This window comes from Pseudoxanthomonas sp. z9 (genome assembly GCF_006542425.1).
GTDB lineage: Bacteria > Pseudomonadota > Gammaproteobacteria > Xanthomonadales > Xanthomonadaceae > Pseudoxanthomonas_A.
Genome location: NZ_VFID01000012.1, coordinates 57672 through 112986, shown reverse-complemented (window position 1 = coordinate 112986; position 55315 = coordinate 57672). Strand labels below are relative to the sequence as shown.

55 protein-coding genes and 1 pseudogene (2 of these 56 only partly in view) are annotated in these 55315 nt (G+C 67.6%); 24 read left to right on the top strand and 32 right to left on the bottom strand.

What is annotated here, in order from left to right:
• From FG323_RS14550 to FG323_RS14530, 5 genes are all read left to right on the top strand, one after another.
• Positions 1-11 carry the final stretch of a DUF6165 family protein gene (locus tag FG323_RS14550; RefSeq protein WP_141455432.1) on the top strand. Its footprint begins 382 nt before the window's first position, so the window shows 11 of its 393 coding nt (coding positions 383-393); its start codon lies off the left edge, out of view; it ends in the stop codon at positions 9-11.
• Between the two features lie 102 nt (positions 12-113).
• Positions 114-1334: a helix-turn-helix domain-containing protein gene (locus FG323_RS14545; RefSeq protein ID WP_141455431.1), complete on the top strand. Its 1221-nt coding sequence runs from the start codon at positions 114-116 to the stop codon at positions 1332-1334.
• 48 nt (positions 1335-1382) lie between these two features.
• Entirely contained in the window at positions 1383-2048 is a 666-nt protein-coding gene (locus FG323_RS14540) for a PQQ-binding-like beta-propeller repeat protein (RefSeq protein ID WP_141455430.1), read from the top strand.
• A 528-nt stretch (positions 2049-2576) separates the two neighbouring features.
• Positions 2577-3341, top strand: coding sequence for a DUF899 domain-containing protein (locus FG323_RS14535; protein WP_141455429.1), 765 nt, complete (start codon positions 2577-2579; stop codon positions 3339-3341).
• 22 nt (positions 3342-3363) lie between these two features.
• A complete protein-coding gene (locus FG323_RS14530) occupies positions 3364-3999 on the top strand; it encodes a hypothetical protein (RefSeq protein WP_141455428.1) in 636 nt (211 codons plus the stop codon).
• A 9-nt stretch (positions 4000-4008) separates the two neighbouring features.
• Here the strand turns inward: FG323_RS14530 and FG323_RS14525 are convergent, their stop codons facing one another.
• The 3 genes from FG323_RS14525 to FG323_RS14515 form a co-directional block, all read right to left on the bottom strand.
• Complete coding sequence (locus FG323_RS14525) at positions 4009-4224, bottom strand: hypothetical protein (protein ID WP_220094179.1); 216 nt, start codon at positions 4222-4224, stop codon at positions 4009-4011.
• A 108-nt stretch (positions 4225-4332) separates the two neighbouring features.
• Positions 4333-4749 (bottom strand): VOC family protein, encoded by a 417-nt coding sequence (locus tag FG323_RS14520; protein WP_141455427.1) that lies wholly within the window; start codon positions 4747-4749, stop codon positions 4333-4335.
• Complete coding sequence (locus FG323_RS14515) at positions 4746-5174, bottom strand: helix-turn-helix transcriptional regulator (RefSeq protein ID WP_220094192.1); 429 nt, start codon at positions 5172-5174, stop codon at positions 4746-4748. The genes FG323_RS14520 and FG323_RS14515 overlap by 4 nt, the downstream gene beginning before the upstream one ends.
• A 255-nt stretch (positions 5175-5429) precedes the next feature.
• Here FG323_RS14515 and FG323_RS14510 point away from each other — a divergent pair, with 255 nt between their 5' ends.
• The 9 genes from FG323_RS14510 (at position 5430) to FG323_RS14470 (ending at position 13572) form a co-directional block, all read left to right on the top strand.
• The gene (locus FG323_RS14510; protein ID WP_141455425.1) at positions 5430-5684 is read left to right on the top strand and encodes a hypothetical protein; all 255 of its coding nucleotides are present in this window, start codon (positions 5430-5432) and stop codon (positions 5682-5684) included.
• Positions 5685-5769: 85 nt separating this feature from the next.
• On the top strand, positions 5770-6003 hold the full coding sequence (locus tag FG323_RS14505; RefSeq protein WP_141455424.1) for a hypothetical protein: 234 nt from the start codon (positions 5770-5772) through the stop codon (positions 6001-6003).
• A 134-nt stretch (positions 6004-6137) separates the two neighbouring features.
• Positions 6138-6839: a PadR family transcriptional regulator gene (locus tag FG323_RS14500; RefSeq protein ID WP_141455423.1), complete on the top strand. Its 702-nt coding sequence runs from the start codon at positions 6138-6140 to the stop codon at positions 6837-6839.
• A gap of 65 nt (positions 6840-6904) precedes the next feature.
• Positions 6905-7720, top strand: coding sequence for a siderophore-interacting protein (locus FG323_RS14495; protein WP_141455422.1), 816 nt, complete (start codon positions 6905-6907; stop codon positions 7718-7720).
• A 46-nt stretch (positions 7721-7766) separates the two neighbouring features.
• Positions 7767-9041, top strand: a complete 1275-nt coding sequence (locus tag FG323_RS14490) for an MFS transporter (RefSeq protein ID WP_141455421.1) — start codon at positions 7767-7769, stop codon at positions 9039-9041.
• A gap of 34 nt (positions 9042-9075) precedes the next feature.
• Positions 9076-9759 (top strand): class I SAM-dependent methyltransferase, encoded by a 684-nt coding sequence (locus tag FG323_RS14485; RefSeq protein WP_141455420.1) that lies wholly within the window; start codon positions 9076-9078, stop codon positions 9757-9759.
• Between the two features lie 177 nt (positions 9760-9936).
• The gene (locus FG323_RS14480) at positions 9937-12033 is read left to right on the top strand and encodes a pyrroloquinoline quinone-dependent dehydrogenase (protein WP_141455419.1); all 2097 of its coding nucleotides are present in this window, start codon (positions 9937-9939) and stop codon (positions 12031-12033) included.
• A 165-nt stretch (positions 12034-12198) separates the two neighbouring features.
• Entirely contained in the window at positions 12199-12759 is a 561-nt protein-coding gene (locus tag FG323_RS14475) for a hypothetical protein (protein WP_141455418.1), read from the top strand.
• A gap of 99 nt (positions 12760-12858) precedes the next feature.
• The gene (locus tag FG323_RS14470) at positions 12859-13572 is read left to right on the top strand and encodes an ankyrin repeat domain-containing protein (protein WP_141455417.1); all 714 of its coding nucleotides are present in this window, start codon (positions 12859-12861) and stop codon (positions 13570-13572) included.
• Here the strand turns inward: FG323_RS14470 and FG323_RS14465 are convergent.
• The 4 genes from FG323_RS14465 to FG323_RS14450 all read right to left on the bottom strand — a co-directional run bounded on the left by FG323_RS14465 (position 13569) and on the right by FG323_RS14450 (position 16752).
• Positions 13569-14498 carry a DUF2268 domain-containing putative Zn-dependent protease gene (locus FG323_RS14465; protein ID WP_141455416.1) on the bottom strand — a complete coding sequence of 310 codons (930 nt, stop codon included), beginning with the start codon at positions 14496-14498 and terminating at the stop codon, positions 13569-13571. The genes FG323_RS14470 and FG323_RS14465 overlap by 4 nt on opposite strands.
• A 68-nt stretch (positions 14499-14566) precedes the next feature.
• Positions 14567-15256 (bottom strand): hypothetical protein, encoded by a 690-nt coding sequence (locus FG323_RS14460; protein ID WP_141455415.1) that lies wholly within the window; start codon positions 15254-15256, stop codon positions 14567-14569.
• 150 nt (positions 15257-15406) lie between these two features.
• A complete protein-coding gene (locus FG323_RS14455; RefSeq protein ID WP_141455414.1) occupies positions 15407-15901 on the bottom strand; it encodes a DUF2938 domain-containing protein in 495 nt (164 codons plus the stop codon).
• Positions 15901-16752, bottom strand: a complete 852-nt coding sequence (locus FG323_RS14450; protein ID WP_141455413.1) for a methyltransferase domain-containing protein — start codon at positions 16750-16752, stop codon at positions 15901-15903. Before FG323_RS14450 ends, FG323_RS14455 begins: the two co-directional genes overlap by 1 nt.
• A gap of 71 nt (positions 16753-16823) precedes the next feature.
• On the opposite strand from FG323_RS14450, the gene FG323_RS14445 reads away from it, so the two are divergent.
• Entirely contained in the window at positions 16824-17282 is a 459-nt protein-coding gene (locus tag FG323_RS14445) for a helix-turn-helix domain-containing protein (RefSeq protein ID WP_141455412.1), read from the top strand.
• Between the two features lie 78 nt (positions 17283-17360).
• Here FG323_RS14445 and FG323_RS14440 read toward each other — a convergent pair whose 3' ends face one another.
• From FG323_RS14440 to FG323_RS14405, 8 genes and pseudogenes are all read right to left on the bottom strand, one after another.
• Positions 17361-18560: a D-alanyl-D-alanine carboxypeptidase family protein gene (locus tag FG323_RS14440; protein ID WP_141455411.1), complete on the bottom strand. Its 1200-nt coding sequence runs from the start codon at positions 18558-18560 to the stop codon at positions 17361-17363.
• Between the two features lie 118 nt (positions 18561-18678).
• Positions 18679-20004, bottom strand: coding sequence for a septal ring lytic transglycosylase RlpA family protein (locus tag FG323_RS14435; protein WP_141455410.1), 1326 nt, complete (start codon positions 20002-20004; stop codon positions 18679-18681).
• Entirely contained in the window at positions 20001-21149 is a 1149-nt protein-coding gene (mltB, locus tag FG323_RS14430) for a lytic murein transglycosylase B (RefSeq protein WP_141455409.1), read from the bottom strand. Before mltB ends, FG323_RS14435 begins: the two co-directional genes overlap by 4 nt.
• A 143-nt stretch (positions 21150-21292) precedes the next feature.
• The gene (gene rodA / locus FG323_RS14425; RefSeq protein ID WP_141455408.1) at positions 21293-22411 is read right to left on the bottom strand and encodes a rod shape-determining protein RodA; all 1119 of its coding nucleotides are present in this window, start codon (positions 22409-22411) and stop codon (positions 21293-21295) included.
• Between the two features lie 137 nt (positions 22412-22548).
• Positions 22549-24396 (bottom strand): annotated as a pseudogene (gene mrdA, locus FG323_RS14420) (penicillin-binding protein 2); the annotation flags it as partial.
• A 7-nt stretch (positions 24397-24403) separates the two neighbouring features.
• Positions 24404-24883 carry a rod shape-determining protein MreD gene (mreD, locus tag FG323_RS14415; protein ID WP_141455406.1) on the bottom strand — a complete coding sequence of 160 codons (480 nt, stop codon included), beginning with the start codon at positions 24881-24883 and terminating at the stop codon, positions 24404-24406.
• Positions 24880-26001, bottom strand: coding sequence for a rod shape-determining protein MreC (gene mreC, locus FG323_RS14410; RefSeq protein ID WP_141455405.1), 1122 nt, complete (start codon positions 25999-26001; stop codon positions 24880-24882). The genes mreD and mreC overlap by 4 nt, the downstream gene beginning before the upstream one ends.
• 181 nt (positions 26002-26182) lie before the next feature.
• The gene (locus tag FG323_RS14405; protein ID WP_141455404.1) at positions 26183-27229 is read right to left on the bottom strand and encodes a rod shape-determining protein; all 1047 of its coding nucleotides are present in this window, start codon (positions 27227-27229) and stop codon (positions 26183-26185) included.
• Between the two features lie 334 nt (positions 27230-27563).
• Between FG323_RS14405 and FG323_RS14400 the strand changes: the two genes are divergently transcribed.
• Both FG323_RS14400 and FG323_RS14395 read left to right on the top strand, forming a co-directional pair.
• Complete coding sequence (locus FG323_RS14400; RefSeq protein ID WP_141455403.1) at positions 27564-28496, top strand: carbohydrate kinase family protein; 933 nt, start codon at positions 27564-27566, stop codon at positions 28494-28496.
• Positions 28497-28744: 248 nt separating this feature from the next.
• Entirely contained in the window at positions 28745-30109 is a 1365-nt protein-coding gene (locus tag FG323_RS14395; RefSeq protein WP_181444248.1) for a GGDEF domain-containing protein, read from the top strand.
• Positions 30110-30146: 37 nt separating this feature from the next.
• Here the strand turns inward: FG323_RS14395 and FG323_RS14390 are convergent, their stop codons facing one another.
• The 4 genes from FG323_RS14390 to ubiE form a co-directional block, all read right to left on the bottom strand.
• Positions 30147-30875, bottom strand: a complete 729-nt coding sequence (locus FG323_RS14390; protein WP_141455401.1) for a hypothetical protein — start codon at positions 30873-30875, stop codon at positions 30147-30149.
• Positions 30872-31852 (bottom strand): alpha/beta hydrolase, encoded by a 981-nt coding sequence (locus tag FG323_RS14385; RefSeq protein ID WP_141455400.1) that lies wholly within the window; start codon positions 31850-31852, stop codon positions 30872-30874. Before FG323_RS14385 ends, FG323_RS14390 begins: the two co-directional genes overlap by 4 nt.
• A gap of 3 nt (positions 31853-31855) precedes the next feature.
• Positions 31856-33787 (bottom strand): M1 family metallopeptidase, encoded by a 1932-nt coding sequence (locus FG323_RS14380; protein ID WP_141455399.1) that lies wholly within the window; start codon positions 33785-33787, stop codon positions 31856-31858.
• A gap of 265 nt (positions 33788-34052) precedes the next feature.
• Positions 34053-34814: a bifunctional demethylmenaquinone methyltransferase/2-methoxy-6-polyprenyl-1,4-benzoquinol methylase UbiE gene (gene ubiE / locus FG323_RS14375; RefSeq protein WP_141455398.1), complete on the bottom strand. Its 762-nt coding sequence runs from the start codon at positions 34812-34814 to the stop codon at positions 34053-34055.
• Between the two features lie 102 nt (positions 34815-34916).
• Here ubiE and FG323_RS14370 point away from each other — a divergent pair, with 102 nt between their 5' ends.
• Entirely contained in the window at positions 34917-36587 is a 1671-nt protein-coding gene (locus FG323_RS14370) for an MFS transporter (RefSeq protein WP_141455397.1), read from the top strand.
• Positions 36584-37684: an HlyD family secretion protein gene (locus FG323_RS14365; RefSeq protein WP_141455396.1), complete on the top strand. Its 1101-nt coding sequence runs from the start codon at positions 36584-36586 to the stop codon at positions 37682-37684. The genes FG323_RS14370 and FG323_RS14365 overlap by 4 nt, the downstream gene beginning before the upstream one ends.
• A 12-nt stretch (positions 37685-37696) precedes the next feature.
• Here the strand turns inward: FG323_RS14365 and FG323_RS14360 are convergent, their stop codons facing one another.
• Positions 37697-39301, bottom strand: a complete 1605-nt coding sequence (locus tag FG323_RS14360; RefSeq protein WP_141455395.1) for a hypothetical protein — start codon at positions 39299-39301, stop codon at positions 37697-37699.
• 114 nt (positions 39302-39415) lie between these two features.
• Here FG323_RS14360 and FG323_RS14355 point away from each other — a divergent pair, with 114 nt between their 5' ends.
• Positions 39416-39865 carry a nucleoside deaminase gene (locus FG323_RS14355; RefSeq protein WP_141455394.1) on the top strand — a complete coding sequence of 150 codons (450 nt, stop codon included), beginning with the start codon at positions 39416-39418 and terminating at the stop codon, positions 39863-39865.
• 175 nt (positions 39866-40040) lie between these two features.
• Positions 40041-40730, top strand: a complete 690-nt coding sequence (locus FG323_RS14350; RefSeq protein ID WP_141455393.1) for an alpha/beta hydrolase — start codon at positions 40041-40043, stop codon at positions 40728-40730.
• 107 nt (positions 40731-40837) lie between these two features.
• Here the strand turns inward: FG323_RS14350 and hslU are convergent, their stop codons facing one another.
• The 8 genes from hslU to FG323_RS14310 form a co-directional block, all read right to left on the bottom strand.
• On the bottom strand, positions 40838-42199 hold the full coding sequence (gene hslU, locus FG323_RS14345) for an ATP-dependent protease ATPase subunit HslU (RefSeq protein ID WP_141455392.1): 1362 nt from the start codon (positions 42197-42199) through the stop codon (positions 40838-40840).
• Between the two features lie 98 nt (positions 42200-42297).
• Positions 42298-42849 carry an ATP-dependent protease subunit HslV gene (hslV, locus tag FG323_RS14340; RefSeq protein WP_141455391.1) on the bottom strand — a complete coding sequence of 184 codons (552 nt, stop codon included), beginning with the start codon at positions 42847-42849 and terminating at the stop codon, positions 42298-42300.
• 156 nt (positions 42850-43005) lie between these two features.
• The gene (locus tag FG323_RS14335) at positions 43006-43356 is read right to left on the bottom strand and encodes a hypothetical protein (protein WP_141455390.1); all 351 of its coding nucleotides are present in this window, start codon (positions 43354-43356) and stop codon (positions 43006-43008) included.
• A 445-nt stretch (positions 43357-43801) separates the two neighbouring features.
• Complete coding sequence (xerC, locus tag FG323_RS14330) at positions 43802-44758, bottom strand: tyrosine recombinase XerC (RefSeq protein ID WP_141455389.1); 957 nt, start codon at positions 44756-44758, stop codon at positions 43802-43804.
• Positions 44759-44851: 93 nt separating this feature from the next.
• Entirely contained in the window at positions 44852-45532 is a 681-nt protein-coding gene (locus FG323_RS14325; RefSeq protein ID WP_181444247.1) for a DUF484 family protein, read from the bottom strand.
• The gene (gene dapF, locus FG323_RS14320; RefSeq protein ID WP_141455387.1) at positions 45520-46353 is read right to left on the bottom strand and encodes a diaminopimelate epimerase; all 834 of its coding nucleotides are present in this window, start codon (positions 46351-46353) and stop codon (positions 45520-45522) included. Before dapF ends, FG323_RS14325 begins: the two co-directional genes overlap by 13 nt.
• 23 nt (positions 46354-46376) lie before the next feature.
• Complete coding sequence (locus tag FG323_RS14315; RefSeq protein ID WP_141455386.1) at positions 46377-46625, bottom strand: lipoprotein; 249 nt, start codon at positions 46623-46625, stop codon at positions 46377-46379.
• Positions 46626-46665: 40 nt separating this feature from the next.
• Positions 46666-47079: a YbaN family protein gene (locus tag FG323_RS14310; protein ID WP_141455385.1), complete on the bottom strand. Its 414-nt coding sequence runs from the start codon at positions 47077-47079 to the stop codon at positions 46666-46668.
• A 508-nt stretch (positions 47080-47587) separates the two neighbouring features.
• Here FG323_RS14310 and FG323_RS19740 point away from each other — a divergent pair.
• Positions 47588-47761, top strand: coding sequence for a hypothetical protein (locus FG323_RS19740; RefSeq protein WP_181444246.1), 174 nt, complete (start codon positions 47588-47590; stop codon positions 47759-47761).
• A gap of 110 nt (positions 47762-47871) precedes the next feature.
• Here FG323_RS19740 and FG323_RS14305 read toward each other — a convergent pair whose 3' ends face one another.
• From FG323_RS14305 to FG323_RS14295, 3 genes are all read right to left on the bottom strand, one after another.
• The gene (locus FG323_RS14305) at positions 47872-49956 is read right to left on the bottom strand and encodes a S9 family peptidase (protein ID WP_141455636.1); all 2085 of its coding nucleotides are present in this window, start codon (positions 49954-49956) and stop codon (positions 47872-47874) included.
• A 207-nt stretch (positions 49957-50163) separates the two neighbouring features.
• Entirely contained in the window at positions 50164-52263 is a 2100-nt protein-coding gene (locus FG323_RS14300) for a prolyl oligopeptidase family serine peptidase (RefSeq protein WP_141455384.1), read from the bottom strand.
• 99 nt (positions 52264-52362) lie between these two features.
• Positions 52363-52686 (bottom strand): hypothetical protein, encoded by a 324-nt coding sequence (locus FG323_RS14295; protein ID WP_141455383.1) that lies wholly within the window; start codon positions 52684-52686, stop codon positions 52363-52365.
• A 165-nt stretch (positions 52687-52851) separates the two neighbouring features.
• Here FG323_RS14295 and FG323_RS14290 point away from each other — a divergent pair, with 165 nt between their 5' ends.
• On the top strand, positions 52852-53451 hold the full coding sequence (locus tag FG323_RS14290) for a lipocalin family protein (protein WP_249888858.1): 600 nt from the start codon (positions 52852-52854) through the stop codon (positions 53449-53451).
• A 212-nt stretch (positions 53452-53663) separates the two neighbouring features.
• On the opposite strand, the gene FG323_RS14285 is transcribed toward FG323_RS14290, so the two are convergent.
• A complete protein-coding gene (locus tag FG323_RS14285; RefSeq protein ID WP_141455382.1) occupies positions 53664-54635 on the bottom strand; it encodes a YafY family protein in 972 nt (323 codons plus the stop codon).
• A gap of 175 nt (positions 54636-54810) precedes the next feature.
• Here FG323_RS14285 and FG323_RS14280 point away from each other — a divergent pair, with 175 nt between their 5' ends.
• Positions 54811-55315, top strand: partial view of a hypothetical protein gene (locus tag FG323_RS14280; RefSeq protein ID WP_141455381.1) — the 5' portion only. The gene runs 167 nt beyond the window's last position; 505 of the gene's 672 nt are visible here — the first part of the coding sequence; its start codon is at positions 54811-54813; its stop codon lies off the right edge, out of view.

Sequence of the window (55315 nt, the reverse complement as noted above, 5' to 3'; positions counted from 1 at the left end):
CCGAGGGCTGAGCGCGCGGTTCCGCCCGCCACATCACGCGGTTGCGTGCGCGGATGGGCCGGCATTCGCCGTCCTTGTTCGCTCCCGCCATCACGACGGGTTAGCCTGTCGCGATGGACGCCCTGATCACCGCTGCCGCACGCGCCCTCGCCGCCGGCGACGCCCTGGGCGCGCTCAAGGGCGTGGCCCTGCGCGAGGATCCGCCGGCGCTGGCGCTGCGCGGCATCGCGATGGCGCAACTGGGCGAACATCCGCACGCGCGCGAACTGCTGCGCCGGGCCGCGCGCGGTTTCGGCGCGCGTGAACCGCTGCCACGCGCGCGATGCGTGGTGGCCGAAGCCGAAGTCGCGCTGGCGATGCGGGATCTGGACGCCACCCCGCGCGCGCTGGAGAACGCCGTCGCCACCCTCGAAGCGCAGGCGGATCACGTCAATGCCAGCCAGGCTCGCCTGGTGCTGGCGCGCAGGCAGTTGCTGCTCGGACGCCTGGACGCCACCGCCGCCACCCTGGCGGTGCTGGCGCGCGGCCGGCTGTCGCCGGCGCTGGCCGCGATCGCGCAGTTGGTCCGCGCCGAACTGGCCCTGCGCGGACTGCGTACCGGCGCGGCACGCACCGCGCTGGAACGCGCCGACGAAGCCGCCCTCCATGCCGGCATTCCCGCCCTGCGCGCGGAAGTGGCGGACGCGCGTTCGCTGCTGGCCCGCCCCGCGGCACGACGCCGGCACGCCGAAGGCGAACAGTCGCTGCGGCTGGACGAAGTGGAAACCCTGCTCGCTTCCGGTGCACTGGTCATCGATGCCTGCCGGCGCGGACTGCGCCGGGACGGCGCCTGGTATCCGCTCGCGCGACGGCCGGTATTGTTTGCACTTGCGCGCGTACTGGCCGAAGCCTGGCCGGGCGACGCCAGCCGCGAGCATCTGATCGAACAGGCGTTCCGCACGCGCGTTCCGGACGAGACCCACCGCGCCCGCCTGCGGGTGGAACTCGGCCGCCTGCGCGCGTTGGCTGCGCCGCTGGCGCGCATCGAGGCGACCGCGCGCGGCTTTGCGCTGATTCCGCACGACGCACGCGAAGTGGCGCTGCTGGTGCCGCCGCTAGAAAGCGGACAGGCCGAACTGCTGGCGTTGCTCGCCGACGGCGCGGCCTGGTCCACTTCGGCATTGGCGCTGGCGCTGGATACCAGCCAGCGCACCGTGCAGCGCGCGCTCGCCGAGCTCGAGGCCGATGGCCGGGTACGCGCGATCGGCCGTGCGCGCGCCCGCCGCTGGGTGGCGCCGCCGCTGACCGGATTCACGACGATCTTGTTACTCCCCGCTACCCTGCCTGCTGGCTAGAGTGTCTCCATCGCGCCGCAGCCGGCGCATCACGCAGGAACCCAGGCCATGACCCGCACGCCCTCCCAATCCGCCAACCCGGCCAAGGCCGCCGAGATCGTCCGCGAGTACCCGCTCGATCACCTCGAAGGCGTGCATGGCGTGACCTACGACGGCACCCGCATCTGGGCGGCCACCAACGAGCGCCTGGTCGCCATCGATCCGGACAGCGGCGCCGCGGTGCGCAAGCTGGAGCGTCCCTGCGACGCCGGCACCGCCTTCGACGGCAAGTACCTGTACCAGATCGTCGATTCGCGCATCGAGAAGATCGATCCGGCCAGCGGCGAGGTCGTGGCGACGATTCCCGCTCCCGCCGTGGGCGGGAATACGGGACTGACCTGGGCCGAAGGCAGCCTGTGGGTCGGGCGTTACCGCGATCGCCGGATTCATCGCATCGATCCGGCCACCGGCGCCGTCCAGCGCACCATCGAATCCAACCGCTTTGTCACCGGCGTCACCTGGGTGGACGGCGAACTCTGGCACGGCACCTGGGAAGGCGACGAGAGCGAGATCCGTCGTATCGATCCCGACAGCGGCGAAGTGCTGGAACGTCTGCAGATGCCGGCCGGCACCAACGTGAGCGGCCTGGAATCCGACGGCGCGGATCTGTTCTACGCCGGCGGCGGTGGCAGCGGCAAGGTCCGCGCGATACGCAGGCCACGACACGCCGCATGACGCGCGGCGCGGGCCACTGAACCAGGCCCCGCGCGCCCCTATCTTCAGCGCTCTTGCCTCCCCCTTTGAAAAAGGGGGATTGAGGGAGATTTCGCTCTTCGCGCGAAAAGCAAATCCCCCGGTCACCTTCGGTGCCCACCCCCTTCTTCGAAGGGGGTAGTTCCCCGGTGAAGGATGAACACCGTTCCGGGACCCGTTCCACCTCCCCCTTTGAAAAAGGGGGACCGAGGGGGATTTGCTCCTGGCGCGAAAAGCAAATCCCCCGGCCACCTCCGGTGCCCACCCCCTTCTTCGGAGGGGGTAGTTCCCCGGTGAAGGATGAACCGTTCCACCTCCCCCTTTGAAAAAGGGGGACCGAGGGGGATTTGCTCTTGGCGCGAAAAGCAAATCCCCCGATCACCTCCGGCGGCTCCGCTCTCTTCGAAGGGGGTCACCCGCGCCATCACGCGATCGATCAATCCCGCACCACCCGCACCACACCAACCGTTCTTCCCCCGATGGCTCTACCCACAACCCCAGGAGCAGATCATGAACCTCGCTACCCGCACCCTCGCCACCTCCCCCCGCATCGTCAGCCGCGAACAATGGCTGAAGGAGCGCATGCAGTTGCTTGCGCGCGAGAAGGAACTGACCCGCCTGGGCGATCGCATCGCCGAGGAACGCCGCGCCCTGCCCTGGGTAAAGGTCGAGAAGGATTACGTGTTCGACACCGTCGACGGGCCGCGCAGGCTGGACCAGTTGTTCGACGGCCGCCACCAGTTGCTGGTCCAGCACTTCATGTTCACGCCCGGCCGCGACCAGGGTTGCCGCAGTTGTTCCTACATGGCGGACCACCATGACGGCGCGCGCGCGCACCTGGCCCAGCGCGACACCACCCTGCTGGTGATCTCGCGCGCGCCGCTGGCTGACATCCAGCGCTTCCGCGCGCGCATGGGCTGGCAGTTCCCGTGGGTGTCCTCGTTCGGTTCCGATTTCAACTACGACTTCGGCGTCAGCTTCACCCCCGAGGACATGGCCACCGGCGCGGTCGACTACAACTACGCCCACCAGTATTTCCCGCACTCGGAAGCTCCCGGCATCAGCGTGTTCCATCGCGATGGCGCCGGCACCGTCTTCCATACCTATTCGCGCTTCGGTCGTGGCGTGGAAGTGATGATGGGGACATATCCGCTGCTCGATCTCACCCCGAAGGGACGCGACGAGGCCGGCCTGGAAGACACCATGTCCTGGGTACGCCATCACGATCTCTACGAGCAGGCGGGCGGCAAGAGCGCCTGCGGTTGCCACGGCTGATCGCGAAGACCGGCGCCGCGACATGGATACGATCTGGCCCTGGCTGGCGATCGCCGGACTCGGTGCCCTGCATGGGCTGCATCCGGCCAATGGCTGGATGTTCGCCGCGGCCGGCGCGGTCCATGCCGGCCGTGACGAACACGCCTGGCGTGCGTTGTGGCCGATCGGTATCGGACATGCCACCGCGATCGTGCTGATCGCCGCCGCCTTCGCGATCGGCCTGCGCGTGGAGACGGTGGTCGCCACACGCATCGCCGGAGCCGTCCTGCTCGTCCTGGCCTGCCATCACCTGTGGCGTCGCCATGCGCCACCCGCACCCGCCGCGAACAGAATGGGCGCGGTCGGGCTGGCGCTGTGGTCCGGACTGATGGCAACCGCGCACGGACTGGGCATGGCGCTGGTGCCGGCACTCGTACCGCTGTGCCTGTCCCGTGGTCCGTGGCGCGATTTCACCGCTTCCGGTTCGTCATCCGCGGCATTGCTGGCGGCGATGGCGCTGCACATGGTCGCCATGTTGCTGGTGACCGGCGCATTGGCGCGGGGCGCCTGCCACGGATGGAACAGGTACCAGCGTCATTGGCGCCCCCCGACCCTGCGCTGCCTGTGGAGCCTGATGCTGGCCGCCATGGGCATCGTGCTGCTGGCGCTCGCGCAATGACACCGCGCCTCAGCTTCCCGTCTGCGGGGCGGCGCGCGACTTCGCCAGATAGGGCAAGGCGAACAGGTAGAGTCCGGTGATCATCAACAGGATCAGCGGGAACAGCGCCATCAACCCCACCCAGGTGGATTGCTTCTGCATCGCCAGCGCGACAAGGTTGGCGAGCACGGTCAGGGTGAAGATGATCGACAGCCAGCGGTGGAACTGACGGATCCACTTGTTCATCGGGATTTCCTCTGGGCTTGGCCCGAGACGCCTCGGGCGGGCTTGCACGTTGCCAGACGTTGCTGCACCCGCGCGCGGTCATCCGGCCACGCGCGGGACCAACGGGATTCAGTGCTTGCCGCGACGGGACTCGATCATCTTCCAGCCGTTGCCGGAGGGATCGCGGAAGTTGGCGTCGACATTGCCGTAGCGTTCTTCCGGCGGCTGGGTGAACTCCACCCCGCGCCCGCGCATGCGTTCGTAGGCCGCACGACAGTCCTCGACGTCGAGGATGAGCGGCGGCATGCCGCCCTTGGCGACGATCTCGCGCGCGGTCTGCGCGGTGGCGGCGTCAAGCACCGGCTCCTGCGGCTTGAACAGTCCAAGCTGGAACGAAGGCTGATCCGGGTGCTGCACGGTCAGCCAGCGATAGTCGCCGTTGCGCACGTCGGTGTGCACGCGGAAACCCAGCTTGTCGACATAGAACTCCAGCGCCTCGTCCTGATCGCGGACGTACAGCCCCACCATTCCAACACCCTGACTCATGTGACCTCCGGTTTCTCTGGGGCCGCCTTTGTAGCATCGGCCTCCCGCCGCCGCTTCTCCGAAACTGCGATGGTGAGATCAGGACGGTGCGCGGCGCTGGCATAGCAGGCCGGCATCGCCTGCGCCAGGCGGCGGGCGGCGCTTTCACGCCCGCGCAGTTCGCCCGGACTTTCGCCGGTGATGTCGCGGAAGGTGCGACCGAAGGTGCCCAGGCTGTTCCAGCCGGTCCGCAGCGCGATGTCGAGGATGGGCAATTCGGTATCACGCAGCAGGGTCTTGGCCCGTTCGATGCGCCGGGTCAGCAGGTAGCGATGCGGCGGCACGCCGAAGGCCTCCTTGAACGAACGCGCGAAGTGCGCCTCGGATACATGGCTCACCCGCGCCAGCCGCGACACCGGCCACTCCTCGTGCGAGGCGGCATCCATCCGATCCTTGGCGCGCAGCAGGCGACGCAGGAGTTCGGGATCCGGGCTGCCGATTCGTGGTTGCCGGGGTTTCTGATCTCGCCCGCCGTTTGGGGCCGGTCCGGATACCTTCATGGGATCTCACGCCATCGCGTCCGGGGCGAACCATACTCCAGCCCATGCTTCTTGGGGAGCTTCTCATCCGTGAGCCGTTTCGTGGGTCACAAGCCCGGAAAACCAGACTTCGGATAGAGTGAACCGCATTCGGGAGGCGTCATGCACTACAGCGACGGCGAGGAAGCAAGGCTCGGGGATACGGTATCGATCGCCGGCATGCATCGGGGACGCGTCGTCGCTTGTCTGGACCGTTCGGAATACTCCTCTGCCTTTCCGGCGGACGAATGGGCGTACCTTGCGATCGGCATTCTGGTGGATACCGGTTTCGGCGGTCTCGTTCACTATTCACAGGCGGATGATGAGCAGATCCTGCTGATCGTTCGTGATGGCACACCGCAAGGGATGGCCGACTGATCACAGGATGATTCCCTCCGCGCCCCGCTGCACGACAGGCGGGTGCAAAGGTCGCTTGGCTCCATTGCTCAATCGGACGTTCCGCATGCTCATCGCATTCTGGTTTCGAACCTCCCATGGGTTGGGCTATGGCGTCACGGCACCGACGAAGGAGCTCGCAATGCGCCTGTTGGCCCGGCAGGGTTTGCCGGAGCCCGGTGTGGAGATCGTCGAGGTAATCGCCGGAATCCGGTTCGCGGATCTGGATCCTGCGCACGTGGTACCCAACGCCGGCCCCATGCAGATCCAAGGCGTGTGGTTCCCGAGGCTCAACCTCTAGATTTGGTGGATATCCGGTTCCTCGCTACCTCCGGGCAGCCTGAGGAGCCGTGCGGAGGGTTCGTCCATAGAGCTTGACGAACACTCTTACGATATATATCTTACGATGCATCTTATGACATCAAGGAGTGTCCGATGCGCCGTCATCCCCCCCGACACGCGCGCCGCGGCGAAGACTGCGGCGGTGATTTCCCCTTCTCCGAAGGCTTTTCCCTGCATGCCTTCTGGCAGGCCGTCGGCCGGCGCCACGGCGGCCGCGGCGGTCATCGCCACGGGCCGGGCCCCGGTTTTCCGGGCGGATTCGGCGGCTTTGGCGAGGATGGCCTGACCCGGGGCCGCAAATTCAGTTCCGACGATCTGCAACTGCTGCTGCTGGCCCTGCTGGAGGACCAGCCCAGCCACGGCTATGAGCTGATCAAGGCCCTGCAGGCGCGCTCCAACGGGTTCTACAGCCCCAGCCCGGGCATGGTGTACCCCGCCCTCACCTACCTGGAAGAGCTGGGTTACGTGGACGTGGAAGCCGAGGGCAACCGCAAGCGCTATGCGCTCGCGGCGCCGGGCCGCGAGCATCTGGAGGCGAACCGCGATCGGGTCGAATTGATGCTCGCCAAGCTGTCGCACATCGCGCGCAAGATGGATTCGGTACGGCGCGCGTTCGCCGGCGAACCGCAGGCCGAGGTCGATGAAGGTGGCTGGGTGCCCGAACTGATCCGCGCGCGGCACGCCCTGAAACACGCGCTGGTGCGCCGCGACGGCGTATCGGCCACCGAGCAGCGCCGCATCGCCGCCATCCTCGAGCGCGCCACCCGCGAGATCGAGGACGGCGAAGGCCAGTAACCGATGTCCCCCTCCGCCGCCTTCGGGCGGCGGAAATGTTTCACCTCTCCCCCCACGAGGTTTCCATGTCCGAAGTTGCCGACAAGGCGGTCGTGCGCGTCCGCCATCCGCTGAAACTGCGCCTGTTGCAGGTGGCGCGCGTGCACGACGTCACCCCGCACCTGCGCCGCGTCACCCTCACCGGTGATTCGTTGCGGGATTTCGTTTCCGCTTCGTTCGACGATCACGTCAAGCTGTTCTTCCCCGCGCCGGGTGAAACGCGTCCCGAACTCCCCGTGCTCGGTCCGAACGGCGTGGAGTTCCGCGACGACAGGCCACGCCCGGTGATGCGCGATTTCACCCCGCGCCATTACGACAACGACGCCTGCGAACTGGAACTGGAGTTCGCCCTGCACGAAGCCGGTCCGGCCACCGACTGGGCGGCGCGCGCGCAACCGGGCGACTGGCTGGGCGTCGGCGGACCGCGTGGTTCGCTGGTGATCGGCACCGGCTTCGACTGGCATCTGTTGATTGGCGACGACACCGCGTTGCCGGCCATCGCCCGCCGCCTGGCCGAACTGCCCGCCGGCGCGCGCGCCATCGCCGTGCTGGAGGTCGCCAACGCTTCGGCGCAGGCGGATCTGCCGACCGATGCCGAGCTGTCGGTACAGTGGTGCCATCGCGACGGCGCGGACGCCACCGAGCCAGCGCTGTTGCAGGCACTGCGCACGCTGGCACTGCCCGACGGCGACGGCTACGTGTGGGCCGCCGGCGAATCCGCCGACATCCGCGCGGTGCGTCGCTATCTGGTGGACGAACGTGGCATCGACAAATCGCGCATCCGCGCCGCCGCCTACTGGAAACGCGGCGCGCAGGGCGTGCACGAAAACCTGGAAGACTGATTCCAACCCCCATTTGCCCCGGTCGTCATGACCGCAAGGACGTTGCATGTATTCGTTGAGCGCTCCCCGCGAGCGACGCCTGCTCTGGCTGCTGATGCTGACCCAGTTCACCCTCATCATGGATTTCATGGTGATGATGCCGCTGGGTCCGCAGATCATGCAGGCCTTCCATATCACCCCGGCCGCGTTCGCCGCCGCGGTGTCGGCCTATTCCTGGTGCGCAGGCCTGTCCGGCCTGCTGGCGGCCACCTATATCGATCGTTTCGACCGGCGCAAGCTGATGCTGGTCGTGTACGCGCTGTTCGCGTTGTCCAACCTGGCCTGCGCGATGGCGGACAGCTACGCGCTCCTGCTGGCTTCGCGCGCGTTGGCCGGCATCAGCGGCGGTGTGCTCGGCTCGATCGTGATGGCGATCATCGCCGACGTGATTCCCGGTCCGCGCCGAGGCGCGGCCACCGGCACGGTGATGATGGCGTTCTCGCTGGCCTCGGTGCTGGGCGTGCCGGCCGGCGTGCTGCTGGGCGCGCATTTCAACTGGGCCGCGCCGTTCTGGCTGCTGGTCGGCCTGTCGGCGCTGATCTGGGCGGTCGGCTGGCGGGTGCTGCCGCCGCTGGATCAGCATCTCGCGCGCCAGCAGATCCCATGGAAGCAGGCACTGCCGAACCTGTTCGGGTTGTTCACCCAGGCCCGTTATCTCAATGCGTTCGTGCTGACGCTGCTGCTGATGGTGGCGTCGATGCTGGTGATTCCGTTCATGTCGCCAACCCTGGTGGCGAACCACGGCATCCATCCGGATCAGCTGTCGTGGCTGTACATGGCCGGCGGCGTGGCCACCTTCTTCACCTCGCGCGCGATCGGCCGGCTGGCGGATCGCCACGGCAAGCATCGGCTGTTCCGCATCGCCGTGCTGCTGTCGCTGGCGCCGATGCTGTTCGTCACCCACCTGCCGCACGTCGGCTTCATCGCGTTGCTGGCGTTCTTCCCGTTCTTCATGGTGCTGATGTCCGGCCGCATGATTCCGATGCAGGCGCTGCTGACCACGGTGCCGGCGCCGGCCGAGCGCGGTGCGTTCCTCAGCGCCAACAGCGCGGTGCAGGCGCTGGGCACCGGCTGCGGCGCCTGGCTGGGCGGACTGATGCTGTCCTCGCCGACGCCCGCCGGCCCGATCAGTGGCTACGGCACCGCGGGCTGGGCGGCGGTGGCGCTGTCGCTGCTCGCGGTGTGGTGGGTGGGACGGGTGAGCGCCGACGGCGATCGGCCCAAGGCGGGTGCCGTCATCACCGAGCCGGAGCCGGAAGCCCTCGCGCAGGGCGAAGGCTGAGGTTGCAGTCACCGTCGCTCGGGGAAATTTCCGCATGACCGAACCCTCCTCCGCGTTTTCCGACGCCGCCGCGGTGGCGCGCTACGCCGAAGGCCCGCCGCGGCTGGTGCCCGGATTCGCCGCCCTGCAACGCATGGTCACGATCCTGCTGGCCGAGCGCGCCCCCGCCGATGCACGGGTGCTGGTGCTCGGCGCCGGTGGCGGGCTGGAATTGAAAGCATTCGCCCAGGCGCATCCGGGCTGGACCTTCACCGGCGTGGATCCAGCGCAGGCCATGCTGGATCTGGCCGCGCGGACGCTGGGACCCTTGGCGGCGCGCACGCAATGGGTTACCGGCACCATCGACGACGCGCCCACCGATCCCTTCGACGCGGGCGCCTGCCTGCTGACCCTGCATTTCCTGCCCGCCGGGGAACGCCTGCGGACCCTGCGCGAAGTCCGGCGCAGGCTGCGGCCGGGCGCGCCGTTCGTGGTCGCCCACGCCAGTTTTCCGCAGCACGGGAATCAACGCGCGCGCTGGCTGTCGCGCTACGCCGCCTTCGCGATCGCGTCCGGCATCGAGCCGGCGCAGGCCGCGGCGGGGCGCGACGCCATCGATCGGCACCTGCATCTGCTCGCGCCGGCCGAGGACGAAGCGCTCCTGGCCGACGCCGGCTTCACCGGCATCGAACTGTTCCACGTCGGATTCACCTTTCGAGGCTGGGTGGCGTACGCCTGACCAGCGTCCCGCTCCCAGTCAGCCGGCGCTGACTGGCGTCTTGCTGAGGACATGTCGGCGCGGTTCGGCCCCGGCCTCCCGCCATTCGTCCCCGCGGCCCGCGATCCATCCCTTCCACCACCCGCCCGGCGCCGTTGCGCGCACACTCCGCCCGCAACGACACGGGAGCGAAGACCAATGACGGGCAAGGCGTGGTACGGATGGGTGGGCGGCGTAGTCCTGGCATTGGCGGGTGCGGGCACCCGGGCGGCGGATGCGGACGACTGGTCCAGTTACGGCGGCGCCCCGGGCGGTGGCCAGCATTCACCACTCACCCAGATCACCCCGGCCAACGTCGGCCGGCTGCGCATCGCCTGGTCGTTCCGCACCGGCGAACTGGGCGCGGGCCTGCCCGATCCCGAGCGGCGGCGGTTCGAGGCCAATCCGCTGGTGGTGGACGGGCGCATGTACCTCAATACCGGCACCGGCGTCGCTTTCGCGCTGGACGCGGCCAGCGGTCGCGAACTGTGGTCGTTCAATGCGAAGGTCGCCCGCAACAAGCGCTACAGCGACCCGGCCTCGCGCGGGGTGAGCTACTGGCGCGATCCGGACGCCGGCGAAGGCGCGGCCTGTCGCGAGCGCATCGTGTTCGGCACCCTGGACGCGCGCCTGATCGCGCTCGATGCCGCCAACGGCCGGCCGTGTGCCGGGTTCGGCGCCCGGGGCACGATCGATCTGCGCGCCGGCATCACCCTGCACGACGAACCCGCCAGTGAATGGCGCAACTACGCGGTGACCTCGCCACCGGTGATCGCCAACGGCGTGCTGGTGGTCGGCAGCTCGGTCGGCGACAACCGCGCGCATGCGCTGGAGGAAGGCGTGGTGCGCGGTTACGACGCGCGCAGTGGCCGCGAACTGTGGCGCTGGGATCCCGTGCCGCGCGATCCCGCCGAAGCCGCCGCACGCGGCTGGCAGCCCGAGCAGGCGCGCACCGTGGGCGCGGCCAATGCCTGGGCGCCGCTGTCGGTGGATCCGGCGCTGGGTCTGGTCTACGTGCCGACCGGTTCGGCCAGTCCGGACTACAACGGCGGCGAGCGCCTGGGCGAAAACCGCGACGCCAATTCGCTGGTGGCGCTGGATCTGCGCAGCGGCCGGCGCGTATGGGCACAGCAGCTGGTGCATCACGATCTGTGGGATTACGACCTGGCCTCGCAACCGGCCCTGGCCACCGTGCAGACCGCGCAGGGTCCACGCGAGGCGGTACTGCAGGCGACCAAGACCGGTTTCCTGTTCGCCTTCGATCGGCGCACCGGCGAACCGGTGTTCCCGATCAGTGAAGTGCCGGTGCCCGCCTCGGACGTGCCCGGCGAGCAGGCCTGGCCGACCCAGCCGATGCCGGAACCCTCGCTGCGCCTGGCGCGCCATGCGCCGCTCACGCCCGAGGATGCGTGGGGTCCGACGCCCGGCGAGCGACGCGACTGCGCGCAACAGATCGCACGCCTGCGCTCGGAAGGCATCTTCACCCCGCCCAGCGTGCGCGGCACCATCGCCCTGCCCGGCTGGGCCGGCGGGGTGAACTGGGGCGGCGTCGCGATCGATGCGCAGCGCCAGATCGCCATCCTGCCGGTGTCGGACCTGCCGATGCAGGTGGCGCTGATTCCGCGCCAGGCATTCGACTGGGACAAGGACGACGCCTATCCCGAGCAGGAGTTCAACAGCATGGATGGCACACGCTACGGCATGCGCCGCGGCGTGCTGGCCTCGGCGAAGGGAACGCCCTGCGTCAAGCCGCCGTGGGGACGCGTGGTCGCGGTGGATCTGCGCGCGCGCAAGGTGCTGTGGGAACGTCCGCTGGGCACGCTGGAAGAAGAACTGCCGTGGCTGCCCTTGAACATCGGCATGCCGGTGCTCGGCGGCGCGATCACCACGGCCAGCGGCGTGACCTTCATCGGCGCCTCCGCCGACGCGCGCTTCCGCGCACTGGACAGCAAGACCGGCGAAATCCTGTGGGACGCCAAGCTGCCGGCCGGCGGACAGGCCACGCCATCGATCTACGCAGTGAAAGGGCGGCAGTACGTGGTGATCGCGGCGGGCGGGCGGGAAGGCCTGGGCCCGATGGGCGACTACGTCATCGCCTACACGCTGGATGGCGAGGGCGAGGAAGTGGTGTTCCAGCATGGTGTAGCGGTCCGCATGACGGTACTCGCGACCGCCGCGCTCGCGTTGCTGGGGGGCGTGGTCGCCCTGTGGCGATACTGGCGGCGACGCAGGCACCAGCGTGAACACGCCGCATGACGCCGCTTCAGCGGCGCCAACCGCCGGGCCGGCGTACCTGGACCTGGCGGGGGCTTCGCTCCATCTGGAACGTATCGATGTGTTTTCATTTCCACTTCACACAGCCGCCCTGCTTTCTTCATGTCCGGCCGGCACGCTGGGCCGCCTCGGGAAGGAGACAAGCTCATGACCACAGACGCACGACGCCCCCGTGAACCGCATTTCGCCGGCTGGCGCCTGTTGATGTGGGGCGGCGCGGCCTGCCTGCTGTCGCTGCCGTTGATCGCCATGCAGTTCACCGACGAGGTGAACTGGACGCCATCGGATTTCGTCGTGTTCGGCGGCATGCTCGCGGTCTCCTGCGGCGCCTGCGACGTGGCGATGCGCAAGGGCGGCAACTGGCGGTACCGCGCGGGCGCGCTGCTCGCGGTCGGCACCGCGTTCCTGCTGGTGTGGGCGAACCTGGCGGTTGGATTCGTCGGCGGCGAGGCCAACCCCTACAACCTCTGGTACGCCGGCGTGCTGGCGATCGGGGTGGCCGGCGCGCTCATTGCGCGCTTCCGCCCGCGCGGCATGGCCGCCGCGGTCACCGCCACCGCCATCGCCCAGGCGGCGGTCGGGCTGGTCGCCCAGTTCTCCGGCATGGATCATCCGTGGCCGGCGACGGTGGTGTTCACCGGCCTGTGGTTGGTGTCGGCGGGGTTGTTCCATGCCTCGGCACGGCTCGGGGCACGCGGTTTGTCCTGAAGCCGTGCGCATCCGGCGGATGTCGGACGAACGGCGGCGGGAGCGCATCGGTTCCGATGGCAGAATCCGGCCATCGGACCGCAGCCCAGGTAGCGTCCCATGAACAGTGACCGCTTCGAACGCATCCGCGATGGGCGCACCGATCTGGTGTTCGAGCATCTCGACGACGGCCACGCCGCCACCGCCGCGGATGCCCACGGCACCCGGCTGATCCAATGGTGCGCGTATTACGGCGACGTCAGCGCCATCCGCCTCCTGCTCGCCAACGGTGAAACGCTTGCATCGCTGGGCGACAACCTCGGCCTGGGCGATGCGGTCTTCCATGGCCATTGGCCGCTGTGCCAGTTCCTGATCGAACAGGGCGCCAACCCGAACCATGTCCTGCCCGATACCGGAGAATCGCCGCTGCATCTGGCCCTGTGCAAGGCCAATCGCCCCGCTTACGACGCCATCGTTGAAATGCTGCTGGTCGCCGGTGCCAATCCCGATTGCGCCACCCTGCCCGGCGTCGAAACCGGCAGCTTCATGCGCGATGTCCGCACCCAGGGGGAAACGCCCCTGCATCGCGCCGCCGCCTTCGGCAGCGAACGCGTTATCGACTTGCTGCTGGCGGCGGGTGCGCGCACCGACGCCCGCGACCGGAATGGCGATTCACCGCTGGCCTGGGCGAGCTGGCACCTGCGCCCCGACGCCATCCTGCGCAAGCTCTGCTTCGGCGATCATTTCATCCATCCTGCGCGCAATTCCACCTACGACCATGGCACCGGCTGGGGCGTGATGGGCGTGGGCAAGCCCCACCTGGAGCGCCGCTAGCGCAATTCCACCCCCGGCTGCCAACCGCTGCGCGCCAGGAACTGCCTGGCGTCCTGCAGGCCAATGATCTCGCGCAGCGCCTGGCGCTTGTCGCTGGCGTTCTGGTAATAGGCCTTCACGATCCGGTAGCCCACCCAATAGCCCAGATCGCCCGGATTGCCCGGCTTGCTGTTGTAGATCCAGTCGGACAGATCGCGTTTGTCCATGTCCGCCTGGAATTTGGTCTCGATGGCCTTCTCCTGGCCCTTCGTATTGTGCTTCAGGTGCAGGTAGGCCACTTCGCCCGAGATCAGCTCGCCGACGAATTCGGCGGCGCCCTCCATCAGCGCGCTCTCCAGCACCGTGGCCTGCTCGGTTTCCACGAACGCCGGCACCTGCTGGACGTGGATGTACTCGTGCGCGAGCACGTGGACGAACCGATCCTCCACGTCCGGATTGAGCCATTCGGTCGCGCACAGCGCTTCCAGGCCGATCTGCACGCCGGTATCGGCGCTGGCGGTGCCGACCGGCTTGCCCCGGCCCACCGTGATCGTGACCGGGGGCAGGCGCGCCTCGGGATACAGTTCCACCAGCTTCTGCAACGATGCCTTCAAGCGTGTGCGGGTATTGGGCAGCACCGCCATGCAGCGCTTGGCGTCCACGTAGGCCTGCGGATGCTTGGCCAGGTTGGCGGCGATGGCCTCGCCGGTAATCCGGCGCACCTTGGCGAACTGGTGCAATCCGGCGGAACCGCCATCCAGGTAGTCCCGCTGCAACTGCTCGGCGGTCGGTTGTCCCCGGGTTCGCTCGTACAGTTGGTAGAAGCGATCGACATCGCTGATGTCGATGGCCGGTTCACCGGCTCTCGGCGCATCGGTCGCACCCGCTTGCGGCGCCGTGCCCGCCAGCGCCACGCACATCACCATCGCCTTGAATGCAACGCGCATGTTCCATCACTCCGGGGGGAATGACGCCACGCTACGGAGCAAGCCGGTGCCGGGGCAATGGTCGTTGGTCATGATGACCGTCGCCATGCCGCGACCGGTTTCGGTTTCCAGTCCTTCGACGAGCGCTCGATGATCATGGCTTCCCGCATGCGTGCGATCACCCCATCGTCGGGCGTGGCATCCGTGGTCGCGCGCTCGGCGTAGATGAGCATCAGTTCCTTGCGCTGCGCGGCATCCGGGAGATGTACCAGGCGGACGAAGGCCATGTGGTCCGGCAACCGCAGCTTCGCGGCCGCGACGAGTTGTTCGACCTGTTCCAGGTCCGAATCGACGGGTGCCTTGTCGCTCAACGCACGGCCCCAGGTATCCAGATGGAAATCCAGGCCGCCCACCGTCATTGCCCGGGACTTGTCATAGCCGCCGGCATGGGTCAGCTCAGGGCGGCTGGGGACATAGGCCTCCGACTGGATCCAGTACAGCCGCTCCACCATGCCCTGCGCGTCCTTCTGCACATAGACGTGCAGATCGCAGTCGGCGTATCCGTAGAGCACCCAGCGCCGATTGCCCAGATATTCGGCCGAAGCCGGTACCTCGATCCGTGCCGGCGGTTCGAATGATTGCACGATGGCGCCATCCGCATGAAGACGCGGCTCGACCGCGCCGGCGCCCGCGGCCAACGCCACGATCAGCATCAGTCCGGACGTGGCCGGCAGGAAATACCGGGCGCATCGCCGGGCAACCGAAGGATGGCGATTCACGTGCAAACCTCCACGGGTGGAAGAAGGAGCAGGTCCGCATCCTCGCGATGACGGAAGGCACCTGCATGTGCCGGAAGTCGCCGGGTCTTCCCGCCAATGATGGCCGGGCTCGCCAGCCGGATGGCGCGATGGACGAGCGTCCGTGTTCGTTCATGGGATCACGGCGAGGATCCATGCGGTCAGGTAAAGGCCGACGCCGAATACCGCATGCGTCAGCAGACTGTGCAGGCGAGCCCTGGTGGGATGGGGTGTGTTACGCGCAGCGACCCCTGCGCCCATCCCTGGCTGCATCAACAGGAAAGGCGCGGCCACGCTGCCGATGCCCACGATCAGGGCGGGTGCGAGCGTAGGTTGGCGGACCCATGGCATGCCCCACAGGGCAAGCAGGATGCCGGCGAAGGCGATGCCGGTCAGCAGGTGCACGATGATCCCGATTGCATGCTCGCCCGCCACCGGCGGCGTGGCGGCGATCGGCGCGTGGCGGAATCGACCGCGCGGCAGATGCGCCACCCAGCGTCCCACCCACGCGTAGTTCAACGCCGGCACACCCAGCCAGCGTCGGCGTAGCCAGACCCACGCGTCCATCACGGCGGTTGCGCCGAGTCCTATCGCGATCGCATGCGCGGCCAGTCCGGAACACGGCATCACGGCGACACGCTTCCCGCGCGCGCATCGACCTGCCAGCAGGCTGCGGTGAAGCGGACTTCCGCGTCGTGCACGTACGGTACGAACGCGGCGCGCATGGCGCCGATGACCCGCGCGCGCGTATCGGCATCCGCTTCCTGCAGCACCAGTCCCACCTGTCCCAGGCGGGTGACGTAGGAAACGAGGCTGGATTCGGGCAGCGAACAGGCCAGATCGCGCGGGCGGATGTCGATGTCGCGCCAGCCTGCCTGTTCCAGGACCTCCCGGATCCGCCGCGGATCGGCGAAGGCGAATTGGCCTGGCCCGTCCGCGCGTCGCTCGGGCAACGCGATCCATGGCGCCGCCGCGCGCTCGGCGGTGGTCATGAACGGATTGTCCGCAGGACCGCGCCAGGCAACGAAACGCAGCCGTGCGTCTGGCTTCGCGCACCGATGGAGGTTGCGGAAAGCCGCTACCGGATCGGCAAAGAACATCACGCCGAAGCGCGAGATGATCCGATCGAAGTGTTCCGGCGTGAACGCATGCACCTGCGCATCGGCCTGCACGAACGCCACGTCCAGTTCTTCCCGCCGCGCCCGCTCGCGGGCCAGCGCGAGCATCGGCGCGGAGATATCGACGCCCACGCACTCGCCCTGTCCCGCCAGCGCGCGCGCCATCGCCAGGGTGGTGGCGCCGGTGCCGCAGCCGACATCCAGCACCCGCGCTGCGGGCAGTTCGTCGAGCGCATCCCGCAGGACGGCGATGAAAGGTTCGAGCATCGAGTCCAGCAGGACCTGCTGGTCTACCCACGCCTGGCCACTCACGCCGTTCCAGAGCCTGGCCTGCTCGTCCGCGACTGTCTTCGTTTCCATGGTTCGTACCGCTTGCGCCGGGGAAAGGGGAAGCGCACTCTGCAACTTCAAGTCGACTTGAAGTCAAGCCCATGCAGGAACTGGATATCGGCCAGGTGGCCGAGCGTACCGGCGTACCCGCTTCGACCCTACGGTACTACGAGGAAAAGGGCCTGATCCGCGCCATCGGTCGGCACGGGTTGCGGCGCGTGTTCGACGCCCGGGTACTGGATCAGCTCGCGCTGATCGCGCTGGGTCGCGCCGCCGGCTTTTCGCTGGACGAGATGGCCGGGATGTTCGGCGCCGACGGCCAGCCACGCATCGATCGGCAGATGCTGCTGGACAAGAGCGCCGAACTGGACCGCACCCTCCGCCAGCTCGGCGCCATGCGCGACGGCCTGCGCCACGCCGCCGCTTGCCGCGCACCCAGCCATATGGAGTGCCCGACCTTCCGGCGGATTCTCAAGGCAGCGTCAATGCGTGTGCTTGCCGCGCCCCGCGGGCAAGCGAGAAAAAGCCCGTCGCGCGCGCGAGTCCCGAACTCTCGATGACGCATCGAAATCGAAGACGCGAAAACGACGAAGCCGGCTTGCGCCGGCTTCGTCTTCATTCCGTGTTGGCCGCGGAACTCAGTCCGACTCCCACCACATCCAGAACGCATCCCACAGGCGCTTGAAGAAGCCGGCTTCCTCGACCGCGTTGACCGCCACCAGCGGCGCCTGGGCGACGACCTTGCCATCCAGGGTGACCTTCACGTCGCCGATGGCCTGGCCCTTCGCGATCGGCGCGACCAGGGTCTTGGGCACGTTCATGCTCGGCTTCAGGTCGCCATAGCGACCGCGCGGCACGCTGACCAGCATCGGCTGGGCCACGCCCAGCTGGACTTCCTTGGCCTGGCCTTTCCACACGCGCTGGCTGGCGATGACCTTGCCCGGCTCGTACAGACGGTGGGTTTCATAGAAGCGGAAACCCCAGTTGAGCAGCGCCAGACTGTCGTCGGCGCGCTGCTTCTCGGAAGTCGAACCCATCACCACCGCGATCAGGCGCTGGTCGCCGCGCTTGGCCGAGCTCATCAGGCAGTAGCCGGCGCCGGAATGGTGACCGGTCTTGATGCCGTCCACGCTGCCGTCGCGCCACAACAGCAGGTTGCGGTTGGGCTGGGTGATGGTGCCGACGGTGAATTCCTTGATCTTGTTGAACGCGTAGGTTTCCGGATAGTCGCGGATCAGCGCGCGGCCCAGCAGGGCCAGATCGTAGGCGGTGGAATAGTGTTCCGGCGCGGACAGGCCGTGGGCGTTGACGAAGTGCGAGCCCTTCATGCCGATCTTGGCGGCATAGTTGTTCATCAGCGACGCGAAGGCTTCCTGGCTGCCGGCGGCGTGTTCGGCCAGCGCGATGGCGGCGTCGTTGCCCGACTGCACGGCCATGCCCTTTTCCATGTCCAGCAACGGCGCGGTCTTGTTGACCGCGAAGCCGCTGTAGCTGCCGTCGGTGCCGGCGCCGCCCTCGCGCCAGGCGCGCTCGCTCATCATCACCTGGTCTTCGGGACGGATCTTGCCGTTCTTCTGCTCGGCCGCCAGCACGTAGGAGGTCATCACCTTGGTGATGCTGGCCGGCTCGACGCGCTGGTCGTAGTTTTCGCCCGCCAGCACCTGGCCGGTGATGTAGTCCATCAGCACCCAGGCGGTGCCGACCGGCTTGGGCGGCGGCGGGATGGCGACGGATTCGGCCGGCGGGGCGACGGGCGCCGGCTGCGGTGCCGGGGTCTGCGCGATCGCCGCGCCGAAGGCGGCGGTGGCCAGAGCGGCCAGGGCGAAACGGAACTTCATCTGCTGCGAACTCCTGACTGGGCGCGAGGCCCGTTCGACGAAAACGACATTTTAGGCGGGCATTGGCGGCTGGGAATCCACCCAGGCCGAAAAACAGGCGAAAAAACCGCCGCGCGGCTCAGTCGCGGACCAGTTGCGGGCGTCCGAAGCCCAGTTTGGCGATACGGCCGGCCAGTTCATCGGCGCCAGCCGGGTCGGTCGCGCCAACCCGCAGCCGCCACAGCACCCGCCCGTTGCTCTGTACATCGCTCAGGCTGGCCCCGGCGATCCCCGCCGCGACCAGGCGGGCCAGCGCCCGGTCGGCATTCTCGCGGCTGGCAAAACTACCCACCTGCAATTGCAGCGGAGCGGCCAGTGCGCGCGGGACTACGCCGGGCGCAATCGGCGACGCGGCCGCCGATGTCACCGGCGTCGACGCGCCCGCACGGGAGGGCATGGGCGCAGCCGCCACCATCGTCGTGGAAGCGGCCGTAGCCTGTATCCCGGCGGGCGCTGCCGAAGCCGGTTTGCCGGTCGCCACGCGCACGCCATTGGCCTGCATCCAGGCATCGAAGCGATCGGCGCTGGCCGGATTCTTCGTGTCCGGAATGACGTGGTAGCGCCGGCTGCCGCGCCCATCCACCGTGGCGACGACCGCCGCGTTGGCCGCGCTAGCCGTTGCGGCGGCGGCCTGAACCGCCGGGCCCGAGGTCGGCAGCTTTTCCACCAGCGCATCCATGCCACTGCTGGCCGGGGCGGCGGGTGTGGGCGCGGCGGCATAGCCGCGATCCTCCTTGCCCGGCGTCAGCGCGCGCACTTCCACCCGGCCGGTGCCGCGCTGGGTGATGCCCAGCTTGTAGGCGGCGGCGTAACTCAGATCGATCACGCGCCCGTCGTGGAAGGGACCGCGATCGTTCACCCGCACCACCACCGACTGGCCGTTGTCCAGATTGGTGACCCGCGCGAAGCTGGGCAGCGGCAGGGTCTTGTGGGCGGCGGTGAAGGCGTACATGTCGTACACCTCCTGGTTGGAGGTACGGCGACCATGGAACTTGTTGCCGTAATACGAAGCGGTCCCCTGCTCCACGTAGCCATCGACCTTGTCCAGCACCTGGTACTTCTTGCCCAGCACGGTGTACGGCGAGCGGTTGCCGATCGGCGAGCGCGCCTCGGCGGTCACCGCCGGCTCGGCGATGCAGTCCAGGTCCGGCAGGTGATCGGGAGTGGTGTCGGAGACGCCGGGCTTGTACAGGCCACCGGCGGTGTAGTCGCCGCGCGTGGTCGGATCTTCCTGCGCCGGCGCGTAGAACGAGCAGTCCTTGCCGGTGGCGGGACCGCGCCCCTGGTGCGCGGTCGACGACCCCGGCTTGCCCTTGCCGGACAGTGACGGAGGGACCGGTTTCTTCGGCGCCGTGCTGCAGGCCGCCAGGCTGAGGGTGAGCAGCGCGGGCAGAAGCCATTTCATGCGGGCGGAATCTCCCTGCCGGCGATGGCCTGGGACAGCTGGTATACGGCCATCGCGTACATCTTGGAGTTGTTGTAGCGGGTAATCGCGTAGTAGTTCTGGAAGCCCAGCCAATACTGTTTGCCGGCGCTGCCTTCCAGCGACACCAGCGTGGCCGTGGCATCGGCGGCGACCGGCTCCAGCGGACGGTAACCGCGCTGGGCCAGATCGGCCAGGGTGTAGTCGGGTGTCCAGGTATCCGGATTGAACTCGGGGTATCCGGCCTGCAGTTCGGCGCGCGCCACCACCGGGCCGCCCGGCACCCAGCCGCCGCGCTCGCCGCCCTTCTTGCGGAAATAGTTGGCGACCGAAGCGAACACGTCGTCGACGCTGTTGAACAGATCGCGGCGGCCGTCGCCATCACCGTCCACCGCGAACTCGCGGTAGCTGGACGGCATGAACTGGCCCATGCCCATCGCGCCGGCGTAGCTGCCGATCAGGGAGGTGATGTCCAGCTTCTCCTCGCGGCCCAGCGCGAACAGCTGCGCCAGTTCGTCGCGGAAGAACAGTTCGCGACGCTGTTCGTAGGCGGCGCGTTCGGGCTTGCCGCTGCGCGGATAGCGGAACGCCAGCGTGTACAGCGCGTCCAGCACCCGATGCTTGCCGGTGTAGCCGCCGTAGCTGGTCTCGACGCCGATGATGGCGACGATGATCTCCGCCGGCACGCCATAGGCCTTTTCCTCGCGTGCCAGCGCGTCCCGGTGCCTGGCCATGAACGCCTGTCCGCCGCTGATGCGCGAGGCGGTGATGAAATTGGGCCGGTACTCGCTCCACGGCTTGACCCGCTCGGCGGGTCGCGACATCAGCGCGATCACGTCGTCGCGGACCACCGCCTGCGACAGCACCGAATCGACGTACCGCGGATCGACGCCGTAGCGCGCGGCGGTATCACGCACGAAGTTGGCGCGCGCGGTGGCGAAGTCCTCCACCACGATCGGCACGTCGGCCACGCGTTCCACCGACGTCTCGGCCGGATTGGCCGAGGCTTTTTGAGCCGGTGACTGGGCTCCGCTCGCCGCGGGCGCGGCGGTCGGCGGGTTCTTCGGCGGAGTCGCGCAGGCAACCAGGCCGAAGGTGATCAGGCAGACAAGGGCGCGTCGAATCATCGGCGCGAGGGTAGCACGCTCAACGTGAGAAATAGTGAATGTATGAGGGGCCGGGAATCGGGAATGGAGAATCGGGAATCGTTAAGAGCAAAAAGCTTCTGCCTTTACCATTCCCGATTCCCCATTCTCCATTCCCGGCCCGATCAATACCCATGCACCGGCCGGTGCGCGCGCACCGCCATCACCAGGCCGAGGCCGGCCAGCAGCGAGACCGCGGAGGTGCCGCCGTAGCTCAGCAGCGGCATCGGCACGCCGACCACCGGCAGCAGGCCGGAGATCATGCCGCCGTTGACGATCACGTAGACGAAGAAGGCCAGGCCCAGCGAGCCGGCCAGCAGGCGCGAATAGGTGTCGCGCGCCTCGATGGCGATCCACAGGCAGCGCCCGATCACGAACAGGTACAGCGCCAGCACCACCGCCACGCCGATCCAGCCGAACTCCTCGGACAGCACTGCGAAGATGAAGTCGGTGGTGTGTTCGGGCAGGTAGTTCAGGTGCGACTGCGAGCCCTGCCCCCAGCCCTTGCCCGACAGCCCGCCGCCGCCGATGGCGATCTTGGACTGGATGATGTTCCAGCCGGTGCCGAGCGGATCGTTCTCCGGATTGAGGAAGGTCAGGATCCGGTCCTTCTGGTAGGGACGCAGGAACCAGAACCACGCCACCGGCGCGGCGGCGGCCACGCTGCCCACGCCCACGCCCACCCACCACCACGGCAGGCCGGCCAGCAGCAGCGCGAACACGCCGCTGGCGGCGACCAGCATGCCGGTGCCGAAATCCGGCTGCAGCAGGATCAGGCCGGTGGGAATGGCGATCAGGATGCCGGCGACGATCACCGTCCTGATGCGCGGCGGCAGCGGCTCGCGATGCAGGTACCACGCCATCATCATCGGCAGGGTGATCTTCAGCAGCTCGGACGGCTGCAGGTAGAACACCTTCAGGTCGATCCAGTGACGGCCATGCTTGCCGGTGCCGATGAACAGCACCAGCAGCAGCGGCAGCAGCGAGGCGATGAACACGCCGGGCGTCCAGCCGCGCAGGCGCACCGGCGAGACCCGCGACAATGCCCACATCGCCACCAGCCCGACCGCGAAACGCGCGCCCTGCGCCAGCAGCAGGCGCGAACCCAGATCCTCGCCACCGGCGCTGTACAGCACCGCCAGCCCAATCGCCATCAGCGCGCCGAGCGCGCCCAGCAGCGGCCAGTCCAGGGTGCGCAACAGGTAGCGCAGCAGATCGATGGCCCAGCGCAGCATTTCGATCATGGCGCGCGTCCCGGCGGCGTGGCGGGGGTCGGCGTCGGCGCGGCGGACGGATCCGCGGGCGTGCCGGTCGTCCCCGGACTGGCGGGAGCAGCGGTCACCGGCAATTGCTCGGGATCGCTGCTGGCCGCATCCGGATCGTCAACGCCCTCCGGCATCTTGCCCAGCATGAAGGCGTCCAGGATCTTGCGCGCGATTGGCGCGGCGGTGGTACCGCCGTAGCCGCCGCCTTCCACCGCCACCGCGATCGCGATGGCCGGTGCGTCCGCCGGAGCGAAGCCCACGAACAGCGAGCGATGGCGCAGATGCATGGGCAGGCTCTTGGGGTTGACCGCGGCGGTGCCGCGCCGGCTGATCACCTGCGCGGTGCCGGTCTTGCCCGCCATCAGGTAGGGTGCGCCGCGCGCCATCGACGCGCCGGTGCCGCCCGGCTGCATGGTCGCCATCATGCCTTCGCGGACGACCTGCACGTTGCCCGGGGTCGGGCTGATCGGCATCGGTGTGGCCACCGGCAGCGGCGTCCACGCGGCGTCGAAGCCGGTGCGCTGATCGCGCACCAGGTGCGGCTGGCGCAGGTTGCCGTCGGCGATCGCGGAGATCGCCCGTACCAGTTGCAGCGGGGTGACCTTCCAGTCGCCCTGGCCGATGGCGATGTTGACGGTGTCGCCGGGATACCAGCGCTCCTTGCGACTCCTGGCCTTGTAGGCGGGCGACGGCAGGATGCCGCTGATTTCGCCGGTCAGGTCGATGCCGGTCGGATGGCCGAAGCCATAGCGGGTCATGTAATCGTCGAAGCGTTCGATGCCCAGATCCAGCGCCAGCCGGTAGTAGTAGGTGTTCACCGACTGCGCGATCGACTTGCGCAGATCGGTCCAGCCGTGGCCGCCGCGATGCGCGTCGCCCCAGCCACGGCTGGTGCCGGGCAGGTAGAACATGCCGGTGGACAACACCTTGTCCTCGGGCCGGCGCAGGCCGCTGTCCAGGCCGGCCAGCGCGATCAGCGGCTTCAGCGTCGAACCGGGCGCCACGCCGCCCAGCACCAGGCGGTTGAACTGCGGACGCGAGGGATTCTCGTTGAGCGCCTTGAAATCCTTGCTGGAAATGCCGTTGACGAACAGGTTGGGGTCGTAGCTGGGCAGGCTGACCATCGCCAGGATTTCGCCGGTGCGCGGATCCATCGCGATCGCCGAGCCTTCGTGTTCGCCGAACGCGGCGACCAGCGCCTGCTGCAGTTTCAGGTCCACGCTCAGGCGCAGATCGGTGCCCGCCACCGCCGGCACCCGGCCGACCACCCGCAGCGCGCGACCTTCGACGTTGGTCTCGACCTTCTCGTAGCCGACCTTGCCGCGCAGCGCCTCGTCGTAATAGCGCTCCAGGCCGGTCTTGCCGATGTGGGTGAGCGCGGCGTTGCCCTCGCCGAGGACCTCCAGATCCTTTTCGTCAATCCGGCCGACATAGCCGATGATGTGCGCGAACAGTTCGCCGTAGGGATAGCGGCGGGTCAGGTAGGGGACCAGCTCCACGCCGGGAAAGCGCCAGCGATCCACCGCGAAGCGCGCCATTTCCTCTTCGCTGACGCGCAGCTTGAGGGTGATCGGACGGAACCCGCGCGTGCTCTTGCGGGTGGCCTCGAAGCGTTCGATGTCTTCCGGCGCCAGCGCGATGATCCGCCCGAGTTCGGCGATCAGGCGGGCGGGATCGCCGACCTTGTCCGGGGTGACATCCAGGCGGAACGCCGGCACGTTCTCCGCCAGCAGCACGCCATTGCGGTCGTAGATGGCGCCACGTCCCGGCACCACCGGTCGCGGCTTGATCCGGTTGGCTTCCGAGCGCGTGGCGTACTCGTCGTGATCCAGCACCTGCAGCTTGAAGTACCAGCCGCCCAGGCCGATCAGCGCCAGCGCGACCACCGCGAAGCCCAGCATCGCCCGGCGCCGGAACTGCTCGGCCTCGGCGTGCGGATTCTTGGCGGCGCGGCGGCTGATCATGCCCGGATCAGTTGCGCCGGCCCTGGCGCAGCATGTCCAGCAACACGTAGATCAACGGCCACAGCAGCATGCCCAGCAACGGCGCCCACCAGTAGTTCCAGGGGAGCCGGGGTTCGCCCAGCAGCCAGTGGATGGCGGCATCGACGATGCGGTCGTTGAGGAGCAGGCCGCCGATGGCGAGCGCCTGCTGGGACACCGGGAAGAACCGCAGCTGCAGGCGGAACCGCTGCAGGATGAAAGCCATGATCACCAGCCGCAGCGCCTGTTCGCCGAGCAGGCTGCCGAACATCACGTCGGCGATCACGCCCACGCCCATCGCCAGTCCCAGGCCGGCGCGCTCGGGCGTTTCGATCACCCAGTAGGCCAGCACCAGCGCCAGCCAGTAGGGACGCAGCGGCTGCAGCATCTCCGGCAACGGCAGCAGGCCCAGCAACAGGGCGACGATGAAACTGAGCGGCAGGATCCAGCCGCTGCGGATGCGGCTCATCGCGCGGGCTCCGTGGCGGGTGCGGCCTGCTGGGCCGACGGCGGCGCCTGCTGGCCGGTCGCCGCATTCGCGCGCGGCCGGGTCGCCGATGCGCCGGCAGGCGAGGTGATGGCGGATGCCGTCGGTGCCGTGTCGCCGGCGGCGGTACCGGGCGTCGCGGCGGCCGCACCGCCCGTTGCTGGCGTCAAGCCATTCACGGCCGGCGTGACCGGCACGCTGTCCGGATCGACCGGTGCCGCATTGGCCGGACGCGTGGCCGGCAACGGCAGGCGCAGCGGCGGCGCCGAACGCAGCAGCAGGACGTCGCGGCCGCGATCCAGTTGCGCGGCCGGACGCACGTCGCCGACCAGGAAGGCATGGCTGTCGTCCGGCCTCAGGGCGGTGACGGTCCCGACCGGGAAGCCGGCGGGGAACCGCCCGCCCAGGCCGGACGTGACCACCACGTCACCGACCTTGACCCCGCTGTTGAGGGGGATATCGGCCAGTTCCAGCAGATCGCTGCGGCCGCGCCCGTAGGCGATCAGGCGCACGCCGCTGCTGGCGACCACCACCGGCACCGCGTGATCGGGATCGGTCAGCAGCAGGACGATCGCGTGCGCCGGGGTCACCTGGGTGATCTGTCCCATCAGGCCGCCGGCGTCGATGACCGGCTGGCCGATGCGCACGCCGTCGCCGCTGCCCGCATCCAGCACCAGGCGCTGGCGGGTGGGATCCAGATCGATGTCGAGGATCGGCGCCAGTTGCACGTCCAGGCCACGGCTCTCGGCCACGCCCAGCAGCGCGCGCAGTTGCATGTTGTCGGCGGCCGCCGTGCTGAGCCGGGTCAGGCGGGCATTGGCCACCAGCAGTTCGTTGCGCAGCTGGCGGTTTTCCTCCATCAGCCGGGTGCGGGTCACCGCATCGTCCTTGACCCGCGTGCCGACCCGCCCGGGCAGGCCCGCCAGCCACCACAGCGGCTGGGTCACCACGCTGACCTGCGCACGCGCCTGCGACAGCCAGCCGCCGCGGTGATCCAGCACGATCAGGGCGATCGCCAGCGCCAGATAGCCCAGCAGGCGCAGGGTGCTGGCGACTTCTCCGGGGCGGGAGGCGACGGGAGGACCGGCGTAGGCAGGCATCAGGGCCGGGAATCGAAGGGAAGGAATCGGGAAAGCCGGAATGCGCGCGGGCGGCATTCCGGATCGGGCGTCGTTGCGGATGTTTCAGATCCCCGTCGCGAAAACGACGAGAGGACGCGCGAACCGGAGCCACGGAAAGAACAGACACCCATTCCCCGCCCCCGGTTCCGCATCCCCAGCCTCATTCCGGCGCGAAGAACTCGTTGCCGTGCATGTCGACCAGCTCCAGGGCGCGGCCGCCGCCGCGCGCCACGCAGGTCAGCGGATCGTCCGCCACCTGCACGTGCAGGCCGGTTTCCTCGGAAATCAGGCGATCCAGGTCGCGCAGCAGGGCGCCGCCGCCGGTCAGCACGATGCCGCGCTCGGCGACGTCGGCGCACAGCTCCGGCGGGGTCTGCTCGAGCGCCAGCTTGACCGCGCTGACGATGCCCGACAGCGGCTCGTGCAAGGCTTCCAGCACTTCGTTGGAGTTGATCTTGATCATCTTCGGCACGCCCTCGGCGAGGTTGCGGCCGGAGATTTCCATTTCCTGCAGCTCCGGCTGCGGATAGGCGCAGCCGATTTCCAGCTTGATCCGCTCGGCGGTGGCTTCGCCGATCAGCATGCCGTGGTTGCGGCGGACGTAGTTGGTGATGAATTCGTCGAAGCGATCGCCGCCGATGCGGACCGACTGCGAGTAGACGATGCCGTTCAGCGAAATCACCGCCACCTCAGTGGTGCCGCCGCCGATGTCGATGACCATCGAGCCGCGGGCCTCGGTGACCGGCATGCCGGCGCCGATGGCGGCGGCCATGGGTTCCTCGATCAGGTAGACGTCGCGGGCGCCGGCCTCCTCGGCCGACTCCTTGATGGCGCGGCGCTCGACCTGGGTGGAGCCGGCCGGCACGCACACCAGCACCCGCGGGCTGGGGCGCAGCACGCGCGACTTGTGCACCTTCTTGATGAAGTACTTGAGCATCGCCTCGGTGTAGGTGAAGTCGGCGATCACGCCGTCCTTCATCGGCCGGATGGTGGTGATGTGGCCGGGGGTGCGGCCCAGCATCTGCTTGGCCTCGGCGCCCACCGCGGCAACCGAACGGGAGCCGCCGATCGCCCGGTCCTGGCGCACCGCCACCACCGACGGTTCGTTCAGCACGATGCCCTGTCCGCGTACATAGATGAGGGTATTGGCCGTGCCCAGGTCGATGGACAGGTCGTTGGAGAACATGCCGCGGAGCTTTTTGAACATCGGGGAGTGGGTCCTGCTGGTGGCGGATCGCGCAGCGGGGCTGGCGATTTTTTGGGCACGAAACGAAGTCGGCTAGCCTAGCAACCCGCCTGTGCGCGGGCAAGGAAAAATCTCGTGAAAATGCGGGGAAAAACGCACATGGCGATGGCTCGACCGATGCGCATGGATACCGCCGGCGGCCGCCACGTACGGTCCGCCGGGGCCGGATCAAGACTGGCCCCGCGCGCCCTCAGCCGGTAACCTTCGCACCGGCCCGCCCGAACCGGGGTGGCCGTCCCGTTTTTTTCGACCGGCCAGGCATGGCCGGCCGCCGTCCACCCGCCGAGCCTTGCCGATGTCCGCACTGATTTGTGGTTCCCTCGCCTACGACACCATCATGGTGTTCCCGGACCAGTTCAAGAACCACATCCTGCCGGACAAGGTGCACATCCTGAATGTGTCCTTCCTGGTCCCGCGCATGCGCCGCGAGTTCGGCGGCTGCGCCGGCAACATCGCCTACAACCTCAAGCTGCTGGGCGGCGACCCGATCCCGATGGCCACCGTGGGCCAGGACTTCGGCCCGTACCGGGAATGGTTCCAGGAGCAGGCCATCAACCTGAGCCAGGTCAAGGTGATCGAGGAGCTGTTCACCCCGCAGGCGTTCATCACCACCGATCACGACAACAACCAGATCACCGCGTTCCATCCGGGCGCGATGATGCGCAGCTACGAGAACCACGTGAAGGACGTGCCCGGCGTGACCTTCGGCATCGTCAGCCCGGACGGCCGCGAGGGCATGCTGCAGAACGCCGCCGAGTTCGCCGGGGCCGGCATTCCCTTCATCTTCGATCCCGGCCAGGCCATGCCGCTGTTCAACGGCGAGGAACTGCGCCAGTTCATCGAACTGGCCGACTACGTGACCGTCAACGACTACGAGTCCAACCTGCTGCAGGAACGCACCGGCTGGAGCGAGACCGACATCGTCAAGCGGGTCAAGGCCTATATCACCACCCGCGGCCCGCACGGCTCGCAGATCCACACTCCCGACAAGACCTACGACATCCCGCCGGCCCACGAGCGCCGGGTCACCGACCCGACCGGTTGCGGCGATGCCTTCCGCGCCGGCCTGATTTTCGGCATCGAGAAGGGCTACGACTGGCTGACGATCGGCCGGATGGGCAATCTGATGGGCGCGCTCAAGGTCGAGCATCCCGGCACCCAGAACCAGCGCTTCGACTTCGACGAGTTCAACGAGCAGTTCAAGCAGCAGTTCGGCTATTCGCTCTGATTCGCCCGCGACGGGCCGCCCCTCCGGTCCGTCCGAACGCGTCAGCGGGATGAAATCCGTCACCGTTCCGGCGTAAGGTGATGGCGAAGGACGGGTAATACGACCGTCCGCGCAAGGCGGCAATGACAGGTACGCACGCAGGACATCCCCGCGAGGGGAACCCCCAGGACACCGCTCCGGCCGTCCCGCCGTCCCGTTTTTCCCTCGTTTTCCGCCAGCTCGCGGCCGCCGCCGGCATTGGCCTGCTGGTGCTGGTTGCCTCCTGGCTCGGCATCCTCAGCCGCCCCGAGCACCAGCTGGCCTCATTCTGGCCCACCAATGCCCTGCTGCTGGGCGTGTTCGCGCGCCGGCCCGCGCTGGCGACTCCGCTGGGCTGGCTCGCCGCGGCGGCCGGCTATCTGGGCGCGGACCTGCTTACCGGCAGCGATCTATCCGCCACCCTGCGTCTTACCGGCGCCAACCTGGCCGGCGTGGCGGTCGGCTGCCTGCTGTTCCACCGGTTCCGGCGCGAGGATCTGGGCCTGCAGCGCGCGCAGTCGATGCTGCGGGTGCTGATGGTGTGCGCCGGCGCCGCCCTGGCCGCCGCGCTTTCGGGCTGCCTGATCGCCCGCTCGCTGATCGGCGCCGACCTGGTCCAGGCCATCGGCATCTGGTTCTCGGCCGAACTGGTCAGTTACGTGGCGCTGGTGCCGGTGATCCTGCTGCTGCCCTCCCCGCGCCAGCTGCGCCACGCCTGGCGCGAACCGTTGGCGCGCTTCCTGAACATGCCCGGCCACCGCCTGCCCGCGCTGTCCCTGCTGCTGACGGTGTTGCTGGGGGTGGCGATTGGCGGTCCCGGCGCGATTGCCTTCCCGGTGCCGGCGCTGCTGTGGTGCGCACTGAGCTACCGGCTGTTCACCACCGCCAGCGCCACCGCCCTGCTGTGCGTCTGGACGCTGGTGGGCATCGCCAACGGCTGGATCGACCTGCAGGTGCAGGACGACATGGCCGCGATCGTCTCCATGCGCATTGGCGTGGCGCTGGTCGCGGTGGCGCCGCTGACCGTGGCCGGCGCCCATGCCGCCCGCAACCGGCTGCTCAACGCGCTCAACCACGCCGCCAACCACGACGCGCTCACCCAGACCCTCAGCCGCAGCGCCTTCGAGCGCCGTGGCGAAGCGGCGCTGGAACGCGCCCGCACGCAGGGCAGCGGCCTCGCCGTGCTGATGGTGGATCTGGATCACTTCAAGGCGATCAACGATCGCCACGGTCATGCCGCCGGTGACACCGTGCTGGTCGCCTTCGCCGAACGCGCGCGCGGACTGCTGCGCGAAGGCGACCTGCTGGGCCGTTTCGGCGGCGAGGAATTCGCCATCCTGGTGCCGGGCGTCGGCGAGCGCGAAGCGCTGCGGCTGGCCGAACAACTGCTGCGCGTGTCCGCGCAACCGTTCGAGTTGGAGGACGGCCGCCGCCTGGGCATCACCATCAGCATCGGCCTGGCCATGCAGCCGCCGCTGGCCGAGGGCGCTTCGCTGGAAACCCTGCTCAAGCGCGCCGATCGCGCGCTGTACCAGGCCAAGTTCAATGGCCGCAACCGGATGGAGCGGGCACCGATGCCTCCCGCGGCGTCCTAGGCTCCCGGACGCCGGACAGGCCAAGGCATACGCGGAATCAGTTCCAGCCCGGCATCTGGCTGTCGTCCAGGCCACCGGTCTCGAACACCGCCTTGCGGGTGCCGCCGGCCTTCACCGGGAATTCGATTTCCAGCACCTTGGTCTTGCCCGCCAGCTTCCACAGCGCATTCTGGTCGGTGATGAACATGGCGATGGCCTCGTCGGTGTCCGGGCGCCAGGCATCCATCGCCCTGGCGGGCGCGCCATCGGCGCTCACCTTGACCTTGCAGCCGCCCGGGCAGCGGAAGTCGCTGGCCTGCAGGACCAGGTAGCTGCTGCGCTTCCACTTGGGATGATCGCGGAAGATCAGCTGCACCGGCTTGGCGCCACTGCCGTCCACGTCGACCGGATCCTTGCCGTGGATGGCGGCGGTGCGCTGGGTGCCGCCGTCGGTGGCAATCTGGGCGTAGTCCCACAGCGCCTGCAGGCGGCGTTCCTCGCGCGCGCCCTCGGCGTTGGCCTTCACTTCTTCCAGCAGCGGCTTGATGCGCGTGGCCGCCTGCGTGTCCGGATACTGATCCAGCAAGGCAACGCCGTGGATGCGCGCCATCTCCCAGTCGCGCGAGGCCTGCGCAGCGTCGAACTTGCCGGCCAACTGGTTGGCGGATTCCTCATTGGCGGCGGCCTGCGCCTGCGCGGCGGCACGCTGCTCGGCCTCACGATCGCCGCAGGCGGACAGGGCCAGGACACTGGCCAGCACGGCCGGGACGATCAGGGTACGTTTCATCGGGGGACTCCGTTGCGTATCAGGTAGTCGACGGCGGCGGCGACATCGTCGGGACGTTCCATGATCGACATGTGGCCGCAGTCGGACAGCCGTACTTTAACCGCCTGCGGCATGCGTTCGCCGTAAAGGTCCAGCGCGCTGGGATCGATCACGCGATCCTCCGCGCACCACAACAGCAGTGCCGGCTGGCCGATGTACGCGGCGGCCTGTCCGGGCAGGAAGGCTTCCGGCCCGCGGCCAATGCGATCCAGCACCGCCTGCTCGAACGGCGCCTGCGCGCGGCGCCAGTCGATGATCGCGCGCGATGCCGGCCACGGAATCGACGGCCTGGCTTCCTGGCGATGGAACACGGTGTCGAGGTAGCGCTTGAGCGAGGCTTCATCCCGGACCGCGAAGGGGTTGTGCCCAGCCAGCACCTGCTCGCCGAACACGTTGTCGCGGAAGCGCACGCCAGCCGCGTCGATCAGGCCGACGCGATCCACCAGATCCGGCCGATCCGCCGCGGTCAGGGCGACGATGCCGCCGCCCATCGAGTGGCCGAGCAACACCAGCGGACTGCCGGGGCGACGCGCTACCCGGGCGATGAACTCGGCCACACGCCGGTTCTGCGCGTCGAAGCCATAGTCCTGGCCGGGTTTGCGCTCGCTCGCGCCCCAGCCGGGCAGATCCGGAATCACCACCCGGTACGGGCCCGCCAGGCGGACGGCCAGCGGATACCAGTTCTCCTTGCTGCCGGTGAAGCCGTGGATCATCACGATCGTCGGTGCCGCCGGATCCTTGGCCTCATGCTCGACATAGGCCCAGCGGTGCCCGGCGACCCGGACGTGATGCAGCTCCAGTCCGGCGGCCCAGCGCTGCCGCGCCATTTCGGCGCGGACGAGCACCATCGGATCCCGCCAGATCCACAGCACCAGCAGGCAAACGAAAACGGCCGCCACGATGGCGACCGTTTTCCAGGAGATACGCCGGCGACGCATCGCTTACTTGCTTTCGCCCGCCTTGGCCTTGGCCAGCAGGGCCTCGACCGACGCGGTGGTGATCGGGTGGTAACCCGGCTTGGCGCGGGCGAAGCTCTCCTCCGCGAAGGCCAGGCCGTCCGGGGTTTTCACCAGTTCCTCGTAGATCGGCATGATCAGCTTGCGGCGGCCGACCCGCTCGATGAACTTGCCCAGCTCCGGACGCGCTTCCAGGTAGCCGCTGCGCACCGCCAGTGGATACCAGCGCATGGCGATCTCGCCGTTCTGGGTGCCGGTGAAGTGGTAAGCCTTGTCCAACTGCGCCAGCTGTTCGACGGTCAGCTTCTCGCCCATGCCGTTGATGAAGCTCACCCACTGCTGGGTCACCCAGCCCGAGGTCACCTGCGGGTTCGGCAGCTGGCCGCTGCCCAGCCACGCGATGCGCGCGGTGTCGGTATTGGAGAAACCGCGCGACTGCGCCTTGGCGGCGAACTTGGGAATGCCGGGTTCGTTGAGCCAGGCATTCAGTTCAACCTCGGTGACCGCGTTCGGGTTCTTCGGCAGCAGGTTCTTCTTCAGGTATTCGACGAACTGGTCGGTAGTCGCGCTCTGGAACGCATGGTCGTCGAACCAGCCACGCAGGAACGGATCGAAGGTCGCGCGACCGAAGCGTTCTTCCAGGAACTTCAGGAACCACGCGCCCTTGACGTAGGCGACCTGGCTCAGCGAGTCATCCGGATCGCGATCGGTCAGCGGCGGCAACGCCAGTGCCTGATCGGCCGGCGACATGTTCTTCACCTCGCCCAGCAGTTCGGTCTGGTCGATCTGGCGCTCCATCTCGGCCAGTTCCTTGCCGTACAGCGCCTCGGTGATGCGGTCCTGCACGTAGGTGGTGAAACCTTCGTTGAGCCAGATGTCCTTCCAGCTGGCGTTGGTCACCAGGTTGCCGGACCAGCTGTGCGCCAGCTCGTGCGCGATCAGCGAGACCAGCGACTTGTCGCCGACGATCACGGTCGGGGTGGCAAAGGTCAGGCGCGGGTTCTCCATGCCGCCGAACGGGAACGACGGCGGCAGCACCAGCATGTCGTAGCGTTCCCAGCGGTACGGGCCGTACAGCGATTCGGCCACGCCGATCATCTTCTCGGTGTCCTCGAACTCCTGGGTCGCCTTCTCGACCATCGACGGTTCGGCCCACACGCCGCTGCGGTTGGAGATCGGCTTGAACACCAGATCACCGGCCGCGATGGCCAGCAGGTAGGACGGAATCGGCTGCGGCATCTTGAAGCTGTAGTCGCCATCGCGCGGCGCGGCCGGATCATTGTCGGCGCTCATCAGCACCATCACGTCCGGACGCGAGGTCACATGGGCGCTATAGGTGAAGCGCACGCTCGGGGTGTCCTGCAGCGGCACCCAGCTGCGCGCGTGGATGGCCTGCGACTGGCTGAACATGAAGGGCAACTGCTTGCCTTCGGTCATCGACGGCGCCAGCCACTGCAGGCCCGACGCCTGTGGCGAGGTCTTGTAGGTGATGCGCACGTGCGTGTTCTGCGCCGGCGTCTCGACGGTCAGCTTGCTGCCGAAGATCTTGTCGGCCTGCGCCAGGTTGAACTGCAGCGGCGCCCAGGCGCCGGCGGCATCCTGGCCTTCGACCTTCTCGATGCCCAGGTCACGGGTGTCCAGCACCAGTTGCCTGGCCGCCTTGTCCTTCCATTCCAGGGTGTAGCTCGCGGTGCCGCCAAGCTGCTTCTGGTCGAAATCGACCGCCAGATCCAGGGCCAGATCCTTGATGACGACCTTGGTCGGCTCGGCGTAGGAGCTTTCGTCGTGGCTGCGTTCGGTCTTCACGGCGGTCGGCGCGGGCTTGGCGGCGGGAGCTTCGGGAGCGGGAGCGGATTCTTGGGAGCAGCCGGCCGCCAGCACGGCGGCGCAGGACAAGGTCAACAGTACGGCGCGCATCAGGGATTCCTGCGTCAGTGAAGCGGCAAGTTTACCCGCCCGCGCGGCCGATGCCTTGATGCGGCGCAGCTTGGGGGTGGCTCCAGAAGCAAATCCCCCTCGGTCCCCCTTTTTCAAAAGGGGGAGGAAAAGCCAGTCGCTGCAAGCACGTGACGCCGTGATAGCCCCCTTTTAAAAAGGGGGCGGGCACCCGCGCCAGCGGGTGACGGGGGATTTGCTCTTGGCGCAGAACCTTGCTCCCCTTCCATGAAGGGGGAGGAACCGCTTAAACGCGATAACCCGTATGCACCGCCACGATCCCCGCGCTGAGATTCTTGTAGCTGGCGCGGGCGAACCCGGCTTCATCCATCATCGCCTTCAACTGTTCCTGCGGCGGATGCTTGCGGATGCTCTCGGCCAGGTACTGGTAGCTGCCGGCGTCGCGGGCGAACAGCTGGCCCAGCTTCGGCAGCACCTTGAACGAATGGAAGTCGTAGACCGGCTTGAACCACTCCGCGGTCACTTCCGAGAATTCCAGCACGCGCGCCTGGCCGCCAATCTTCAGCACGCGGTACATCTCGCGCAGCGCGGCGTCCTTGTCGGTGACGTTGCGCAGGCCGAACGCAATCGTGACCAGATCGAAGCTGTTGTCCGGGAACGGCAGCGCCTCGGCGTTGCACTGCACGTAATCCAGCCCCGTGACCAGCCCGCGATCGGTCATGCGATCGCGGCCCACCGACAGCATGCCGGCGTTGATGTCGCCAAGCACGATCTCGCCGGTCTCGCCCACACGATCCTTCAGCAGCGCGGCGATGTCGCCGGTACCGCCGGCCAGATCCAGCACGCGATCGCCGCGCTTGACCTGGCAGGTGCCGACGAAATAGCGCTTCCAGATCCGATGGATGCCCAGGCTCATCAGGTCGTTCATCAGGTCGTACTTGCCGGCGACCGAGGTGAACACCTCGCCGACCAGCTTCTGCTTGTCCCGGGCGTCGACGTCGCGGAAACCGAAATGGGTGGTGCCTGATTGGTAGGGGGATTCGCTCATGGGACGGATTATCGCACCGTCCGGGGGGATCTTGCCGGCGCGGCCGTGGGACAATACCGTGGTGACAACGCCATTCGTCTTCCAGAGGATGCCGACCCGCCCGTGAGCAGCCGCTATACCCCCCGCGAATGGCTGCCGCACGAGCGCCCCACCTTCCCCGGGTCGCCCTCCACTCCGCTGCACCCGGTCCGCCGCCGCATCCAGTTCGCCATCGTCGGCGTGGTGGTCGCGCTCACCGGCGGCCTGAGCAATGCCCTGGTCACCGCCAACCTGCTGAACCTGCAGGGCACGCTGGGCGCCTACGCCTGGGAGATGGCCTGGTTGCCGGCGGCCTACGTGATGACCAACGTCTCGGCCAACCTGCTGCTGGTCAAGTTCCGCCAGCAGTACGGCCTGCGGTTGTTCACCGAGATCTTCCTGGTGCTGTACGCGCTGATCGCGTTCGCCCACCTGTTCGTCAACGATCTGGGTTCGGCCATCGCGGTGCGCGCCGCGCACGGGCTGGTCGGCGCGGCGCTGAGCACGCTGGGCCTGTACTACATGATCCAGGCGTTCCCGGCGCGGATGCGGCTCAAGGCGGTGGTGATCGGGCTGGGCATGAGCCAGCTGGCGCTGCCGCTGGCGCGCATCTTCTCCACCGAACTGCTGCAGTACGGCGAATGGCGCGGCCTGTACCTGTTCGAACTGGGCCTGGCGATCGTGGCGCTGGCCTGCGTGCTGGTGCTCAAGCTGCCGCCCAGCGATCGCTCGAAAGTGTTCGAGAAGCTGGATTTCCTGACCTTCTCCCTGTTCGCCGGCGGTGCCGCCTGCCTGGCCGCGGTGCTGTCGCTCGGCCGCTATCTGTGGTGGACCGAGAATCCCTGGCTGGGGGTGACCCTGGCGATGGCGATCGTGCTGTTGATCAGTTCGGTGGCGATCGAGCACTACCGGAAGAATCCGCTCATCAACACCCGCTGGCTGGCCAGCGGCACGATGGTGCGGCTGGCGCTGTCGATCGTGCTGATCCGCATCGTGCTGTCGGAGCAGAGCGTCGGCGCGGTGGGGTTCATGCAGAATCTGGGCTTGAACAACGACGAGTTGCACACGATGTACGCGTGGGTGCTGCTCGGCTGCGTGGCCGGTGTCGCCATCAGTGCGTTGACCATCCGTCCGCAGCACACCGGCCAGCACCTGATGTTCGCGGTGCTGCTGATTGCCAACGGTGCGTTCATGGACGCGCATTCCAGCAACCTGACCCGCCCCGAACAGATGTACCTCAGCCAGTTCCTGCTGGCGTTCGGCAGCACCTTCTTCATCGGACCGGCGATGATCAGCGGGATCGGCGCGATCCTGTCCCAGCCCGGCAACCTGATCAGCTTCGTGGTGCTGTTCGGGATGACCCAGAACATGGGTGGCCTGCTCGGCTCCGCGCTGCTGGGCACGTTCCAGGTGGTGCGCGAGAAATTCCATGCGAGCCAGCTGGCCGAGCACATCACCCTGCTGGATCCGCAGGTGGCCGCGCGTGTGCAGGGCACGGCGGCCGGCTATGCGCACACGCTCGGCGATCCGGTCCTGCGCAACGCGCAGGGCATGCGCGCGATGGGCGCGACGGTGACCCGCGAAGCCAACGTGCTGGCCTACAACGATGTCTTCCTGGTGGTGGCCTGGCTGGCCATCTTCACCCTGCTCTGGATCTACGCTGACTTGTGGTGGCGACGGCTGAATCCGCCCGCCCCCGCCCCCGCCCCCGCACCGCCTTCGCCTTCCCCTTCTCCTCGGCCGACACAAGCATGAACACTGCCGCTCCCCCTCCTCCCCAAGCCGAACCGGCCGCGCGCCGGGCGGCACGCCGCCGCCGTCGCCTGCTGGGCCTGGGCGGATTCGCGCTGCTGGCCCTGCTGGGCGTGGGCGTGGTGCTCTACGCCTGGCAACTGCCGCCCTTCACCAGCGCGCTCCAGACCACCGAGAACGCGATGGTGCGCGGGCAGACCACCCTGATCAGTCCGCAGGTCAGCGGCTACGTCACCGACGTGCCGGTGCAGGATTTCCAGCACGTGCGCAAGGGCGCGCTGCTGGTCGCCATCGACGACCGCATCTACCGCCAGCAGTTGGATCAGGCCAGGGCGCAGTTGCAGACGGCGGAAGCCAACCTCGCCAACTGGACCCAGCAGCACCGCAGCGCCGAGGCCAGCGTCGCCCAGAGCCGCGCGGCGATCACCAGCAACGCGGCGCAGGAGCAGCGCACCCGCTCGGCGCTGCGGCGCGCCGATCAACTGGCGCACGAGCAGTTGCTGTCCGAACAGGACCGCGACACCGCCTTCGCCGCCAACGCGCAGGCCGAGGCCAACCTCCGCCAGGCCCGCGCCGGCCTGGAAGTCGCCCGCCAAGGCGTGCGCAGCGTCGACGTCAACCATGCCGCGCTGGAGGCGGCCGTCGCCAGCGCGCGCGCAGCGGTGCAACTGGCGCAGATCAATTTCGACAACACCCGCATCCACGCCCCGCGCGACGGCCAGCTCGGCCAGGTGACGGTGCGCCAGGGCGCCTACGTCACCAACGGCACCCAATTGATGGCCCTGGTGCCGGACACGATGTGGGTGATCGCCAATTTCAAGGAAACCCAGATGGCACAGGTGCGGCTGGGCCAGCCGGCCAGCTTCACCGTCGATGCGCTCGGCGGCGAACGCCTGCGCGGGCGGGTGCTGGAAATCTCGCCCGCCACCGGCTCCGAGTTCAGCGTGCTGCCGCCGGACAACGCCACCGGCAATTACGTGAAGATCGCCCAGCGCATCCCGGTGAAAATCGCGATCGACAACGGGCAGGCCGCCGCGGCCCGGCTGCGCCCGGGCATGTCAGTGGTGGTCAGCGTGGATACCGCCGCCGTGGGTCGCTGAGCGGCGCGCGCTTCAGCGGATCCGGCGGGGGTCCCGGAAAGGCAGGCGACGAAGCAGCGGCGGACGCGCGCCGATCCGACCCGGGCCGGCGACGGCGGGCGCGGATGAACCAGCCGGCGGCGTGCCCACCCGCGCGGGCAACGGCCCGCCGGTAACCTGCCCGCCCGCGGTCAGCGTCACCAGGAATCCCCGCGCGGTGGTGCCGTCCACGCGCAGGCGGTAGGCGCCATTCGGTGCGGACCAGGTTTCGCCCACCTTGAACATCGAACCTTCGTTGTTGGCCACGTTCGCCGGCGGGAAATCGGCGTCCTCGCTGTAGGCCGTGCCGCCGCGCACGCGGTGCACGATCACCGCGCTGCCGGCAAGCGCCGCCTCATAATTGCCCGACCGGCTACGTGCCTCCAGCGTGTACGAAACCGTGAAGGCGGGATCGATCTGATCCGGCGTATCCAGCACCACCAACTGGCGGCCGGCGCCATCGGCCAGCGCCGCGTACTCCAGCTCGAACTGCCAACTGCCCGAGAGCGTGGCGGGCACCACCCACTTGCGCGCGCTGGCCACCCAGCCCAGGCGATCCCGCTGGATCATGTTGATGTGCTTGGGCCGCGTGCCGTAGACCGGATCGGCGACCGCATTGCGCCAGCCGTCGCTCATCACGTCCCAGGGATTGTCGTAGGTATCGTCGTCGCCGTCGGAGTTGTCCGAATGCGGCAGCCCGTAGCCATGTCCCATCTCGTGCGCCAGCGGGGCGAGATTGGCGAACGACCACGGCGGATTCCAGGTGGCGCGCGGGCATCGGCGCGCGCCGTCCATCACCGCGCAGGCACCGCCACCCCAGGCATAGCCGTCCAGATCGCCGTTGAACATCATGTTGATGCCCTGCGCGCCGGCGAAATCCACCTGCGCGTCCGCGGCGGCGACACAATCCTGGAACAGCCGATCCAGATCCGCCTCCTCTTTCCCCTCGACCGTGGTCACGTAGCGGGAGCGCGGATGGGGCAGGTTGAACCAGCCATAGGCCGAACTGCCCGCCAGGTTGATCTGGCCATAGGACACTTCGCTCCAATAGTGGCCGAGCTGTCCAATCGCATTGCCATACTGGCTGGTGAAGAACGCCCGATCCTTCTGCTCGGTGGCAATGTCGGAAAACTTGCACATCACGGTCACCCAGCGGGTGTTGCCCATCACCGCGGCTGCGGCGGAGACCTGCTTGCCGCCCAGCACGGGCGCCGCCTGGGCCAGCCGATCCGCGGGCACGATCGCATCCACGAAGCGTTCCCGGGCGGAGACACCGCGCGCCTGCGCCGGCAACGACACCGCGACCCGGCGATTGGCCAGCGCATACATGTCCACCGCCGCGCGTTTGGCCTGGGCGGGATCGAGCGGGATGCGGCGGCCGTCGTCGGCCAGCAATACCGCGCGCAGTCGCGCGGGTCGCGCCTTCTGTTGCCGCGACACGGGCGCGGGATCACCCCAGTGCAGCGCCAGGCGACCCTGGACGATGGTGGTGTCGGCGGCCTGCGCGAGCGCGTCCGTCATGCCCAGGATGGCCGCTGCCATCGCCACGCAGATGAACCACGCGGCATGCCCGCGCGACAGTCGATTCCGATGTTCCATGCGGCTCCCCCTTCCCCGAATTTCCCGGTGACGTTCAAGCGGAACCGGCCCCCACGCCCGTTCCGGCATCCGAGCATGGCAGTATCACGCCCTGCCCGCCACCCGGAACCGTCCATGTCCATCGACTATCGCGCATTGCTTGAGACCGCCATCACCGAAGCCCGCCAGGGCCTGGCCGAAGGCGGCATCCCGATCGGCGCGGCGCTGTACCACGACGACGGCCGCCTGCTCGGCTGCGGGCACAACCGCCGCATCCAGGAAAACGATCCTTCGGTGCATGGCGAGACCGACGCGTTCCGCAAGGCGGGCCGGCAGCGCCGCTATCGGGACACGATCATGGTCACCACCCTGGCGCCGTGCTGGTACTGCAGCGGCCTGGTGCGCCAGTTCAACATCGGCACGGTGGTGGTCGGCGAATCGGTGAACTTCCGCGGCGGCATCGACTGGCTGCGCGAAAGCGGCGTCAACGTCATCGATCTCCAGAGCGAAGCCTGCATCAACCTGCTCGGCGACTACATCCGCGCCAACCCCGAGGTCTGGAACGAAGACATCGGCGAGGATTGAGGGCCGCCGCGACTTGATCGCACCCCGGGCGGTCACCGCCATTGCCGTGGCCCCATCGGGGTGAAACCGGACGCAGACCCGGAATGAACGATCGGCCTGCCATAGTCCAGTTCGCCTCGGCCCGGCCGGGCCACGGCGTCACCGGGCAATACCACTCAACCTAGGGAGTCGGCTCATGAGCACACCCACCCTCGTCCTGGTCCATGGTTTCTGGGGCGGCGCGGCGCACTGGCGAAACGTCATCCTGGAACTCTCGCGCAAGGGCCACGATCGCATCCGCGCGGTCGAACTTCCGCTCACCTCGCTGGCCGACGACGCCGAACGCACCCGCAAGATGGTCGCCCAGCAATCCGGTCCGGTACTGCTGGTCGGGCATTCCTACGGCGGCGCGGTGATCACCGAGGCCGGCGATCTGCCCAATGTCGCCGGCCTGGTCTACATCGCGGCCTTCGCACCGGACGCCGGCGAAAGCCCCGACGGCATCAGCCAGGCGCACCCGCCGGCCGCGATCGCCAACCTCGCGCCCGACAGCGACGGCTATCTGTGGATCCAGTACGACAAGTTCCACGAAAGCTTCTGCCAGGATCTGGACGCCGACGACGCGCTGGTCATGGCGGTCGCGCAGAAAGCGCCGCTGGCGAGTACCTTCGGCGATACCATCACCGCGCCGGCCTGGAAGAAAAAACCCAGCTGGTACCAGCTCTCGACCCAGGATCGCATGATCCATCCGGACAACCAGAAGCACATGGCCGAGCGGATGAACCCGCGCACGCTGCTGGCGCTGGACGCCAGCCACGCCTCTCTGGCCTCGCAGGCCGCGGCGGTGGCGGGATTGATCGACGAGGCGGCGCGGACGGCCGACTGACGGGTTCGTCTCCAGGTTCCGGGTTCCGTCAACGAAAACGGGCGGCGCATCCGCACCGCCCGTTCCGAAGATCGCCAGGCCGCCGCGAACGACGGCGATTCACGTAGTTACAGGATGTACCGGCTCAGATCCGGATCCTGCACCAGTTCGCCCAGGTGCGAATCGACATAGGCGCGGTCGATGGACACGGCCTGGCCGTCGCGGTCGGGGGCTTCGTAGCTCAGGGTGTCGAGCAGGCGTTCCAGCACGGTGTGCAGGCGGCGCGCGCCAATGTTTTCCTGGCGTTCGTTGACCTGCGCGGCGATCTCGGCGAGGCGGTCGACGGCGTCGTCGCTGAAGTCCAGCGCAACGCCCTCGGTCTTCATCAGCTCGACGTACTGCTTGGTCAGCGCCGCCTTGGGTTCGGTCAGGATGCGGATGAAATCCTGCTTGGACAGCGCCGACAGCTCCACCCGGATCGGGAAGCGACCCTGCAGCTCCGGAATCAGATCGCTGGGCTTGGCCAGATGGAACGCGCCGGAGGCGATGAACAGGATGTGGTCGGTCTTGACCGTGCCGTATTTGGTGCTGACGTTGGAGCCTTCCACCAGTGGCAGCAGATCGCGCTGCACGCCCTCGCGGCTGACGTCGCCACCGCCGATGTTGTCGCCGCGCTTGGCGACCTTGTCGATTTCGTCGATGAAGACGATGCCGTTCTGCTCGCAGGCCTCGATCGCCGCGGTGCGGACATCGTCCTCGTTGACCAGCTTGGCGGCCTCGTCCTCGATCAGCTGCGGGCGCGCGGCCTTGATGGTCACGGTGCGCTTGTGGGTCTTGGCGCCACCCAGGTTGGAGAACATCTGCCGCAGCTGCTGGCCCATTTCCTCCATGCCCGGAGGGGTCATGATGTCCACGCCGACATTGGCGGCCAGTTCCAGCTCAATCTCGCGATCGTCCAGCTCGCCGTTGCGCAGCATCTTGCGGAACTTGATGCGGGTGTCGTTGTCCTGCGCCGACGGCTCGTGGCGCGCGGCTTCCGGGTCGAAGCCGACGCCGACGCTGCGGCGCGGCAACAGCGCGTCCAGGATGCGGTCCTCGGCGCGCTCCTCGGCCTGGGTGCGCACGCGCACCTTGGCCTGCTCGCGATACATCTTGACCGCGGTGTCGGCCAGGTCGCGCACGATCTGCTCGACATCCTTGCCGACATAGCCGACCTCGGTGAAGCGGGTCGCTTCGACCTTGACGAACGGTGCGTTCGCCAGCGTCGCCAACCGGCGCGCGATTTCGGTCTTGCCGACGCCGGTGGGACCGATCAGCAGGATGTTCTTGGGCATCACTTCATTGCGCAGCGCCTCGGGCAGCTGCATGCGGCGCCAGCGGTTGCGCAGCGCGATGGCAACCGCGCGCTTGGCCGAATGCTGGCCGACGATATGCCGGTCCAGCTCCTGCACGATTTCGCGCGGGGTCATGGTGGAATTGTTTTCAGTCATGGGACGAGAATCGGAAATGGGGAAGGAGATGGGTATGCGCAGCCGAATTGGGACGGAATGGGGTCGCTTCGAACGACTCCCGATTCCCTATTCCCGATTCACAGCTCTTCGACCACCACGTTGCGGTTGGTGTAGATACAGATATCGCCCGCGATGTTCAGCGCCTCGACCGCGATCGACTTCGCATCCAGCTGGGTGTGCGCCAGCAGCGCGCGCGCGGCGGACAATGCGTAGGAACCGCCCGAGCCAATGGCGATGATGCCGTCCTCCGGCTCGATGACGTCGCCGGTGCCGCTGATGATCAGCGAGGTTTCCTTGTCGGCCACCGCCAGCAGCGCTTCCAGCTTGCCGAGGCGGCGCTCGGTGCGCCAATCCTTGGCCAGCTCCACGGCGGCGCGCTGCAACTGGCCGTGCTTCTCCAGCTTGGCCTCGAACAGTTCGAACAGGGTGAAGGCGTCCGCGGCGGCACCCGCGAAGCCGGCCAGCACCTGGCCATCGCGGCCCAGCCGGCGCACCTTGCGCGCATTGCCTTTCATGACGGTATGCCCCAGCGTCACCTGCCCGTCACCGGCCACGGCGACATGACCGTCGCGGCGGACCGAGATGATGGTGGTGGCGTGGAACACGTTGGGATTCTGGCTGGGGTCCATGGGGGCCTCCGGGGGGTTCTCCCTGAGGTGGGGACGCCCGGGGGCGGATCAAGCGTGACTTCTGGGGAGGGATTGCCTCCAATTGCGCAGGGTTCTGCTCGGGCTAACCTGCCCTGAATCGAATCCCCCGGCATCCTGAATCGTCAGACCCAGCCTCTAGCGCGAGTAGTGACAGGAAACACGCAACACTGCCCGGTCCGATCCGAATATGAAAACCAGCTCGGGAAAACCTCCCCCACGCTGGCCCGGCGGTATCGGACTGGTAAAGAAATAGACCCATTTCCCCGTCGAAGCATCAATAAAATCAGGTTTGCCCAAGGCATCCCCTATCCGCTCTTGACCGAGGCCAACAAGAGACTCGATCTTGGCCGGGCACATCGTCTTGCTCGGCGCAGCCATGGGCAGTGCGCGCAGTTGCCGGAGCTGCATCGCAAGGGAGTCAAGTAGTGGCGAGCTCATGGCGACGGTTCCGACGATAGTCGATGCCAGCAAAAGTGCTGTTTTCATGGAACGAACGCTCCTGTCATACGCGGGGCAATCGAAGCTGCGGGAATGGCCAACCGGCATCCACTGAGTGAACGGCTTCGGTTCATCGTCTTATCTCAGTCAACACCAACTCTCCTACTAATGGTCTTCCGACAGCATCTGGACACGCACCCCAAAGTGCATCCACCTGATTTTGCATCAACAATAAATCTAACGAATACGGCGGTTCGTACGCCAGTAATTCCTGTTCATGGTGGATGGGTGAACTAGATCTCCCGCAAGCGAAACTCGTAATGGATAACCCCCTTTGAAAAAGGGGGCGGGCGCCCGCGTAGCGGGTGACGGGGGATTGACCAGCCATTCGGCTGTTGAGGAGCGCTTGCTCTTCGCGCCAAAAGCAAATCCCCCTCAGCCCCCCTTTATTCGCTTTCAACAGCCGAATGGCTGGTCAAGGCGGAGGCCAAGCTCACCGCTTCCGCTTCGCCCTCGGATGCGCCGCGTCATACACCTTCGCCAGATGCTGGAAATCCAGATGGGTGTAGATCTGGGTGGTGGCGATGTCGGCGTGGCCGAGCAGTTCCTGCACGCCGCGCAGGTCGCCGGAGGATTCCAGGATATGGCTGGCAAAACTGTGCCGCAGCATGTGTGGATGCACGTGCTTGAACAGGCCCTGACGCTGCGCCAGCTGCTTGAGCCGGATCTGCACGGCGCGCTGGGAAATCGGGCCGCCGCCGCGACCGGGAAACACATGCGCCTCGCTGGTGCCGCCCTGTTCGGCGCGCCACGCCTCCAGCGCGTTGCGCGCGTGCGAGCCGACCGGCACCTTGCGCTCCTTGCTGCCCTTGCCGAGCACGGTGACGAAGCCGGAAGCCAGATCCAGATCGCGCCAGCGCAGCGCGCAGAGTTCGCTCAGGCGCAGGCCGGAGGAATAGAACAGTTCCAGCAATGCGCGATCACGCAGGCCCAGCGGCACGTCGGTCGGCACTTCCACCAGCCGCGTCGCCTCGTCGGCATCCAGCACCTGCGGCAGCTTGCGTGGCGCCTTGGGTGCGCGCAGTGCGGCGGCCGGGCTGGCGGCGATGCGCCCGTGCTTCAGAAGCCATTGATAGAAGCTGCGACAGGCGGAGAGCCGACGTTGCAGGCTTTTGGGCGACAGGCCACGACGGTGCTCGCTGGCGACGAAGCTGCGCAGTTGCTCGGTGTGCAGGCCGATCACGTCGGCGCCCTGCTCCGTGGACCACCCCGCGAGCGCGGTCAGGTCGCGGCGATAGGCATCCAGCGTATGCGCGGACATGCGCCGCTCGACCTGCAGGTGGGCAAGGAATTCCTCGACGACACCGACCGGTTCGCCAAGACCGGCTTCGCCCTGGCGAGTAGCCGGCGCGGGCTCGATATCCGACTTGTGTTGACGGTTCCTGCTCATCGACTGCCGCGCCAGCGTCCCGCGCAATGGATTCCAGCATACGCCGGAATGACGGATCGGAGAGTTGGACGAGGCGCCGGGACGCCCTGGTCCTCAGCCCTCGAACCGCTTCAGTGCCGTGGTCAGCGCCTCGCCCATCATGCGCAGGAACAGCGTTCCCATGCCCGGGTAGAAACGGTTGCCGTCCATGCTACCGACCGCCACCAGGCCCACGCCCGGCAGGGGCAGCAGGGCCGAAGACTGCACTTCCTCGGCGCGGGCGGCATACAGCACGACGTTCTTTTCCGGCTGCAGGCGACCGCAGATCGGCTCGCCGTCCTTCAGGCAATCGCGGAACGGCGCCAGGATGGCGTTGCCCTCGGCAATCACCTGCAACCATTCCGCCTCTTCCAGGCCGGCCACCGGCTTGAGCAGGACGATGCTGACGCGGTCGCCGTTGAAATCCTCGGCCAGCGAGGCGGCCATCGCGCGCAGGGTGTCGGCGGCGCTGTTCTGCTTGAGCAGCGACAGGGTCAGCTGGTGCGTGCGCACCGCCAGCCGCTCGTTTTCCTGCGCGTTGGCGAACAGATCGTTCAGGCGCTTGGACAGCTCGCGGTTCTTGTCGCGCAGCACTTCCAGCTGGTAGCTGGCCAGCGAGGCGGTGCGGCCGTCGTCGCGCGGCACCACCATGCTCAGCGCCAGATCCGGGAACTGCTTCAGAAAGGTCGGATGGCGGCGCAGCCAGGCGGCGATTTCGTGGGCACCCAGCTTCTCGTTCTCGTTCATGCGTTCCATTCCCCTTCGAATACGAATGCGGTCGGGCCGGACATCACCACTTCGGCATCGTCCGCCGGCCATTGGATATGCAGGTCGCCGCCCGGCAGCGATACCGTCGCGGCGCGATCGATGCGGCCACGCTTCATCAGCACCACCGCCGCGGCGCAGGCGCCGCTGCCGCAGGCCAGGGTCTCGCCGACGCCGCGCTCGTAGACGCGCAGGCGGATGCGATCGCGCGCGATCACTTCGGCGAAACCGACGTTGACCGATTCCGGAAACCAGGAAGACTGTTGCAGCGCAGGTCCGACCTTCAGCACCGGCGCGTCGGCCACCGAGGCCACCTCGACCACCGCGTGCGGATTGCCCATGGACACCGCGCCGAAACGCAGCCGCAGATCCTCGTCCACCCGCACGTCATACTCGTCCTGGACCTGTTCGAACCCGGCGAGCGGAATCCGCGCCGGCACGAACTGCGGCACCCCCATGGCGATGGCATAACGATCGCCGCCCAGGTGTTCCACGTCATGCGTGGTCAGCGGACTGTCCACCCGGAACTGCTCGCCGCTGGCGACACCGTCGCGCACCAGCCAGGCCGCCACGCAGCGCGCGCCGTTGCCGCACTGCTGCGAAGTGGAGCCGTCCGAATTCCAGATCCGGTAGGAGGCCACCGCATCGGCGCTGCGCGGTGGTTCGATGGTCAGGATCTGGTCGCAGCCGACACCGAAGTGGCGGTCGGCCAGGCGGGCTGCCAGCTCGGGTCCCGGCGGCGGGATGTCGCCGCGCAGATCGAGCACGACGAAGTCGTTGCCCGCGCCATGCATCTTGGTGAAGGAAATCATTGCCGAGCCCGGAGGCCGCGCGCTCATGGCGTGCTGGGCGGGTTGGCCGGCTCCGCGGTGGGTTCGGCGGGCGGGGTCGCCGTGTCGGTCGAATCCGTCGAATCGGCCGGCGCGGTTTCGGTGCCTTCGGCGGCCGGTTCGACCGGCGCTTCGGCCGGGACCTCGGTCTCCGGCGCCGGCTTCTCCGGCAGGAACAGCGGGCCCTTGGCGCCGCAGGCGGCGAGGAGCGCCATGGCGATGGCGGCGGACAGCAGACGGAGCGATCGGTTCATGCGGCGCAGTATAGCCAGCCGGGGATGAATCGGAATGACGTCAGCGCGGCGGTTCCGGACGACGCCACAGCCAGGTCCCCACCGCCGCCATGCAGCCAATCGGCAGCAACACCATCCACAGCCGGTGGGATCCGGCGATCAGCATCACCGCCAGCAGGATCAGCGCGCAGGCCAGCATCGCCCAGGTCGCCGCCCACTTGGCCCGCCGCGACACCGCGCCGTGGGCCTGCCAGTCGCGGATCATCGGCCCGAAGCGCGGATGCGAAAGCAGGTAGTGGTGCAGGCGGTCCGACCCGCGCGAGGCCGCATAGGCCGCGATCAGGATAAACACCGTGGTCGGCAGGCCCGGCACGAAGATGCCGAGGATGCCCGTGCCCAGGCTGGCGTAGGCCAGCAGCCACCACGCCCAGCGGAAGCGTCGCGAGGAAGCCGGCGGCGGCGTGTCGTCGTTCACCGGCACGTTTTACCGCATGTGGGCTTCGGACGTAAGGCGTATTCACCCCGGCCGATGGTCTGCAAGGCTCCACGGTTCGGCCCCAGGCCAGGCACACGGTACCCATGCTGCCGATGACGCAGGGCTTCTTCTTTCGGATGTTTCCTATGGCACCACCGCTTTATCTCACTTGTCATGCCTTCGTCAGGATGACCTGACGCATCCGGCCCTTCGCCAGGATGAAACTTGATAGTAGGAGAAACGTCATGCGTGAACTCAGTCGCACAGAGTATCGAAGCGGTCTCCGGTGGGGCCCAGCGGCAACCTCCGATAGGCGCAAGAACTGCAGGTGAGTACTTCGGACGATGCATGGAGTACACCAACCCTTCGGCGTCATGGGGAGCAGGATGGGCTGTTGCTGGCGCCATCTTCAGGACCGTGGGATGGGCCGGTGCCGCGTGGGCGGGCGGAACCGGTGCTATTTGCGCACTTGGCTCAATCCAGTACATGCAACGATAACCGCTTATCCATGGCCAGGAAGATGAAGGCACAGCCCCGTCCTTGCTGGAATGCACTCCCGTTGGCTATCGTTGCTGCCATCTATCTGCTATCGGGATTTCAGATCGGCTACTTCATCCTTGCGATCGTCGTTCTTCTTGCAGCTGCCTGTCTTTATCTCAAATCCAAACAGCCGCGTGATTGAATCTGGCAAGGAAACCTGCAACCAAGACTTCCACGAATCAATAAGCCGCGTGGGGCACAAAATAGCCGGGCATTGCCCGGCTATTTTGTGCATACATACCTTTCGCCTATTTACTTCGCGGCGACATTCGCCCCCAACTGATCCAGCACGAACGCGTAGTACTCCGACATTTCCTGGTAGCGGCGGAAGCGGCCGGACTTGCCGCCGTGGCCGGCTTCCATGTTGGTGCGGAACAGCACCGGCAGCTTGCCGGTGTTGACGTCGCGCAGGCGGGCGACGTACTTGGCCGGTTCCCAGTACTGCACCTGCGAGTCCCACAGGCCGGTGCCGACGAAGATCGCCGGATACGCGTGCGACTTGAGGTTGTCATACGGCGAGTAGGTGACGATGTAGTCGTAGAATTCCTTCTTCTCCGGATTGCCCCACTCGTCGTACTCGTTGGTGGTCAGCGGGATGGTCGGATCCAGCATGGTGGTGACCACGTCCACGAACGGCACCTGCGAGACGATCGCGCGGTACTTGTCCGGCGCCAGGTTGGTGATCGCGCCCATCAGCAGGCCGCCGGCGCTGCCGCCCATCGCGGCGACGCGATCCTTGGCCGCGTAGCCCTGCTTGACCAGCGCGTCGGTGACGTCGACGAAGTCGGTGAAGGTGTTCTTCTTGTGCAGCAGCTTGCCGTTGTCATACCACGCGCGGCCCATTTCCTGGCCGCCGCGGATGTGGGCGATGGCGTAGACCATGCCGCGATCCAGCAAGCTGACCACCGGGCCGCTGAAGCCCGGATCCATCGAGGCGCCATAGCTGCCGTAGCCGTACTGCAGCAGGGCCGCGGTGCCGTCCTTCTTGAAGCCGTTCCGGTAGACCAGCGACACCGGCACCTTGGTGCCGTCGCGGGCTTCCACCCATACGCGCTCGGTGGTGTATTTGGACGCGTCGTAGCCGATCACCGGCTGCTGCTTCAGCTGGCGGCGCTCGCCGGTCTTCGTGTTCAGCTCATAGGTCGTGGCCGGCGTGGTCATTGACGTGTAGCTGTAGCGCAGCCAGTCGGTGTCGTGTTCGGAGTTGACGTCCAGGCCCATCGAGTAGGCCGGCTCGTCGGCCTTCACGTACTCCTCCTTGCCGTCCGCGCGCAGCAGGCGGATCCGCTCCAGGCCCTCGGAACGCTCGCTGATGGCGGTGAAGCCGTCGAACAGTTCGAAGCCCTCGATGTAGACCTTGTCGCTGTGCGGCACCCAGTCCTTCCACTGCTCGCGGGAGGTGGCGCCGTCGGGCGCGGTCATGATCTTGAAGTTCTGCGCCTTCCAGTTGGTGCGGATGACCCAGCGACCGTCCAGGTGGTCGGCGCTGTACTCGACGTCGCGCTCGCGCGGCGCCAGCACGGTGAACTCGGCCGGATTGGCGGCCGGCGCGCAGCGCGATTCGGAGGACACCGTGCTTTCCACGCCGATGCAGATGAACTTGTCGTCGCGGGTACGGCCGATGCCCATGTAGAAGCTGTCGTCCTTCTCCTCGTAGACCAGCACGTCCTGCGAGGCCGGGGTGCCGAGCACGTGCTTCTTCACCCGCACGGTCAGCAGGGTCTCGGGATCATTCTCGACATAGAACAGGGTCTTGTTGTCGTCGGCCCAGACCAGGTTGGGCGAAACGCCGGTGATCTGGTCCGGGTACAACTCGCCGGTGGCCAGGTTCTTGAACCTGATGACGTACTGGCGACGGCCCACCGCATCCTCGGCGTAGGCCAGGATGCCGTTGTCCTGGGTCACCTCGTAGTCGCCGACGCTGTAGTAGCCCTTGCCTTCGGCCAGTGCGTTGACGTCCAGCAGCACTTCCTCGGCCGCTTCCATGTTGCCCTTGCGGCGGGCGTGGACGGGATAGTCCTTGCCGGTCTCGAAACGGGTGTAGTACCAGTAGCCGCGCTCGCGGTACGGCACGCTGCTGTCGTCCTGCTTGATGCGGCCGACGATCTCCTTGTAGAGGGCATCCTGCAATGGCTTGAGCGGCGCCATCAGCGCGTCGGCGTAGGCATTCTCGGCCTTGAGGTAGGCCAGCATTTCCGGGTTCTTGCGATCGTCGTCGCGCAGCCAGTAGTACTCGTCGTTGCGCTCGGCGCCGAACGGCGCCTTGACCACGTGCGGCTTCTTGGCGGCATCGGGCGGCGTGAGGTCGGCGGCGGCGGAGGCGAAGGGGACGGTCATCAGTACGGTCGCGAACAGGAAGGAAGTCGGTTTCATGGATGGGGTCCGTTCCGGCGGGATGCAATGGTCGGGAGGTCGGGGCCGGCCGGCGCTTGTGGCGCGGTTTCCGGGCTTGCCCCCATCCGCCCTTCGGGCACCTTCCCCCGCTCGCGGGGGAAGGGAGCTGTTCGCCTCCCCCGCGAACGGGGAAGGCACACGCACTTGCGGTTACTTGGCCAGTTGCTGCCACAGGAAGGTGTAGGCCAGCGCGCTCATGTGCGCGGCCTGGGCGTTGTTGGCCGCGCCGCCGTGACCGCCTTCGATGTTCTCGTAGTAGCGCACGTCCTTGTTGGCCTCCAGCATCTTGGCCATCATCTTGCGCGCGTGGCCCGGGTGGACGCGGTCGTCGCGCGTGGAGGTGGTGAACAGGGTCGCCGGATAGGTCTTGGCCGGATCGAACAGGTGGTACGGCGAGAAGGTCTTGATGTAGTCCCAGTCGGCGGTGTCGGGATTGCCGTACTCGGCCATCCAGGACGCGCCGGCCAGCAGGTGGCTGTAGCGCTTCATGTCCAGCAGCGGCACCTGCACGACGATCGCGCCGAACAGTTCCGGATACTGGGTCAGCATGTTGCCCATCAGCAGGCCACCATTGCTGCCGCCCTGGGTGCCCAGGCGGCTGGCGGTGGTGATCTTGCGCGCGACCAGATCCTGCGCGACCGCGGCAAAATCCTCGTAGGCCTTGTGGCGGTTGGCCTTCAGCGCGGCCTGGTGCCAGCGCGGACCGTACTCGCCGCCGCCGCGAATGTTGGCGACCACGTATACGCCGCCCTTCTCCAGCCAGCCCTTGCCGACCGCGCCGGAGTAGGCCGGGGTCAGCGAAACCTCGAAGCCGCCGTAACCGTACAGCAGGGTCGGGGTGTTGCCGTCCAGCTTCAGGTCCTTCGGGCGCACCACGAAGTAGGGCACCTTGGTGCCGTCCTTGGAGGTGGCGAAGTGCTGCTCGATGACGTCCTTCGAAGCATCGAAGAAGGTCGGCATCGTCTTCAACTGTTCCGGCTGCTTGCCGATGTCGGCCAGCGACAGGGTGGTCGGGGTCAGGTAGTCGGTGGCGGTCAGCCAGACCGCGTCGCTTTCATCCGAATCGACCGCGCTGACGCCGAGGGTGCCGAACGCGGGCGCGCCGACGAATTCGCTCTTCTTCCAGCCGCCTTCGCCGGGAGTCAGCACGCTGAGCTTGTTCTTGACGTCCTCCAGGACGTTGAGCACCAAGTGGTGGCGGGTGAAGGTGAAGCTGGCCAGCGAGGTGCGGTCGGTCGGCTCGAACAGCACGTCGAACTCGCGCTTGCCGGCCATGAAGTCGTCGAGCCTGGCGACCAGCAGCGAGCCGGCCTTGTAGGTCTTGCCACCGACGGTCCACGGCTCGCGCAGTTCCAGGGTCAGCCATTCGCGGAAGGCGCCCTTGTTGACCGAGTTGGGCACGTCGATCTTGACCAGCTTGCCGTCGGCGCCGCGCAGGAAAAGTTCGTCGTTGTAGAAGGCCAGCGTGCGGCTGACGAAGTCGCGCTGGAAGCCCGGGGTGTCGTCATGGAAGGCGGCGATGTACATGTCGTCCGGCTTGCCTTCGTAGACGACGGTCGCGGCCGACAGCGGGGTGCCGCGCTTCCATTCCTTGACGATGCGCGGATAGCCGGAGGTGGTCATGCTGCCGTCGCCGAAGTCGGTGAAGACATAGACGGTGTCCGCATCCTTCCAGCCCAGGCCGCCCTTGGCCTCCGGACGGTAGAAGCCGTCCTTGAGGAAGGTCTTGGTGGCCAGGTCGAACTCGCGGGTCTCGTCGGCATCGGCGCCGCCGCGCGAGAGCGCGATCAGGCAACGGGTGTAGTCGGGCTTGCGGCAATCGGCGCCGTGCCAGACCCAATTCTTGCCCTCGGCCTTGTTCAGCGCGTCCAGGTCCAGCACGGTTTCCCACTGCGGCTGCGGCTTGCGGTATTCCTCCAGCGTGGTGCGGCGCCACAGGCCGCGCTCGTGCTGCTTGTCCTTCCAGAAGTTGTAGTAGTACGGGCCGATCTTCTGCACGCCCGGAATCTTGGCGTCCGAATCCAGGATGGCCAGGATGCTGGCCTCCAGTTGCTTGAACTCCGGCGTGGAAGCGATTTCAGCCTCGGCCTTGGCGTTCTGCGCCCGCACCCAGTCCAGCTGTTTCTGGCCTTCCACCTCTTCCAGCCATGCGTACGGGTCGTTGGCCACGGTGTTCTGCTCCTGGGCGTGGCCGCTCACGGCAGCGGCGGCGAGGCCTGCCGCCAGGCAGGCATGGACAAGCTTGGACATGAAGGAAACTCCGGATTGCGAAGACAATTCCTTCACGCTAGCACAAGTCCATGGCCACCCTCCCCTGTCGAACGTCAGTGCGCGTCCGGCCCACGTGGCTCAGGCGGCCCGCAGCCAAGGGGTGCGCGGCATCCGCGCCCGGCGGCGGGCCTGTGGACGATTTCGCCGGCGTCCGGCCACGTCGCGGCGCACCGGCCACTGCGGCAGGCGGAAGCGGTGCAACGCCCACCAGGCCGCCAGCGGCATGCCGACCAGCCACAGCGGCGCCCATCCCAGCCAGGGAATCTGTCCGCGGGCCAGCGGGAACAGCAGCACCAGCGCCAGGCCGATCGCAACCACGCGCCGCAGCAACCTTTCGAGTTGCGGGTCCGGCGCACGGGACAGGCGGGCGTCGGTGGAAATCGAGTGGGCAAAGTCGCGCATGGCAGGGCTCCGATGGACAGGGCTCCAGCCTGCCGCGCCGCCTTCTCACGGATTGCGACGCGGTGGATCCGTTCAGAGATTCTCGCCTTCATGCCGATATGCGATATTCGTGTCGCCCGCCGTTGCGGCGGCGGTTTGTGACGATTCACCACCCAGGAGTCCTGCATGTCCGCATCGCTGTGCCGTCTTCGCGCCGTCCTGACGTGCGCCCTGATTGCCGCGGTGACCGCCTGTGCCAGCCAGAGCGAGACCCGGTCGATGGGGCTGGAGGCACCGGTGCAGGCGACGGACATCGACCTGCCCCGGTTCATGGGCACCTGGTACGTGGTCGCGCACATTCCCTACTTCGCCGAGCGCGGCCACGTGACCGGCCGCTACGAGTACACCGCCCGCGAAGGCGACCGCATCGGCGTGCGCTATCTCCACCGCGAAGGCTTCAATGAACCTGAACAAGTCCGCGAAGCGCGCGCATCGGTGAAGGGCGGCAGCGGCAACCGCGACTGGACCCTGTGGTTCGTCGGCGTGGTACCGGCCAAGTTCCACATCCTGGAAGTGGCGCCCGACTATTCCTGGGCGCTGATCAGCTATCCCGAGCGCGACCTGGGCTGGATTTTCTCGCGCTCTCCCGACATGGACGACACGCTCTACCAGCAGCTCATCCGCAAGATGCGCGACCACGGCGTCAACGCGCGTCAGCTGGTCCGCGAGCCGCAACTGCCTGCGCAGGTGGGCCAGCCGGGTTTCGCCGAGCCGAAGACTCCCTGATTCGGGATTCGGGATTCGGGATTCGGGAATCGGGAATCAGTCTCCGCTTCGCCTCCCCCTTTGAAAAAGGGGGACCGAGGGGGATTCGCTTTTGGCGCCGAGAGCAGGCCCTCCTCAACAGCCGGATGGCTGGTTAAGGGGCTCTCTCCCGACAACGGACACGGCGGATCCCCGTAGCGCGGAGCTTGCTCCGCTAACCGAGCAGCTGCCGCTCAACGCTTCCCGTAATTCGACAGCGCCAGTTCCAGCAGGGACTTGGCCTGCTCGCGCAGCACCGACGGTTCGATGATTTCCGCGTCCGCGCCGTAGTGCAGGATGTCCATCAACAATTCGCGGGAAACGCTGTAGGGCACCTTCAACTCGTAGCGGCCGTCGGGAAGATGGCGTCCCTGCTGCTTGGAATGCCATTGCTCGTCGGCGACCCAGCGCGCCGCCTTGGGGCTGAACAGGATGGTCGCCCACCCCTTCGGCTCGCCGGAAAAGATGCCGTAGCTGGACGCCAGGTGCTGGTTGAGATCATCGTTGGCCAGATCCTGCGCCGCCTCTTCCAGCAGGCGCGCGCCGCCGATGCGATCCACCGCGAAGCTGCGCAGCGCCTTGCGCTCGTGGTCCCAGGCATCCAGGTACCAATTGTCGCGGTAATGAGTGATGCGCTGGGGTGACACGGTGCGGCGGGTGCGCTCGTCGGTGGAGCGGGCCCGATACTCGAACGCGAGCTGCTTGCGCTCCAGCACGGCCGAGGCGACAGTGCGGAAGCTGGCCTCGTCCAGCCGGCGCCCACGATGTGGAATCACCCGCACCCGGTCCACCGGCCATTGGGACACGCCCGCGTGATCGGCGAGCAGCCCCTCGATGCGCTTCTGCAACGGCGCCAGCGCGCCGGACAGCACGCCGCCGCCAGTGCGCACCAGCAGTTGCTGGGCCGCCAGCAGCGCATACAGTTCTTCCGAACTCAGCCACAGCCCCGGCAGTTCGAACCGCTCGCCTTCGGCCGCCTCGTAGCGGAAGCCGGCTTCGCCGTCGCCCTCGATGGGCGCCATCAGCGCGTCGCGAAGGTAGGCCAGATCGCGATAGACGGTGGCGCGCGAACAGCCGAGTTCCTCCTGCAGGCGCTTGACCGTGACCGGGTAGCGCGAGGCCTTCAGGATGCGATGCAGGGCGGTGATGCGTTCGATCTTGTCCATGCCATGATTATGGCCGAGCCGTGGCCGTTTTCGACGCCCGGTTGGCGTTGGCATCGATAGGGTCCCGGCCGCTTGGGCCCGTGCGGTGCCTGGGGCCCGGGGCGTGAACGCGCCGCCCGGACTCCCCCAACGCACGGACCCAAGCGGCCCCGTTCCCCTACCCTGGAGCTCCACCATGTTCCCCAGCCGCGTGTCGCCTTCCTGCCCGTCCCGATTCCTTCCCCTGCTGGCGGCGGCGGCGCTGGCCGTTGCCTGCTCGCGGCAACCGGAACCGGCCACGACCGCGGCACCCGCAACGGCACCGGATGCTGCGCGCCCCCCGGCGGCTGCGGCGCCGGCCGTGGATGCGCTGGGCGAGGTCACCGCGTCGATGGAGAAATTCCTGGCGGCGCGCAGCTTCCACGCGGTGATGACCGTCGAGGGTGGCCAGCCGATGCAGAACGAAATGGACTTCGTCGCGCCGGATCGCTATCGCATGATCATGCCGGTCGGTACCCAGGTGATCATCGGCGACACCATGTACATGGAAATGCACGGCCAGCAGACCAAGGTGCCGATTCCCGAGGGCACCGTCAGCCAATGGCGCGATCCGATGAAGATCCGCGAGAACCGCAGTGGCCTGTCGGCCGAGTTCCTGGGCGAGGAGGATCTTGCCGGCCAGCGCGCACGGCGTTATCGCG

Bases quoted from the DNA above. Each gene is read 5' to 3' on its own strand.
- FG323_RS14545 (WP_141455431.1), top strand. From the start codon at position 114: ATGGACGCCCTGATCACCGCTGCCGCACGCGCCCTCGCCGCCGGCGAC.
- FG323_RS14540 (WP_141455430.1), top strand. From the start codon at position 1,383: ATGACCCGCACGCCCTCCCAATCCGCCAACCCGGCCAAGGCCGCCGAG.
- FG323_RS14535 (WP_141455429.1), top strand. From the start codon at position 2,577: ATGAACCTCGCTACCCGCACCCTCGCCACCTCCCCCCGCATCGTCAGC.
- FG323_RS14530 (WP_141455428.1), top strand. From the start codon at position 3,364: ATGGATACGATCTGGCCCTGGCTGGCGATCGCCGGACTCGGTGCCCTG.
- FG323_RS14525 (WP_220094179.1), bottom strand. From the start codon at position 4,224: ATGAACAAGTGGATCCGTCAGTTCCACCGCTGGCTGTCGATCATCTTC.
- FG323_RS14520 (WP_141455427.1), bottom strand. From the start codon at position 4,749: ATGAGTCAGGGTGTTGGAATGGTGGGGCTGTACGTCCGCGATCAGGAC.
- FG323_RS14515 (WP_220094192.1), bottom strand. From the start codon at position 5,174: ATGGATGCCGCCTCGCACGAGGAGTGGCCGGTGTCGCGGCTGGCGCGG.
- FG323_RS14510 (WP_141455425.1), top strand. From the start codon at position 5,430: ATGCACTACAGCGACGGCGAGGAAGCAAGGCTCGGGGATACGGTATCG.
- FG323_RS14505 (WP_141455424.1), top strand. From the start codon at position 5,770: ATGCTCATCGCATTCTGGTTTCGAACCTCCCATGGGTTGGGCTATGGC.
- FG323_RS14500 (WP_141455423.1), top strand. From the start codon at position 6,138: ATGCGCCGTCATCCCCCCCGACACGCGCGCCGCGGCGAAGACTGCGGC.
- FG323_RS14495 (WP_141455422.1), top strand. From the start codon at position 6,905: ATGTCCGAAGTTGCCGACAAGGCGGTCGTGCGCGTCCGCCATCCGCTG.
- FG323_RS14490 (WP_141455421.1), top strand. From the start codon at position 7,767: ATGTATTCGTTGAGCGCTCCCCGCGAGCGACGCCTGCTCTGGCTGCTG.
- FG323_RS14485 (WP_141455420.1), top strand. From the start codon at position 9,076: ATGACCGAACCCTCCTCCGCGTTTTCCGACGCCGCCGCGGTGGCGCGC.
- FG323_RS14480 (WP_141455419.1), top strand. From the start codon at position 9,937: ATGACGGGCAAGGCGTGGTACGGATGGGTGGGCGGCGTAGTCCTGGCA.
- FG323_RS14475 (WP_141455418.1), top strand. From the start codon at position 12,199: ATGACCACAGACGCACGACGCCCCCGTGAACCGCATTTCGCCGGCTGG.
- FG323_RS14470 (WP_141455417.1), top strand. From the start codon at position 12,859: ATGAACAGTGACCGCTTCGAACGCATCCGCGATGGGCGCACCGATCTG.
- FG323_RS14465 (WP_141455416.1), bottom strand. From the start codon at position 14,498: ATGCGCGTTGCATTCAAGGCGATGGTGATGTGCGTGGCGCTGGCGGGC.
- FG323_RS14455 (WP_141455414.1), bottom strand. From the start codon at position 15,901: ATGCCGTGTTCCGGACTGGCCGCGCATGCGATCGCGATAGGACTCGGC.
- FG323_RS14450 (WP_141455413.1), bottom strand. From the start codon at position 16,752: ATGGAAACGAAGACAGTCGCGGACGAGCAGGCCAGGCTCTGGAACGGC.
- FG323_RS14445 (WP_141455412.1), top strand. From the start codon at position 16,824: ATGCAGGAACTGGATATCGGCCAGGTGGCCGAGCGTACCGGCGTACCC.
- FG323_RS14440 (WP_141455411.1), bottom strand. From the start codon at position 18,560: ATGAAGTTCCGTTTCGCCCTGGCCGCTCTGGCCACCGCCGCCTTCGGC.
- FG323_RS14435 (WP_141455410.1), bottom strand. From the start codon at position 20,004: ATGAAATGGCTTCTGCCCGCGCTGCTCACCCTCAGCCTGGCGGCCTGC.
- mltB (WP_141455409.1), bottom strand. From the start codon at position 21,149: ATGATTCGACGCGCCCTTGTCTGCCTGATCACCTTCGGCCTGGTTGCC.
- rodA (WP_141455408.1), bottom strand. From the start codon at position 22,411: ATGATCGAAATGCTGCGCTGGGCCATCGATCTGCTGCGCTACCTGTTG.
- mreD (WP_141455406.1), bottom strand. From the start codon at position 24,883: ATGAGCCGCATCCGCAGCGGCTGGATCCTGCCGCTCAGTTTCATCGTC.
- mreC (WP_141455405.1), bottom strand. From the start codon at position 26,001: ATGCCTGCCTACGCCGGTCCTCCCGTCGCCTCCCGCCCCGGAGAAGTC.
- FG323_RS14405 (WP_141455404.1), bottom strand. From the start codon at position 27,229: ATGTTCAAAAAGCTCCGCGGCATGTTCTCCAACGACCTGTCCATCGAC.
- FG323_RS14400 (WP_141455403.1), top strand. From the start codon at position 27,564: ATGTCCGCACTGATTTGTGGTTCCCTCGCCTACGACACCATCATGGTG.
- FG323_RS14390 (WP_141455401.1), bottom strand. From the start codon at position 30,875: ATGAAACGTACCCTGATCGTCCCGGCCGTGCTGGCCAGTGTCCTGGCC.
- FG323_RS14385 (WP_141455400.1), bottom strand. From the start codon at position 31,852: ATGCGTCGCCGGCGTATCTCCTGGAAAACGGTCGCCATCGTGGCGGCC.
- FG323_RS14380 (WP_141455399.1), bottom strand. From the start codon at position 33,787: ATGCGCGCCGTACTGTTGACCTTGTCCTGCGCCGCCGTGCTGGCGGCC.
- ubiE (WP_141455398.1), bottom strand. From the start codon at position 34,814: ATGAGCGAATCCCCCTACCAATCAGGCACCACCCATTTCGGTTTCCGC.
- FG323_RS14365 (WP_141455396.1), top strand. From the start codon at position 36,584: ATGAACACTGCCGCTCCCCCTCCTCCCCAAGCCGAACCGGCCGCGCGC.
- FG323_RS14360 (WP_141455395.1), bottom strand. From the start codon at position 39,301: ATGGAACATCGGAATCGACTGTCGCGCGGGCATGCCGCGTGGTTCATC.
- FG323_RS14355 (WP_141455394.1), top strand. From the start codon at position 39,416: ATGTCCATCGACTATCGCGCATTGCTTGAGACCGCCATCACCGAAGCC.
- FG323_RS14350 (WP_141455393.1), top strand. From the start codon at position 40,041: ATGAGCACACCCACCCTCGTCCTGGTCCATGGTTTCTGGGGCGGCGCG.
- hslU (WP_141455392.1), bottom strand. From the start codon at position 42,199: ATGACTGAAAACAATTCCACCATGACCCCGCGCGAAATCGTGCAGGAG.
- hslV (WP_141455391.1), bottom strand. From the start codon at position 42,849: ATGGACCCCAGCCAGAATCCCAACGTGTTCCACGCCACCACCATCATC.
- FG323_RS14335 (WP_141455390.1), bottom strand. From the start codon at position 43,356: ATGAAAACAGCACTTTTGCTGGCATCGACTATCGTCGGAACCGTCGCC.
- xerC (WP_141455389.1), bottom strand. From the start codon at position 44,758: ATGAGCAGGAACCGTCAACACAAGTCGGATATCGAGCCCGCGCCGGCT.
- FG323_RS14325 (WP_181444247.1), bottom strand. From the start codon at position 45,532: ATGGAACGCATGAACGAGAACGAGAAGCTGGGTGCCCACGAAATCGCC.
- dapF (WP_141455387.1), bottom strand. From the start codon at position 46,353: ATGATTTCCTTCACCAAGATGCATGGCGCGGGCAACGACTTCGTCGTG.
- FG323_RS14315 (WP_141455386.1), bottom strand. From the start codon at position 46,625: ATGAACCGATCGCTCCGTCTGCTGTCCGCCGCCATCGCCATGGCGCTC.
- FG323_RS19740 (WP_181444246.1), top strand. From the start codon at position 47,588: ATGGCCAGGAAGATGAAGGCACAGCCCCGTCCTTGCTGGAATGCACTC.
- FG323_RS14305 (WP_141455636.1), bottom strand. From the start codon at position 49,956: ATGACCGTCCCCTTCGCCTCCGCCGCCGCCGACCTCACGCCGCCCGAT.
- FG323_RS14300 (WP_141455384.1), bottom strand. From the start codon at position 52,263: ATGTCCAAGCTTGTCCATGCCTGCCTGGCGGCAGGCCTCGCCGCCGCT.
- FG323_RS14295 (WP_141455383.1), bottom strand. From the start codon at position 52,686: ATGCGCGACTTTGCCCACTCGATTTCCACCGACGCCCGCCTGTCCCGT.
- FG323_RS14290 (WP_249888858.1), top strand. From the start codon at position 52,852: ATGTCCGCATCGCTGTGCCGTCTTCGCGCCGTCCTGACGTGCGCCCTG.
- FG323_RS14285 (WP_141455382.1), bottom strand. From the start codon at position 54,635: ATGGACAAGATCGAACGCATCACCGCCCTGCATCGCATCCTGAAGGCC.